Origin of the sequence: Pseudomonas sp. P129 (assembly GCF_020312195.1) — a bacterium.
Classification (GTDB): domain Bacteria; phylum Pseudomonadota; class Gammaproteobacteria; order Pseudomonadales; family Pseudomonadaceae; genus Aquipseudomonas; species Aquipseudomonas fragariae.
The window spans coordinates 403,700-460,899 of record NZ_JAGPYS010000002.1 but is presented as its reverse complement, the minus strand read 5'-3'; the positions used below and the strand labels follow the sequence as shown (position 1 = coordinate 460,899).

General features: G+C 60.6%; 52 protein-coding genes and 1 pseudogene (2 of these 53 running past the window's edge). 35 read left to right on the top strand and 18 right to left on the bottom strand.

What is annotated here, in order from left to right:
* Positions 1–1,246, bottom strand: the 5' portion of a protein-coding gene (locus tag KBY02_RS07240) for a RimK family protein (RefSeq protein ID WP_058398606.1). 341 nt of this gene lie to the left of the window's left edge; only the first 1,246 of its 1,587 coding nucleotides appear in the window; the start codon lies at positions 1,244–1,246; its stop codon lies beyond the left edge, outside the window.
* A gap of 93 nt (positions 1,247–1,339) precedes the next feature.
* Between KBY02_RS07240 and KBY02_RS07235 the strand changes: the two genes are divergently transcribed.
* Together KBY02_RS07235 and KBY02_RS07230 are read left to right on the top strand one after the other, a co-directional pair.
* Positions 1,340–2,488, top strand: coding sequence for a GNAT family N-acetyltransferase/peptidase C39 family protein (locus KBY02_RS07235; RefSeq protein WP_058398607.1), 1,149 nt, complete (start codon positions 1,340–1,342; stop codon positions 2,486–2,488).
* Positions 2,485–3,387: a polysaccharide deacetylase family protein gene (locus KBY02_RS07230; RefSeq protein ID WP_058398608.1), complete on the top strand. Its 903-nt coding sequence runs from the start codon at positions 2,485–2,487 to the stop codon at positions 3,385–3,387. Before KBY02_RS07235 ends, KBY02_RS07230 begins: the two co-directional genes overlap by 4 nt.
* A gap of 20 nt (positions 3,388–3,407) precedes the next feature.
* Here KBY02_RS07230 and KBY02_RS07225 read toward each other — a convergent pair whose 3' ends face one another.
* The 4 genes from KBY02_RS07225 to KBY02_RS07210 form a co-directional block, all read right to left on the bottom strand.
* Positions 3,408–4,667 carry a metal-dependent hydrolase family protein gene (locus KBY02_RS07225; RefSeq protein WP_053275807.1) on the bottom strand — a complete coding sequence of 420 codons (1,260 nt, stop codon included), beginning with the start codon at positions 4,665–4,667 and terminating at the stop codon, positions 3,408–3,410.
* Entirely contained in the window at positions 4,664–5,974 is a 1,311-nt protein-coding gene (locus tag KBY02_RS07220; protein WP_058398609.1) for an MFS transporter, read from the bottom strand. Before KBY02_RS07220 ends, KBY02_RS07225 begins: the two co-directional genes overlap by 4 nt.
* Positions 5,975–6,162: 188 nt before the next feature.
* Entirely contained in the window at positions 6,163–7,074 is a 912-nt protein-coding gene (locus tag KBY02_RS07215; RefSeq protein WP_024641126.1) for a LysR substrate-binding domain-containing protein, read from the bottom strand.
* Between the two features lie 24 nt (positions 7,075–7,098).
* Positions 7,099–8,004: a LysR substrate-binding domain-containing protein gene (locus KBY02_RS07210; protein WP_011267752.1), complete on the bottom strand. Its 906-nt coding sequence runs from the start codon at positions 8,002–8,004 to the stop codon at positions 7,099–7,101.
* A 150-nt stretch (positions 8,005–8,154) separates the two neighbouring features.
* Here KBY02_RS07210 and KBY02_RS07205 point away from each other — a divergent pair, with 150 nt between their 5' ends.
* On the top strand, positions 8,155–11,202 hold the full coding sequence (locus tag KBY02_RS07205) for an FAD-binding and (Fe-S)-binding domain-containing protein (RefSeq protein ID WP_024641124.1): 3,048 nt from the start codon (positions 8,155–8,157) through the stop codon (positions 11,200–11,202).
* Between the two features lie 129 nt (positions 11,203–11,331).
* Here KBY02_RS07205 and yghX read toward each other — a convergent pair whose 3' ends face one another.
* Positions 11,332–12,219 (bottom strand): YghX family hydrolase, encoded by an 888-nt coding sequence (gene yghX / locus KBY02_RS07200; protein WP_003402674.1) that lies wholly within the window; start codon positions 12,217–12,219, stop codon positions 11,332–11,334.
* 406 nt (positions 12,220–12,625) lie between these two features.
* Between yghX and KBY02_RS07195 the strand changes: the two genes are divergently transcribed.
* The 11 genes from KBY02_RS07195 to KBY02_RS07145 all read left to right on the top strand — a co-directional run bounded on the left by KBY02_RS07195 (position 12,626) and on the right by KBY02_RS07145 (position 24,118).
* On the top strand, positions 12,626–13,681 hold the full coding sequence (locus KBY02_RS07195; RefSeq protein WP_024638749.1) for a GGDEF domain-containing protein: 1,056 nt from the start codon (positions 12,626–12,628) through the stop codon (positions 13,679–13,681).
* 107 nt (positions 13,682–13,788) lie between these two features.
* On the top strand, positions 13,789–14,739 hold the full coding sequence (locus tag KBY02_RS07190; RefSeq protein ID WP_111522183.1) for a LysR family transcriptional regulator: 951 nt from the start codon (positions 13,789–13,791) through the stop codon (positions 14,737–14,739).
* A gap of 315 nt (positions 14,740–15,054) precedes the next feature.
* Positions 15,055–16,515 (top strand): NAD(P)-binding domain-containing protein, encoded by a 1,461-nt coding sequence (locus tag KBY02_RS07185; protein ID WP_111522198.1) that lies wholly within the window; start codon positions 15,055–15,057, stop codon positions 16,513–16,515.
* A complete protein-coding gene (locus tag KBY02_RS07180) occupies positions 16,512–17,486 on the top strand; it encodes an ABC transporter permease (RefSeq protein WP_111522182.1) in 975 nt (324 codons plus the stop codon). Before KBY02_RS07185 ends, KBY02_RS07180 begins: the two co-directional genes overlap by 4 nt.
* Entirely contained in the window at positions 17,483–18,403 is a 921-nt protein-coding gene (locus KBY02_RS07175; protein WP_003410393.1) for an ABC transporter permease, read from the top strand. Before KBY02_RS07180 ends, KBY02_RS07175 begins: the two co-directional genes overlap by 4 nt.
* Positions 18,400–19,413: an ABC transporter ATP-binding protein gene (locus KBY02_RS07170; RefSeq protein ID WP_011267759.1), complete on the top strand. Its 1,014-nt coding sequence runs from the start codon at positions 18,400–18,402 to the stop codon at positions 19,411–19,413. The genes KBY02_RS07175 and KBY02_RS07170 overlap by 4 nt, the downstream gene beginning before the upstream one ends.
* Positions 19,403–20,416, top strand: coding sequence for an ABC transporter ATP-binding protein (locus KBY02_RS07165; RefSeq protein WP_116830566.1), 1,014 nt, complete (start codon positions 19,403–19,405; stop codon positions 20,414–20,416). Before KBY02_RS07170 ends, KBY02_RS07165 begins: the two co-directional genes overlap by 11 nt.
* A 51-nt stretch (positions 20,417–20,467) precedes the next feature.
* The gene (locus tag KBY02_RS07160) at positions 20,468–22,033 is read left to right on the top strand and encodes an ABC transporter substrate-binding protein (protein WP_103713316.1); all 1,566 of its coding nucleotides are present in this window, start codon (positions 20,468–20,470) and stop codon (positions 22,031–22,033) included.
* A 69-nt stretch (positions 22,034–22,102) separates the two neighbouring features.
* The gene (locus KBY02_RS07155; protein ID WP_011267762.1) at positions 22,103–22,630 is read left to right on the top strand and encodes a CMD domain-containing protein; all 528 of its coding nucleotides are present in this window, start codon (positions 22,103–22,105) and stop codon (positions 22,628–22,630) included.
* The gene (locus tag KBY02_RS07150) at positions 22,630–23,217 is read left to right on the top strand and encodes a peroxidase-related enzyme (RefSeq protein WP_024660698.1); all 588 of its coding nucleotides are present in this window, start codon (positions 22,630–22,632) and stop codon (positions 23,215–23,217) included. Before KBY02_RS07155 ends, KBY02_RS07150 begins: the two co-directional genes overlap by 1 nt.
* A 103-nt stretch (positions 23,218–23,320) precedes the next feature.
* Positions 23,321–24,118 carry a phosphodiesterase gene (locus tag KBY02_RS07145; RefSeq protein WP_024641596.1) on the top strand — a complete coding sequence of 266 codons (798 nt, stop codon included), beginning with the start codon at positions 23,321–23,323 and terminating at the stop codon, positions 24,116–24,118.
* A gap of 28 nt (positions 24,119–24,146) precedes the next feature.
* Here KBY02_RS07145 and KBY02_RS07140 read toward each other — a convergent pair whose 3' ends face one another.
* A complete protein-coding gene (locus KBY02_RS07140; protein ID WP_024641595.1) occupies positions 24,147–24,482 on the bottom strand; it encodes a DMT family transporter in 336 nt (111 codons plus the stop codon).
* Between the two features lie 24 nt (positions 24,483–24,506).
* Positions 24,507–25,622 (bottom strand): type III PLP-dependent enzyme, encoded by a 1,116-nt coding sequence (locus tag KBY02_RS07135; RefSeq protein ID WP_162885186.1) that lies wholly within the window; start codon positions 25,620–25,622, stop codon positions 24,507–24,509.
* A gap of 552 nt (positions 25,623–26,174) precedes the next feature.
* Between KBY02_RS07135 and KBY02_RS07130 the strand changes: the two genes are divergently transcribed.
* The 16 genes from KBY02_RS07130 to KBY02_RS07055 are packed head-to-tail and all read left to right on the top strand — an operon-like array spanning position 26,175 to position 41,934.
* Positions 26,175–27,245 carry a DUF6001 family protein gene (locus KBY02_RS07130; protein WP_024641593.1) on the top strand — a complete coding sequence of 357 codons (1,071 nt, stop codon included), beginning with the start codon at positions 26,175–26,177 and terminating at the stop codon, positions 27,243–27,245.
* On the top strand, positions 27,242–27,796 hold the full coding sequence (locus KBY02_RS07125; RefSeq protein WP_011267769.1) for a DUF6031 family protein: 555 nt from the start codon (positions 27,242–27,244) through the stop codon (positions 27,794–27,796). Before KBY02_RS07130 ends, KBY02_RS07125 begins: the two co-directional genes overlap by 4 nt.
* The gene (locus KBY02_RS07120; protein ID WP_225650086.1) at positions 27,793–29,049 is read left to right on the top strand and encodes an aspartate aminotransferase family protein; all 1,257 of its coding nucleotides are present in this window, start codon (positions 27,793–27,795) and stop codon (positions 29,047–29,049) included. The genes KBY02_RS07125 and KBY02_RS07120 overlap by 4 nt, the downstream gene beginning before the upstream one ends.
* Positions 29,050–29,061: 12 nt before the next feature.
* On the top strand, positions 29,062–29,529 hold the full coding sequence (locus tag KBY02_RS07115) for a type II toxin-antitoxin system RatA family toxin (protein WP_058398614.1): 468 nt from the start codon (positions 29,062–29,064) through the stop codon (positions 29,527–29,529).
* A 1-nt stretch (position 29,530) separates the two neighbouring features.
* Positions 29,531–30,640: an SDR family oxidoreductase gene (locus KBY02_RS07110; RefSeq protein WP_058398615.1), complete on the top strand. Its 1,110-nt coding sequence runs from the start codon at positions 29,531–29,533 to the stop codon at positions 30,638–30,640.
* 34 nt (positions 30,641–30,674) lie between these two features.
* A complete protein-coding gene (locus KBY02_RS07105; RefSeq protein WP_225650085.1) occupies positions 30,675–31,691 on the top strand; it encodes a fatty acid desaturase family protein in 1,017 nt (338 codons plus the stop codon).
* Positions 31,692–31,695: 4 nt separating this feature from the next.
* Complete coding sequence (locus KBY02_RS07100) at positions 31,696–32,208, top strand: dCTP deaminase domain-containing protein (protein WP_003410416.1); 513 nt, start codon at positions 31,696–31,698, stop codon at positions 32,206–32,208.
* Positions 32,209–32,210: 2 nt separating this feature from the next.
* Positions 32,211–32,885, top strand: a complete 675-nt coding sequence (gene dcd / locus KBY02_RS07095; RefSeq protein ID WP_225650083.1) for a dCTP deaminase — start codon at positions 32,211–32,213, stop codon at positions 32,883–32,885.
* Entirely contained in the window at positions 32,875–34,770 is a 1,896-nt protein-coding gene (locus tag KBY02_RS07090; protein WP_225650081.1) for a PEP/pyruvate-binding domain-containing protein, read from the top strand. Before dcd ends, KBY02_RS07090 begins: the two co-directional genes overlap by 11 nt.
* The gene (locus tag KBY02_RS07085) at positions 34,767–35,945 is read left to right on the top strand and encodes a hypothetical protein (RefSeq protein WP_003402639.1); all 1,179 of its coding nucleotides are present in this window, start codon (positions 34,767–34,769) and stop codon (positions 35,943–35,945) included. Before KBY02_RS07090 ends, KBY02_RS07085 begins: the two co-directional genes overlap by 4 nt.
* 24 nt (positions 35,946–35,969) lie before the next feature.
* Positions 35,970–37,106, top strand: a complete 1,137-nt coding sequence (locus tag KBY02_RS07080; protein ID WP_225650079.1) for a hypothetical protein — start codon at positions 35,970–35,972, stop codon at positions 37,104–37,106.
* Positions 37,103–38,149 (top strand): hypothetical protein, encoded by a 1,047-nt coding sequence (locus KBY02_RS07075; protein ID WP_011267776.1) that lies wholly within the window; start codon positions 37,103–37,105, stop codon positions 38,147–38,149. Before KBY02_RS07080 ends, KBY02_RS07075 begins: the two co-directional genes overlap by 4 nt.
* A gap of 12 nt (positions 38,150–38,161) precedes the next feature.
* Positions 38,162–38,749 (top strand): hypothetical protein, encoded by a 588-nt coding sequence (locus tag KBY02_RS07070; protein ID WP_003402633.1) that lies wholly within the window; start codon positions 38,162–38,164, stop codon positions 38,747–38,749.
* Positions 38,746–40,329, top strand: a complete 1,584-nt coding sequence (locus KBY02_RS07065) for a hypothetical protein (RefSeq protein WP_225650077.1) — start codon at positions 38,746–38,748, stop codon at positions 40,327–40,329. Before KBY02_RS07070 ends, KBY02_RS07065 begins: the two co-directional genes overlap by 4 nt.
* A gap of 38 nt (positions 40,330–40,367) precedes the next feature.
* Complete coding sequence (locus tag KBY02_RS07060; RefSeq protein WP_058398620.1) at positions 40,368–41,165, top strand: TIGR01458 family HAD-type hydrolase; 798 nt, start codon at positions 40,368–40,370, stop codon at positions 41,163–41,165.
* A 28-nt stretch (positions 41,166–41,193) separates the two neighbouring features.
* Complete coding sequence (locus tag KBY02_RS07055) at positions 41,194–41,934, top strand: GntR family transcriptional regulator (RefSeq protein WP_011267779.1); 741 nt, start codon at positions 41,194–41,196, stop codon at positions 41,932–41,934.
* Positions 41,935–41,974: 40 nt separating this feature from the next.
* On the opposite strand, the gene KBY02_RS07050 is transcribed toward KBY02_RS07055, so the two are convergent.
* Entirely contained in the window at positions 41,975–42,865 is an 891-nt protein-coding gene (locus KBY02_RS07050; protein ID WP_024641581.1) for a LysR family transcriptional regulator, read from the bottom strand.
* A 101-nt stretch (positions 42,866–42,966) separates the two neighbouring features.
* Between KBY02_RS07050 and KBY02_RS07045 the strand changes: the two genes are divergently transcribed.
* Positions 42,967–43,380 carry a cupin domain-containing protein gene (locus tag KBY02_RS07045; protein ID WP_003402624.1) on the top strand — a complete coding sequence of 138 codons (414 nt, stop codon included), beginning with the start codon at positions 42,967–42,969 and terminating at the stop codon, positions 43,378–43,380.
* Here KBY02_RS07045 and KBY02_RS07040 read toward each other — a convergent pair.
* The 8 genes and pseudogenes from KBY02_RS07040 to KBY02_RS07005 form a co-directional block, all read right to left on the bottom strand.
* Positions 43,357–43,659 (bottom strand): annotated as a pseudogene (locus KBY02_RS07040) (3-hydroxyacyl-CoA dehydrogenase NAD-binding domain-containing protein); the annotation flags it as partial. The gene KBY02_RS07045 and the pseudogene KBY02_RS07040 sit on opposite strands and share 24 nt — an antisense overlap.
* A 148-nt stretch (positions 43,660–43,807) precedes the next feature.
* The gene (gene dhaL, locus KBY02_RS07035; RefSeq protein ID WP_024641580.1) at positions 43,808–44,464 is read right to left on the bottom strand and encodes a dihydroxyacetone kinase subunit DhaL; all 657 of its coding nucleotides are present in this window, start codon (positions 44,462–44,464) and stop codon (positions 43,808–43,810) included.
* Positions 44,465–44,467: 3 nt separating this feature from the next.
* Positions 44,468–45,469 (bottom strand): dihydroxyacetone kinase subunit DhaK, encoded by a 1,002-nt coding sequence (locus KBY02_RS07030; RefSeq protein ID WP_011267781.1) that lies wholly within the window; start codon positions 45,467–45,469, stop codon positions 44,468–44,470.
* A 40-nt stretch (positions 45,470–45,509) separates the two neighbouring features.
* Entirely contained in the window at positions 45,510–46,625 is a 1,116-nt protein-coding gene (locus KBY02_RS07025) for an erythritol/L-threitol dehydrogenase (RefSeq protein ID WP_003402615.1), read from the bottom strand.
* Positions 46,626–46,653: 28 nt separating this feature from the next.
* Positions 46,654–47,409 carry an SDR family oxidoreductase gene (locus KBY02_RS07020; protein WP_003402614.1) on the bottom strand — a complete coding sequence of 252 codons (756 nt, stop codon included), beginning with the start codon at positions 47,407–47,409 and terminating at the stop codon, positions 46,654–46,656.
* Between the two features lie 208 nt (positions 47,410–47,617).
* Complete coding sequence (locus KBY02_RS07015) at positions 47,618–48,628, bottom strand: substrate-binding domain-containing protein (protein ID WP_003402611.1); 1,011 nt, start codon at positions 48,626–48,628, stop codon at positions 47,618–47,620.
* 43 nt (positions 48,629–48,671) lie between these two features.
* Positions 48,672–49,649 (bottom strand): ABC transporter permease, encoded by a 978-nt coding sequence (locus KBY02_RS07010; RefSeq protein ID WP_003317694.1) that lies wholly within the window; start codon positions 49,647–49,649, stop codon positions 48,672–48,674.
* On the bottom strand, positions 49,646–51,133 hold the full coding sequence (locus tag KBY02_RS07005; protein WP_011267784.1) for a sugar ABC transporter ATP-binding protein: 1,488 nt from the start codon (positions 51,131–51,133) through the stop codon (positions 49,646–49,648). The genes KBY02_RS07010 and KBY02_RS07005 overlap by 4 nt, the downstream gene beginning before the upstream one ends.
* A 279-nt stretch (positions 51,134–51,412) precedes the next feature.
* Here KBY02_RS07005 and rpiB point away from each other — a divergent pair, with 279 nt between their 5' ends.
* The 3 genes from rpiB (at position 51,413) to KBY02_RS06990 (ending at position 55,367) form a co-directional block, all read left to right on the top strand.
* Positions 51,413–51,874: a ribose 5-phosphate isomerase B gene (gene rpiB, locus KBY02_RS07000; RefSeq protein ID WP_003402606.1), complete on the top strand. Its 462-nt coding sequence runs from the start codon at positions 51,413–51,415 to the stop codon at positions 51,872–51,874.
* A 67-nt stretch (positions 51,875–51,941) separates the two neighbouring features.
* A complete protein-coding gene (locus KBY02_RS06995; RefSeq protein ID WP_003369595.1) occupies positions 51,942–52,922 on the top strand; it encodes a sugar-binding transcriptional regulator in 981 nt (326 codons plus the stop codon).
* Between the two features lie 69 nt (positions 52,923–52,991).
* A complete protein-coding gene (locus tag KBY02_RS06990) occupies positions 52,992–55,367 on the top strand; it encodes a glucose/quinate/shikimate family membrane-bound PQQ-dependent dehydrogenase (RefSeq protein ID WP_024641577.1) in 2,376 nt (791 codons plus the stop codon).
* An 87-nt stretch (positions 55,368–55,454) separates the two neighbouring features.
* Here the strand turns inward: KBY02_RS06990 and KBY02_RS06985 are convergent, their stop codons facing one another.
* Positions 55,455–56,228, bottom strand: coding sequence for a helix-turn-helix transcriptional regulator (locus KBY02_RS06985; protein ID WP_225650075.1), 774 nt, complete (start codon positions 56,226–56,228; stop codon positions 55,455–55,457).
* Positions 56,229–56,516: 288 nt separating this feature from the next.
* On the opposite strand from KBY02_RS06985, the gene KBY02_RS06980 reads away from it, so the two are divergent.
* Positions 56,517–57,200: the 5' portion of a non-ribosomal peptide synthetase gene (locus KBY02_RS06980; RefSeq protein WP_225650073.1), read on the top strand. 8,814 nt of this gene lie beyond the right edge of the window; 684 of the gene's 9,498 nt are visible here — the first part of the coding sequence; its start codon is at positions 56,517–56,519; the stop codon falls past the right edge of the window.

The window sequence follows — 57,200 nt, the reverse complement described above, 5'->3', positions numbered from 1 at the left end:
TCGGTTTGCGATTGAGAATGCCGATCCGCCAGTCGTACTCGGTGTAGAAAAACTCCTGAGCCAGCAGCAATACCGAGTGCTCGAACAACTGCGTCGTCGCCGTGTGCATTTCCTCGGGTGTACTGACCTTGATCACACCTCTGGAAAAGCAGCCGTCAGGGATCTTCAATACCAGCGGGAAGCCCAGACGCGTGGCCACGTGCTGCAGTTCTTCCGGGCGGTCCTTGTAGAGAATTTCCGTTCGCGGCATGCCCAGATCGTGGCTTTTGAGCAGGTCGGTCAAATACACCTTGTTGGTGCAGCGCAGGATCGAGGTGGAGTCATCCATGACCACCAGCCCCTCGCTTTCGGCTTTCTTGGCAAAGCGATAGGTGTGGTTGTCGACGCTGGTGGTTTCGCGAATCAGCAGCGCGTCGTACTCGGCCAGCCGGGCGTAGTCTTTCTTTTCGATCAGTTCGACATCGATGCCCAGGCGCTGACCGACGCGGATGAAATTGGCCAGCGCCTCAGGGTTGGAAGGCGGCAGTTGTTCCTGCGGGTCATGCAGAATCGCCAGGTCGTAGCGGGCCATGCGCCGCGAACTGGGCTGGCGCCAGACGTTGCGGCTGAAGCCTTCCAGCGCCGTGGCGAACTCATCCTGCTGATCCTCGCGCAGACGCGGCAGAGCACCGGCCTTGATACCGGCAATATGCCAATTGTCGCGCTTGCGAAACTCCACCATCAGGATCGGGCAGGGGAAGACTTCAAACAACTGACGGGCAAGATCCTTCAACGGATCAAGTGTCGTCTGGCCGAAGTACAGTGTCAGGGTAAAGCCTTCGGTGTCGTCATAGGGATGATCCTCAAGTGCGGTTTCCAGCAACTTGTCCAGGTCATCGAGGGCCAGGCCGTAGAGTGACTTGCGGGTCAACTCGCTGATGGTCTTTACCGAGGGAATGACATTGTGCTGACGCGCTTCGGCGAGCAGGGAACAGTAATAACCGTGGCCCAGGTATTTGTAGCTGCGGCACAGGTTGATGACTTGCACACGCCTGCCTGCCGTGGCTTTCAGCGGTTTTTCCAGGTAGTCCTGGGCGCTGATCAAGTCTTCGCTGGGGAAGTACGATGCCCAGTCTTCGAGCCGTTCGACAATAATCACCAGTTGCCTCTGCGCTGCAAAGAGTGTTGCGGGGTCTGCACGTCGGGCTGTTGCTGAAAGCGCAAGTTGCGCAGATACTTCGTTCATCTTCACCTGTGCCGCTGACATGTGTAATCGATCCGATGGGAAACAAGTCCTTTCTATTAAGCATGTGCTTTTTGAAATGTCCCGTTTCGTTACACAACTTTTACGGCGGTGCAGATGGACTTTATATTTCGAGATGCAGTTGAAACCGATGTCGATGACTTGCTGCTTCTGGAGAACCAGTGTTTTGACGGCGACCGTCTGACCGCGCGCAGCTTTCACTGGATGATCCGCCGCGCCAATGCCAGCCTGATCGTCGCCGAGCAGGCCGGACAGCTCACCGGCTATGCGCTGGTGCTGTTTCATCGGGGCACCTCGCTGGGGCGCTTGTATTCGCTGGCGATTGCCGATGCAGCGCGGGGCAAGGGCCTGGGCAGGCAGTTGTTGCAACGTGCCGAGCAACAGGCCGTGGGCCGCGACTGCGCTTACCTGCGCCTTGAGGTGCGCCCCGATAACGGCGCTGCCATCGGGCTTTACGAGCGCAGCGGTTATCGGCGTTTCGCTCAGGTCGATGACTATTACCAGGACCATGCCCCGGCCTTGCGCTACGAGAAGCGCATCGTTGAACACGCCCGGCTGGACAGTCGCTCAGTGCCTTACTACCAGCAGACCCTGGAGTTCACCTGTGGCCCGGCCTGTCTGCTGATGGCCATGAAAGCCCTGCAACCTGCGCGCTCGATGGGCCGTGGCGAAGAATTGCAGATCTGGCGCGAGGCGACCACCGTGTTCATGACCTCCGGCCATGGCGGTTGCAGCCCTCAGGGGCTTGCGCTGGCGGCTCTGCAACGGGGCTTTGCGGTGAAGCTGCTGGTGTCGGTCTCGGGCCCGTTGTTTCTGGGCGGCGTGCGCAGTGACAACAAGAAACAGGTGATTCGCCTGGTTCACGAGCAGTTCTGTGAGGCGCTGCAAACCGCCGGGGTGCACACACTGCCCAATCGCTCGCTGAACCTGCCAGGCCTGCTGGCCGATGGCGGCAAGCCGCTGGTGCTGATCAGCAGTTACCGCCTGACCCGTTCCAAGGCACCGCACTGGGTGATGGTCACCGATTGCGACAGCGATTTCGTCTACCTGCACGATCCCGATATCGATCACAGCCTGCATCGGCAGGCCATCGACTGCCAGCATATGCCGGTAAGCCATGCCGACTTCAACCGCATGAGTTGTTTCGGTGCCGATAAACTTCGGGCCGCAGTGATTGTGTTTGCCGCGCCTGTGGATGATCATGCGTGCGCTTCAGCAGACCGGCCACAGGACTCTCTACCGTGATTAAGTTCGTGCTCAAGGCTTTTTGCGTACTGGCCATCGCTGCGAGCCTGTCGGCCTGCATCAGCGCGCCGATCCCGCTGACCGCGAAAACCGCCGCGCAGCTGCAGCAACAGCCTCCGGTGCGCTTTCTGCTGACCTTCGACGATGGCCCGAGCGCCTCGACGTTCTACAACCCCAGCATCACCGTGCTCGACAGCCTGGCGGACAATCCGCTGCAGCCGGGCATCAAGGCGGTGTTCTTCGTGCAGACCGGCGCAACCGGTGCGGGTAACAGTGATCAGGGTTGGGCGATCATGCGCCGTCAGCATGATGAAGGGCACCTGCTGGGCTTTCACACCGCCACGCCGCACCACACCAACCACCGTTCGCTGAGCGATGAGGAACTGGAGCAATCCCTGACCCAGGGCTGCGCGATCATTGCGTCGATCACGGGCGTGCCGACTACCTTGCTGCGTCCGCCGTTCTGGAACTACGACAAACGCACCTTCAGCGCCTATCAGCGCCACCATCTGCAGGTGCTGCTCACTGACCTGAGTGCCAATGACGGCAAGATCTGGGGCTATAACTTCAGCCTGCGCCGCCGTTCCAATATGGTCAGCCAGCTCTCGCGGGTGCGCGAGCGCATTGCCGCCGGCGAGCTGCCTGCGGTGGATGGCGTGATTCCGGTGGTGGTGACCTTCCATGACCTGAACCGCTACACCGCGCGGCATGCGCGGGAGTACTTGCAGATACTGGTCGACAGTGCCGGGCAGACCGGCGTGCGGCTCGCCGACAAACCGTTCTATGACGACAGCGGGCAGTTGCAGCGCGCGGCACTGGCCCGGACGGTCAAGGAGGCGGGCGAGCCTGTCAGCTTGCCCGGCGTCTGGAACTGGATCTGGGACCACAACGCCCACTGACGACACGCACTGACCAGGCGTCAGACCAGGGTGTTCTTGCGCACATGACCGCCCTGAACAATCATCGCCAGGTGTTCGCCCTGACCGACCAGGCAACTGATATCGCTCAGCGGGTCGCCATCCACCACCAGCAGATCAGCGATCGCACCGGCGGCGATGCAGCCCAGTTCGCCTTCGCGCTGAAGGATCTGCGCCGCGACACTTGTGGCACTGCGCAGCGCTGCCAGATTACCCAGCAGTTCTGCGCGAATCTTCAATTCATGAGTCTGGTACTCGTGCATTTCGCCCAGCAAATCCGAGCCATAGCCCATCGGTACGCCCGCTTCGGCGAACAGCAGCAGGGCATTGCGCCCGGCCTGGCGCACATCCTCGATCTTGGCGACCGAGTCAGCCGGCAGCCCAAAGCGTTCGCCATATTCGGCGAGCATTTCGTAAGTGACTTGAGTCGGCACCGCAAATGCGCCTTTTTCAGCCATGAGCCGCGCGGTGTCGGCATCGACCAGATTGCCATGTTCGATGGTTCTGACGCCGCATTCGATGGCGCGGCGAATCGCCCGAGCGGTGTAGGCATGCGCCATGACGTAGGTGTTCGCGGCGGCGGCCTCGTCGACGATGGCGCGGATTTCAGCTTCGCTGTATTGGGTGTTGGCAATCGGGTCGGTCGGCGAAGAAACACCGCCCGAGGCCATGATCTTGATCTGGTTGGCGCCTTGCTGCAGCTCTTCGCGCACCGCCAGGCGCACGTTGTCGACACCATCCACCACGCGGGCGATGGCCCCGGCGCGGAAGCAGCAGGAGCAGGGCTCGTTGAGCAGCAGTTCGCCGCGTGCGCGCATGTCGCCATGCCCGCCGGTCTGTGACAGTGCCTTGCCCGATGCGAAGATGCGCGGGCCGGAAATCAGCCCCATTTGAATCGAACGGGCCAGTGCCCAGTCAGCGCCCCCGGCATCGCGCACGGTGGTAAAACCACGGTCGAGCATCGCCGCCAGAATCGGCAAGGCGCGGTACATGATGATTGCGTTGGGTTGCAGGGCGTTCATGCCCAGGTTGGCGTTGGAAGCCAGCACATGCACATGGCAGTCGATCAGGCCGGGCATCAGTGTTCTGCCACCCAGATCGATGACCTGAGCGCCTGCCGGGGCCGGCTGACCCTCGGCACGCACCGCGACAATGCGCTCACCCTCGATCACGACCTCCTGGCCCGAAATCAGTTGTCCTTGTTGCACGTCCAGCAGGCGGCCGTTGCGCAGGATCAGGCGTGTGGGTTCAGTGTTACTCATGGGTAAGCTCCAGACAGGGGTTGATGGGCCGCAGGCGCACGGTCGCGATAAAGCAGTGCGCCAATACCGCTGACGAGGGCGGCGAACATGATGTAAAAGGCTGGCGCCAGGTTGCTGCCGGTCGAGGCAATCAGCCAGGTGATGGTGAAGGTGGCAAAGCCGCCGAAGAGGGTGACGGCGAAGTTGTAGGCCACCGAAAGCCCGGTGGACAGCACGTGGGTGGGCAGCAATTCACCGAAGGCTGCGAGGATCGAGCCGATGTAAGCGGAAATCAGCAGGCCGAGCACCAGCTCGAAGATCAACAGTGAAAACAGCCCTGGCATCTGGTTGATGAACAGAAACATCGGGTAGGCGCTGAGGAAGATGGCAATGGCCGAGCCCAGCAGCCAGGGGCGATGCCCGCTGCGGTCGGCCAGGGCGCCGACAATCGGCGTGGCGACGATCAGTACCGCGCCGCCCATCATGCCCGCGCTGAAGCCCATCCATGACGGCAGACCAAGCACGCGCTGGGCGTAGGACGGGATGTAAAACAGGATCGCATAGGTACAGACGGTCCACAGCACGACCAGCGAAAAGCTGATCAGGGTCTGTCGCGGGTAAGTCTTGATTACTTCGCGCAGCGGCGATTCGACCGGTTTGGCAGCCTTGTAGGCAGGTGTCTCGTCAACCCGGCTGCGAATATAGAAGCCGACCGGCCCGATCAGCGTGCCAATCAGAAACGGCACCCTCCAGCCCCAGCTTTCGAGCTGTGCCTGGGTCAGGTAACTGGACAGCACCGCGCCCAGCGCGGAACCCAGCAGCACCGCGACGCCGATGCTGGCCTGAATCCAGCTGGAGTAGAAGGCTTTCCTGCCCTCAGGCGCATGCTCGGTCAGAAACGCCGTGGCGCTGCCCATCTCGCCACCGGCAGAGAAGCCTTGCAGCAGGCGCGCCAGGACAATCAGCAGCGGCGCCAGATAGCCGATCTGCGCGAAGCCGGGTGTCAGCCCGATGATCAGCGTACCCAGCGCCATCAGCAGGATGGTCAGCGACAATGCCGCCTTGCGTCCGCGCTTGTCGCTATAGATGCCCAGCACAATGCCGCCCACCGGACGCATGAAAAAGCCGACCCCGAAGGTCGCCAGCGCCAGCAGGTAAGACGTCAGTTCGCTGCCGGTGGGGAAGAACACCTTGGCGATGATCACCGAGAAGAAGCTGTAGACCGTGAAGTCAAACCATTCAAGGCCATTGCCGATCACCGTGGCGACTACCGCGCGGCGTGCCTTTTGTTCATGGGGGCGTGAAGCAGAGGATTGTAATGTGCTCACCGGATAAGCTCCTGCATGCGATACACGCAGGGAAGCCCCCTGCATCGGCTGCATTGATTGAGGGGCAGGGTGGTTGTGAGTGCGGCTGAGTCAGGTCTTTTTGCCCGTTTCAGTCGAGAGTAGGCGCTGGGCGGATTTTAAGAAAACGCTTATTACGCAGATTTGCATGCGCCAGACGCATGCAGGTTTCAGGGCGCTGAAGCCAGTGTGGCGATTTCGCCCGCCAGCCATTTCTCGAAGGCGCGTGCGGCACGCCGAGGCGTCTTGCCGCTGGGTGTCAGCAGGTAGTAGCCACCTACCGCGCCGACGCTCTTGCGGCAGGCGGGCACCAGCGCGCCGGACTGTACGTGGCGGTCGATCATTGGCTGCCAGCCGAGCACGATGCCGTGCCCGGCGACCGCCAGATCGACCAGCACCGGATACAGATTGACGGTCATGCGCTTACGGATCAGCGAGGCATCGACACCCTGGCGGCCGAACCAGTCACCCCATGACAACCATTGACGCTGGCCGTCTTCGAGCATCAGCAGGCAATGATCCAGCAACTGCACGGGCTCCAGCAGACGTCCGTCCAGATAGTCGGGCGAGCAGTAGGCATTGACCGATTCGGCGAACAGCAAACGGCTGTCGAGACCCGCCGGTGAGACTTCGCGGAGAAAATACAGCGCCAGATCGAATTCGGCGCGAATCAGCGAATCCAGCCCGTCGACCACGCGCAGGCGGATATCCACGGCCGGGAAGGCATCGCGATAACGTCCCAGCAAAGGCCCCAGCCACAAGGCCGCCACGCCACTGGAGCAGGCCAGGGTCAGCTGCTGATCGCCGCTGTGAGTGATCACCTGAGCGGTGGCCTCGGCGCACAACGTCAATACGCGCTGGATCTGCTCGGCGTAAATCTGCCCGGCGACCGTCAGATGAATGCGCTTGTGCTCGCGACGAAACAGCGCGCGGCCGAGAAATTCCTCCAGTTGCGCGACCTGACGGCTGATCGCGCTCTGGGTCAGGTTCAGTTCGCTGGCGGCACGCGTGAAGCTGCCATGCCGGACGGCAGCTTCGAAAGCGATCAGGTTCTGCAGCGGCGGAAGAGGCTCGATACGCACAGTGGCTCCTGTTGCGGGCAGGTTTTACAAAGTGTCGGGAAACGGCGTCGACAGCAGCCAGTCCCTGAACACGCACAGCGATGGCAGGTTCTGAAAACGCGTGGCGTAGGCCAGGTAATAATTGCGTCCGCTGTCCAGGGGCTCGAACAGGGTGACCAGTTCGCCACTGTGGATTTCGTCCTGCACCAGAATGCGCGGGACCAGCGCGACACCAATGCCGGCCGCGACGGCCTGGATCAGGTGCGAGGTCAGTTCGAAGCTCGGACCGGGGCGCATGATGTGATGGTCCAGCCGATTACTGTCGAACCAGTCCGACCAGGCATTGGGCCGCGACACCACGCTTAGCAACGCATGCTGGGCAACCTGCGCCGGGGTCATCGTCTTGTAGCCGGCAAGGGCAGCCGGGCTGGCAATCACCACCAGTTTTTCACTGACCAGCGGATGCGCGATGTAACCGGGCCAGTTGCCGTTGCCGGCACAGATGATCGCGTTCATTTCGCTGGCGGCGGGCGTCAGGTCGGCATGCACGATGCGTGAGTGGATATGCACCACATAGCCCGGATGCCGGGTGTAAAAGTCATTCATGCGTGGCAGCAGCCACTTCGAGCCGAAGGTCGGCAGCACGGCCAGATGCAGCGTGCCGCCTTCGGCCTTGTGCGCGATGGTTTGCAGGGTCGCACTGCGGATGCGGCCCAGCGCGGCAGCCAGCTCATGCTGATACAGCGCGCCTGCGGTAGTCAGCTCGATGCGTCTGCCGTCGCGCTTGAACAGCTCGACTTCCAGTTGTGCCTCCAGCGCCTGCACCTGCCGGCTGACGGCGCTCTGGGTCAGGGCCAGTTCGTCTGCGGCCTTGGTGAAGCTGCCATGCCGGGCGGCCGCCTCGAAGGCGAGCAGCAGCGACATGGAGGGCGTCAGTCTTCGGGTGTTCATTCATAAAACTCATGGAAAAACGGCAGGTTTTACGTTTGCACTGAAGCATGACAGGCAGGAGAATCACGCTAACCGTTGATAACGCCATGCATTCGAGCGTTTCGAAGCATACGTGCTTTGCATATAAAACGCCTAGCGAGGAAGACCACCATGATTGCGCTGCTGAAACCGACCTCTGAGCAGATCGGTCACTATGACCGTTTCCTCAATGCCCTGGCGGAGGCCGGCTTTCGTGGCGAAATAGCCCGTGACCACGGTTCGCGCACCGTACTGGCCACTGACAACTCCATCTACCAGCGCCTGCCACAGGCTGCCGTGTTCCCGATGGACAGCCATGACGTCGCAATCGTCGCCCGGCTGGCGGCGCGGCCCGAGCACCAACAGGTGGTGTTGACCCCGCGTGGTGGCGGCACCGGGACCAACGGGCAATCACTGACCGACGGGGTGGTGGTCGACCTGTCGCGACACATGAACGCTATTCTCGAGATCAACGTCGAGGAACGTTGGGTGCGCGTGCAGACCGGTGTGGTCAAGGACCAGCTCAATGCCGCGCTCAAGCCGCACGGGCTGTTTTTCGCGCCGGAACTGTCGACTTCCAACCGTGCCACGATTGGCGGCATGATCAACACCGATGCCAGCGGGCAGGGCAGTTGCACCTACGGCAAGACCCGTGATCACGTCCTTGAGCTATCGACCGTGTTGCTGGGCGGTTCGTACGTCAACAGCCATGCACTGAATGTCGAACAACTGGCCAGCGAGCAGGCACGCGTCGACCGCGCCGGCGACGTTTATCGTTGCGCGCAGCAGATTGCCGATACGCAGGCACAATTGATCAAGGATGTTTTCCCACCGCTTAACCGCTGTCTGACCGGTTACGACCTGGCGCACCTGCGCGAGGAAGACGGGCGTTTCAACCTCAACAGCGTGCTCTGCGGCTCTGAAGGCTCGCTGGGTTTTATCGTCGAGGCCCGACTCAACGTCCTGCCGATCCCCAAACATTCGATTCTGGTCAACGTTCGCTATGCCGGTTTCATGGACGCCCTGCGGGACGCCAAGGCCTTGATGGCGCACAAGCCGCTGTCCATCGAGACCGTGGACTCCAAGGTGCTGATGCTGGCCATGCAGGATATCGTCTGGCATGGCGTGGCCGAGTATTTCCCCCAGGACCCTGCAACGCCGACGCTGGGCATCAACCTGATCGAATTCAGCGGCGATGAGTTGAGTGAAGTGGAGCAGCGCGTTCATGCGTTCGTTGCGCACTTGCAGACTGACACGTCGGTGCTGCGTCTCGGCCACACGCTGGCGGCTGGCAGTGCGGCAGTGAATCGCGTCTACACCATGCGCAAGCGCTCGGTGGGGCTGCTCGGCAACGTCAAGGGTGAAGCCAGGCCGCAGCCGTTTGTCGAAGACACTGCCGTGCCGCCGGAAAATCTTGCCGATTACATTCAGGAGTTCCGTGCGCTGCTGGACAGCCACGGCCTGCAATACGGCATGTTCGGCCATGTGGATGCCGGCGTGCTGCACGTGCGGCCGATTCTGGACATGAAGGACCCCGCGCAGGCTGCGCTGATTCGGCCGATTTCCGACGCAGTCGCGGCGCTGACCAAGCGTTATGGCGGGCTGCTGTGGGGTGAGCATGGCAAGGGTCTGCGTTCGCAATACGTGCCTGAATATTTCGGCGAGTTGTATCCCGCGTTGCAGGCCCTCAAGGCCGCCTGCGACCCGTTCAACCAGCTTAACCCCGGCAAGATCGCCACGCCTGCCACAGTGCCCGACGCGCGCCTGACGCTGGTGGATGAAGTGACGTTGCGTGGCGATCTGGATCGTACGATCGATGAACGGGTCTGGCAAAGCTACGACAGCGCGTTGCACTGCAATGGCAATGGCGCCTGTTACAACTATGACACCGACGACGCCATGTGCCCGTCATGGAAAGCCACCCGTGACCGCATTCACTCACCCAAGGGCCGCGCTTCGCTGGTCAGGGAATGGCTGCGTCTGCAAGGCGAGCAGGACGTCAATGTCCTCACCGCCAGCGCCAGGGCGCGCAGTGCCAATGTGCTGAAAAGCCTTGCCGAGCGAACCGTCAACAGTGTCGCCAGGGTGGCGGGGCAGAAGGATTTCTCCCACGAAGTCTACGACGCCATGGCCGGTTGCCTGGCCTGCAAGTCCTGTGCGGGACAGTGCCCGGTGAAAGTCAATGTGCCCGAGTTCCGTTCGCGCTTTCTCGAGCTGTACCACAGCCGCTACCTGCGCCCGATCAAGGATTATCTGATTGGCTCGCTGGAGTTCAGCATTCCGCACCTGGCGCGCTTTCCGAAGCTGTACAACGCGATCATGGGCGCAAGGCCGGTGCGTTACCTGCTCGAACATGTGGCCGGCATGGTCGACAGCCCGTTATTGAGCCTGACCGACTTCCGTGCGGCTTGTGCTCGCTGGAATGTGGGCATCGCCACGCCGCAGCGTCTGGCCGCATCGAGCGAGGAGGAGCGCAAGCGCACGGTGGTGCTGGTTCAGGATGCATTCACCCGATACTTCGAAACCCCGCTGGCGGCAGACTGGCTGGAGCTGATTTCACGTCTCGGTTATCAGGTCTACCTCGCACCGTTTGCGCCCAATGGCAAGCCGCTGCAGGTGCAGGGTTTTCTGCAGGCGTTCGAGAAAGCTGCCGGTTTCAACAGTCAGTCGCTGGGCAAGCTGGCCGGGTACGGCATCCCGCTGATCGGTCTGGACCCGGCCATGACCCTGGTTTACCGCCAGGAGTACAGCAAGACGCTGGGCAGCGAGAATGTGCCCGAGGTCATGCTGCCGCAGGAATGGCTGGCGTCCACAGTCGAGGAAGGTGGTGATGGCGCGTCGGCAGAAACGTACTACTTCCTGCCGCATTGCACTGAAAAGACCAACGAGCCCGCCAGCGTCGGCCTCTGGCAGAAAGCCTTTGCCCGCGCCGGGCTCAAGCTGGAGGTGCTGGCCAGTGGTTGCTGCGGCATGTCCGGCACCTATGGGCATGAAACCCGAAACGCGAAAACCAGCGATACCATCTACCGTCAGTCCTGGCAGCCACTGGTGGCGCGGCACGGCGGTGAAGGTCGACTGGTCGCCGATGGCTACTCATGCCGCAGCCAGGTCAAGCGCCAGGATGGCAAGGTGGTGCAGCATCCATTACAGGTACTGCTGGAACGGGTGAGGGCGCTATAAGAGAGGACGCAGAGCGTCCAGAACGGCATGCCCACGCGGAGCGTCGCACGATAGTGGCATTTTCCAGCGTGGGAATGCCTTGCGTGACGCTCAGCGTCACCGATCTGCGTCGCGCCGTTCGGTCAGAACTTAAACCAGGTACTTGTTGAACCACCCCAATGTACGATCCCAGGCCAGTTTGGCCGCTGCTTCGTCGTAGCGTGGGGTGGAATCGTTGTGGAAACCATGATTGGCGCCCGGATAAATGTACGTTTCGTACGTCTTGCCCGCCGCTTTCAAGGCTTTTTCATAGGCTGGCCAGCCTTCGTTGATGCGGGTATCCAGTTCGCCGTAGTGAATCATCACCGGCGCCTTGATCTTCACCACGTCTTCGGCGTTGGGCTGACGCCCATAGAACGACACCGCAGCACCCAGTTCCGGATACGCGACCGCAGCAGCATTGGCCACACCGCCGCCGTAGCAGAAACCGGTGATGCCGACCTTGCCGGTGCTGGCGTCATGCTTCATCAGCCACTCGATGGCGGCAAAGAAGTCGTTCATGAGCTTTTCCGGGTTGACTGTCTGCTGCAGCTCACGGCCCTTGTCATCGTTGCCTGGATAGCCGCCGACCGATGACAGCCCGTCAGGTGCCAGCGCAATGAAACCGGCTTTGGCAACGCGGCGCGCCACGTCTTCGATGTACGGGTTCAAGCCGCGATTCTCATGTGCGACAACCACTGCCGGTACTTTCCCGGTAGCTTTGGCCGGGCGTACCAGATAGCCGCGAACCTGACCGTGCCCGTTGGGCGAAGGGTAGGAAACATACTCGGCAATAATGTCCGGGTCGGTGAATTCCACCTGTTCGGCCAGCGCGTAGTTGGGGCTCAGCGAGGCAAGCAGCGCGCTGGCGGTCATGCCGCCAAAAGTGAACAGCGCTGCTCGGTCGAGAAACTCGCGCCGATTGATCCTGCCGTGCGCGTAGTAGTCATAGAGCTCAAGCAGTTCAGGAGCAAAGTCTTTTGCAGTGAGACGTTCCATCGGTACGCTTCCTTCCGAATCATTCAGGGCTGCCTGCGTCTGGGCGGGCTGACGAGCAATACGTGATCGACACAAGGTCCGCTCCCGATAGTATTTGCGGAGCATCAGGATCGCTACTGTAAAACGACGAAAAACCGCCATCCGCTGCCCGTGGGTGCAAACTCACTGCGTAATGCCAGATGCTGCCGACACGGCCGGCGGAATATGAAAAAGTCAGCCACGGGATTGCACTACCCGGGCTCAATGATGTCCATTTGAATCCTTCCGGCATTCACTGGGTTCGGGCGCTGCAGACAAACATATTATCCAGTCGCTGTATAAAGCGGCGTCGGTTCAGGCCGACAATACGTCATGATCTCAACCCTACGCCGAGGGTCATATTCCACCTGCATTTCGAGATAACGTGATGATGAGCCTTCCGACGGAAGACCGCACCCAGCTGTTCAAGGACACGGCTATCCAGTTCTGGAAACACATCACCCCGATCGTTTATGTCGCTCTGGGCATTCACTGTGTGTTGCTGACAGTGTTTCTGGGGCTGGGCATGAAGATCATGTGGATGGCGAACATCGTCAGCACGCTGATTTACGTCAACTGCATCTACCTGATCCGCAGGGGGCGGCATCGACAAGCCGGACAACTGATGTGCCTGGAGATCATCGGCCATGCCGTGCTCGCGACATGGCAACTGGGCTGGGAAAGCAACTTCAGTTTTTACATATTTTGCGTGATTCCGGTCATTGCCTTCACGTTTCAACTCAACGTCATCAGACGCATTGCCTACAGCGTGGCGATTCTGCTGTCGCTGGTGGGCTGCTTCGTTTTTCGCCGATACACGGGGCAGGGAACCGGTCTGAGCCAGAACGTGCTGGATGCGTTCGGTATCGTCAACGTACTCACAGCCACCACTCTGTCGATTTACGCCACTGCACTGTCGGTACGTTTCACCTCGTCGATGCAACTGAGCCTGTTTCATATCGCCAACCGCGACAGCCTGACCAATCTCTACACGCGCAGACGAGTGCTGCATCGCATACGCGAACTGGAAGCCAGGCGGCAGGGGCTGTCGGCTTCGTTGATCCTGCTCGACATCGATCATTTCAAACAGATCAATGATATCCATGGGCATGAAACCGGCGATGTGGTTCTGCAACGGGTGGCCGAGATCATCGGTTCAAGCGTACGCAGCAGCGATATGGCGGCACGCTGGGGCGGCGAGGAATTTCTGGTGCTCATGCCGGACACTACGCCCGAAGATGCGCTGCGCGCGGCCGAACGTATCTGGCGGCGTATCGCCGAAGAGGCCGGGCGGATCAATGAGCGCATCATCGCCGTCAGCGCTACAGTCGCGGTGGCGACCATCGCCACGGGCGAGGCGTTCCAGCTGGCCCTCAATCGTGCCGACACGTCGCTGTACATGGGCAAACAGCAGGGCCGAAACCGGGTAATGATCGCCGGATGAGGTGCTTGCTCACGCCAGGCGCTACCAGCGTGTAGACTTTCGCGCTTTGAACCGGGGAGCACTGTGTCGTGCTTCCTCATCGGCGATGTATCGATCAAGGCATGCTTATGGATTTGCGTCAGCTCGAAGCCTTCGCGGCGGTCATGTCGGCAGGCAGTGTCACGGCGGCAGGGAAAATGCTCGGCCGGTCTCAACCCTCGGTCACCCGGGCCATTCAGGAACTTGAGCAGGAGCTGGGCTTTGCGTTGTTCGAACGCAGCGGGCCTAAGGTCACGCCTACCCACAAGGCGTTCATGATGTATGGCGAGGTGGAGAGTGCGCTGCTGGGTGTGCGCAACATCCGCCAGCGTGCGCAGCACATTGCCCAGGAGGAGAACCACCAGATCAAGCTGGTGGCGATCTCGGCCCTGGCGGCCGGCCTGCTGCCCACAGCCTTGTCGCGGCTGCCCGAGCACCTGCGCCCGCAACAGATTCAGTTGCAGAGCATGTCTCCGGAGAACGTGGTTCAGGCCGTCCTGTCGAAAACCATGGACCTGGGAGCGGTCAGCCTGCCGCTGGAGCATCGTGGTCTGCAAATCCACTGGATCGGCGAGGCGCCTTGTGTGGCGGTATTGCCCGCCGATTCGGCGCTGGCCGCTCATGGGGTGCTGTCGATGGAGCTGCTGCGTCAGCAGACGCTGATCACCATGGCCAACCCTTATCGCTTTCGTCGACGCATCGACAAGGCGTTTCAGGAGGCGGGTGGTCAGCCGCCGCGCATGCTGGACACCAATACGTCGCTGATTGCCATGCAGATGGCCAGGGTCGGGCTGGGCATTGCGCTGGTCGATCCGTTCACGGCCATGGGCGTGCCGGTGCAAGGCGTGGTCGTCAGACCGATCGCCTGCAACATTCCGTTTTTCTTCGGGCTGATTTCAGCCTTCGCCAGCCCGTTGTCGGATGTGGCGCGCGCGCTGATCGATGAGATTGCCGACAGCGCAAAAATTCTCTTGCCGGAAATGATCATGCACGAAGCCAGCGCGCACGATGCCCTGTTACAGAGCATTTATGCCGAGTGAGTGGGCCATCCAGACAGCATTCAGGCCCGGGTGCTGGTAACGCTTGTCGTAGCGCAAGACTGAAAATCGACGCAGCGCGTCCGTGAATATCCTTCGTAACCCTTCGTTACACAACACGCAAAACTCCCTTAAATTCTATTTTGGAATATAAATATGCTTTTTTGCGCGTTGCTAGAATAAAAAACGGCTTTTACTATTCGAATTAAGCATTCAATGGCTTTAAGAATTCATTTATCACACTATTGGAATGATTCTTGAAGTGCTTTGAATCAAGGCTCGGGCTTGTGGCCCGATCATTTTTTCGAGTACCGATCAATGTCCGATGTGAATGCACCCGCTGGCCTGGCTGCTCTGGAAGCTCGTTTGCAGCAGGATCTGGCCTGGCTGGATCTGCCCGCCAAACCCTGGGTCAAGCCAAGGATCAGCGCAGGGCAGGCCGTGCTCGACGTGGCGATCATCGGCGGAGGCATGGCCGGTCTTGCCCTGTCCGCAGAGCTGCGCAATCTAGGTGTAGCGGCGGTCATTTTCGATCAGTCACCAGCGGGTTTCGAAGGCCCCTGGGCCACCACGGCGAGGATGGAGACCCTGCGTTCGCCAAAGCAGTTGACCGGACCGGCGCTGGGCTTGCCAGCGCTGACGTTTCGCGCCTGGTACGAAGCGCAATTCGGCGTCGACGGCTGGCCGTTGCTGGACAAGATTCCACGTTTGCAATGGGCCGAGTATCTGCGCTGGTATCGCAAGGTGCTGGCACTGGACGTACGCAATGAGCACCGCATTAGCCGGGTAGCGCCCAGAGCGGACGGTCTGATTGAACTGGACGTCGTCACGCCGGTACAGACGCGATTTCTGCTGGCCCGCCATGTGGTGCTCGCCACGGGGCGTGACGGTCTTGGCGGCCCTTGGGTGCCGGACTTTGCCCGGCAGTTGCCGGAGCATTTGTGGACGCATTCGGCGGCGGGTTTGCAGGACAGCTGGTTCGCCGGCAAACGCGTTGCGGTCATCGGCGGTGGCGCCTCGGCGATGGATAGCGCCGCCACGGCGCTGGAGGCTGGTGCGACGCGGGTCGATCTGCTGATCCGGCGCGCCGAGCTGCCGCGCATCAACAAAGGCAAAGGCGTCGGTAATCCCGGCATGGTGCATGGCTACTGGCGCCTGCCGGACATCTGGAAATGGCGCATTCGCCATTACCTCAATACCCAGCAAGTGCCACCACCGCGCGGCAGTACGCTCAGAGTGTCCGCTTCCGGCAAGGCGCGGTTCATGCTCGACAGCCCGGTGCTTTCCGTCGAACAGAGCGCTGCCGGGGGCGTCTGGCTGAATACGCCGAAGGCGCGTATCGAGGCGGATTTCGTGGTATTTGCCACCGGGTTTCGCACCGACTTCCGGCAGCGTCCGGAGTTTGCGCCATTCTCTGCGCAGATCCGTGTCTGGCAGGATCGCTTCGACGCACCGAGTGGCGAAACCGATGCGGAACTGGCTGTGCTGCCGGATCTAGGCAACTGCTTTGAATTTCAGGAAAAGACCGCAGGCGCCTGCCCGGGGCTGAACCACATTCACTGCTTCAGTTATCCGGCCGCGTTGAGCTATGGCGCGGTGTCCGGGGACATTCCTGCCATCAGCGAGGGTTCCAAACGTCTGGCGCATGCCCTGGTCGGGCAGTTGTTCAACGAGGACATCGACCTGCATTTCGACACCATGCTCGATTACGCCGAGCCAGAGCTGCTGGGCGATGAGTGGGTGGTCAGCCAGCCAGACGCCGCAGAGCTGCGCCAATGATCGGCTGGGCGCTGCGTCGGTTGATTCAATCGTTGCTGGTCATCCTGTTGATGACGCTGGTGGTGTTCGTCGGCCTCAATGCCATCGGCAACCCGATGGACATTCTGGTCGGTGAAGACCTCAATCAGGCCGAGCGTCTGCAGGCCATCGCGCATTTGGGCCTGGACCAGCCGCTGTGGCAGCAGTACCTGATTTTTCTCAAGGGCGCGATTCACGGCAATCTGGGGCAAAGCTTCGTGTATCACGAGGATGCCATGCGCCTGATTCTGCAGCGCTTGCCCGCAACCTTCGAACTGGCGTTCAGTGCCCTGTTTCTGGCGGTGGTCATCGGTGTGCCGCTGGGCATGTTTGCCGGCATGTACCCCGAGCATCCGCTGTCCCGGCTGATGATGGCCGCCAGCATTGTCGGCTTTTCGCTGCCAGCCTTCTGGGTGGCATTGATGATGATCATGCTGTTCTCCATCACCCTGGGCTGGCTGCCGGCCAGCGGCCGCGGCGAAACCCGTGAGTGGCTGGGTGTGCAATGGTCATGGCTGACGCTGGACGGTTTGCAGCACCTGTTATTACCAGCGCTGAACCTGGCGTTGTTCAAGATTTCCCTGGTGCTGCGCCTGACCCGTGCGGGCGTGCGCGAAGTGCTGCCCCAAGAATTCGTCAAATTCGCCCGGGCCAAGGGCCTGTCACCGATGCGCGTGATGTGCATGCACGTCATGCGCAACACCATGATTCCGGTGGTGACGGTGCTGGCCATGGAACTGGGCTCGACCATCGCCTATGCCGTGGTGACTGAAAGCATTTTCGCTTGGCCGGGTGCTGGCAAGCTGATTCTCGACAGCATCAACATGCTTGATCGCCCTGTGGTGGTCGCTTACCTGATGGTGGTCGTGGTGATTTTCGTGGTGCTCAACCTGATCGTCGACGGCTTGTATTACCTGCTGGACCCACGCGTACGCATCGAGGCATCGCGATGAATGTCATTGAAAAAGCCCCGATCGGCAGCACGCTGCTGCAGGCCCAATCGCCCTGGCGACGAGTGCTGACCGAGTTCTTCAGCTCGCCCACGGCGGTGACGGGCCTGGTAGTCCTGCTGATCATTGTGCTGGTTGCAGCCCTGGCGCCGTGGATTGTGGTGCAGAACCCCTACGACCTGATGCAGCTCAACGTCATGGATGCGCGCATGCCGCCTGGCAGCCTCAATGGGGACAGCGGTTACACCTATTGGCTGGGCACTGACGGGCAGGGCCGCGATCTGGTCTCGGCGATTATCTATGGCCTGCGCATCAGCCTGTGGGTCGGCATTGGCTCGGCGTTGATTGCGGCAGTGCTCGGTACGCTGCTCGGGCTGGTGTCTGCGTATGTAGGCGGCTGGCTCGATGCTTTGCTGATGCGTCTGGTCGACCTGCTGCTGTCGTTTCCGGTGATTCTCATGGCGCTGATGATTCTTGCCTGGCTGGGCAAGGGTGTCGGCAACGTGATGCTGACCCTGATCTTGCTCGAATGGGCTTATTACGCCCGCACAGCGCGCGGTCAGGCGCTTACCGAAAGCCGCCGTGAATACGTTGATGCAGCGCGCGGGCAGGGCGTTGGTCCGCTGCGCATTGTGATCGGCCACATTCTGCCCAACTGCCTGCCGCCGCTGATCGTGATCGGCGCCTTGCAGATTGCCCGCGCCATCACACTGGAAGCGACCCTGTCGTTTCTTGGCCTGGGCGTGCCGGTCACCGAGCCGTCGCTGGGGCTGCTGATTGCCAACGGCTTTCAATACATGCTCAGCAATGAATACTGGATCAGTCTGTTTCCGGGCCTGGCGCTGTTGATCACGATCGTTGCAATCAATCTGGTCGGTGACCGTTTGCGCGATGTCCTGAACCCGAGGTTACAGCGATGAGCGTGCCTGAAATGTCGTCTGTGCCTGACGCAGTCCAACAGCCGACCCTGGAGGTGCGCAACCTGTGCACTTCGTTTCATACCCGCGCCGGGGTGTTGCCAGCGGTGCGCGATGTGTCACTGCGCGTAGAGCCGGGACGCATTCTCGGCCTGGTGGGTGAGTCCGGTTCGGGCAAGTCGGTCACCGGCTTTTCGATCCTCGGCCTGGTCGATGAACCCGGACGCATCAGCGGCGGCCAGGTGCTGTTCAAGGGGCGCGATCTGACCAGGCTGTCTGCCTCACAACTGCGTGGCATTCAGGGCAACCGGGTAGCGATGATCTTTCAGGACCCGATGATGACCCTCAATCCGGTGCTGCGGGTCGACACGCAAATGATCGAAGCCGTACGTGCCCACAGCCCGCTGAGCAGGCGCGAGGCCCGCGAACACGCCAGCCGCACGCTGGCGCTGATGGGCATCGCCAGCCCGGAAGAACGTCTGCGCGCCTATCCGCATCAGTTGTCCGGCGGCATGCGCCAGCGGGTGGCGATCGCCATCGCGCTGCTGCATGCACCGGACCTGATCATCGCCGATGAGCCGACCACGGCGCTGGACGTGACCATTCAGGCGCAGATTCTCAGTGAAGTGCAGAAGCTGGTGCGCGAGCAGGGCACTTCGCTGATCTGGATCACCCATGATCTTTCCGTGATCGCCGGGCTGGCTGACGATGTGGCGGTGATGTACGCCGGGCGCATCGTCGAGCAGGGTCCGGTCGCCGATGTACTGGATCGTCCGCAGCACCCCTACACACAAGGGCTGATCGACAGCCTGCCAAGTCGCAACCAGCGCGGCCAGCGCCTGCGGCAGATCCCGGGCATGGCGCCCGACCTGCTGTCGATGCCGGTCGGTTGTGCTTTCGCAGCGCGCTGCCCCAGAGCCTCGCAGGTCTGTGCGCAGGAGCCGCAACCCCACCAGGCGCGACCGGGCCAGACGGTTCGCTGTTTTCACCCAGGAGCGGCCGATGCCCAGTGATCAGATTCCCCTCATCGAGCTGCATCAGGTCAGCAAGACCTTCGGCAAACCCGTGGATGAGCGCTCCCTGCAGGGGCTCCTGCAACGGCTGCACCTTACGCGCCCGAAACCGCTGACCCACGCCGTGGATCGTGTCGATCTGCGCATTGCGCGCGGTGAAGTGGTCGGGCTGGTGGGCGAGTCGGGTTGTGGCAAATCGACCCTGGGGCGCATGGTTGCCGGGCTGCTGCCGGTATCCTCGGGCACCACATCGGTAGACGGCAAACCGCTCGAGAGCCTGACCACGCAGGAGCGCAAGGCGCTGCGCCTGAAAGTGCAGATGATTTTTCAGGACCCTTCGTCAAGCCTCAACCCGCGTCTGCGGGTCGACCGGATCGTCGGCGAAGGTGCGCTGTTGCACGGCCTGACCGATCGCAAGGGCGCAGATGATTACGTCAGTGCGCAGTTACAGCGTGCCGGGCTCAGCCCGCAATTGCGCCAGCGCTATCCGCATCAGTTCAGCGGTGGCCAGCGCCAGCGCATCGGGATTGCCCGGGCGCTGGCGGTGCAGCCGGAACTGCTGGTGTGCGACGAGTCGGTGGCGGCGCTGGACGTGTCGATTCAGGCGCAGATCCTCAATCTGTTCATGGACCTGCGCGACGAGCTGGGCCTGACCTATCTGTTTATCAGCCATGACCTGGGCGTCGTCGAGCACCTCTGCGACCGGGTCATCGTGATGTACCTGGGTCGTGTGGTCGAGACGGCATCGGTCGATGACTTGTTCGCGCGGGCCAATCACCCGTACACCCAGGCTTTGCTGGCGCAGATCCCGCGCTTCGATATTCGCAGTACCCGTTATGACGCGATCCAAGGGGAAATCCCCAGCCCGCTTGACCCGCCTGCCGGGTGTCATTTCCACCCTCGCTGCCCGCACGCCATGGCGCGCTGTCGCGAGGAAGTTCCAGCGCTGCGGGAGGTTTCGCCGAATCACCAGAGCGCCTGTCACCTGAATGACCAACGCTGAACGGGCACCTGAAGCCCGTTACCCTCTGCCATTGCGTACAAGGAACCACCCATGAAACCACTCGTTCGTTCATTGCTGGCGTCGGCCCTCTTGCTGGCCGCCGGCGGTGTCACGGCACAGGACTTGCGCATCGGTTACGCCGACCCGGTCTCGTCCCTCGACCCACAGCTGAACAATTATGCAGGCGACCGCTCGGTAGCGCTGCATGCCTTCGAATCGCTGGTCAGCCGCCGTGACGACAAGACCCTGCCAGGTCTGGCCAAGAGCTGGAAGGTGGTGGATGACACCACCTGGGAGTTCGCCCTGCGTGATGACGTCAAATGGCAGGATGGCACGCTGCTGACCGCTGATGACCTGGTCTTCTCCTTCGAGCGCGCGCGAAACGTGCCCGGCAGCGTGGCCTCGTATGCAGGTGCCATGCGTACCGTTGAATCGATCAAGGCCAGGGACGATCACACGCTGATCATCAAGACCCGTTCGCCCAATGCCAATCTGCTGCCGGACATCGATTCGATCTATATCGTCAGTCGCCATGCCGGTGCGGCAGCCAGCAGCGCCGATTACAACTCGGGCAAGGCGATGATCGGCACAGGGCCTTACCGGTTTGTCTCGTTCGTGCCGGGCGATCGCACGATATTCGCTCGCAACGACAATTACTGGGGTGGCAAACCGACCTGGGACAAGGTTGATTTCCGTTTCATCGCCAACGCCGCCAACCGTACCGCGGCCTTGCTGGCAGGCGATGTCGACGTGATCGACAAGGTATCGCCTACCGATGTGGCGCGCCTGCGCAAAACGCCGAACGTCAATGTCTTCGCCTATCAGGGGCTGCGTGCGCTGATCATTCAGCCGAGTTTCCGTGCCGGTCCGAACGAATTCATTCGCGACAACGCGGGCAAGCCGTTGGCCGAAAACCCGCTGCTGGATGTACGCGTGCGCAAGGCGCTGTCCCTGGCGATCAATCGTCCGGCCATCAACGAGCGCATCATGCAAGGCACCGTCACCGAAGCCAATCAATGGATGCCGGCCAACACGTTCGGTTACAACCCGCAGATCAAGAACATCCCTTATGACCTCAAGCAGGCCAAGGACCTGCTGGCGCAGGCAGGTTTCCCCGAAGGCTTCCAACTGACTGTGCATGTGCCGGGCGACCGTTATCCGCAGGCACCGGAGGTCATGCAGGCGGTGGCGCAGTTCTGGACGCGGATTGGCGTCAAGGTTCAGCTGGAGGTATTGCCGTGGGCGGTGTACGCGGGCAAGGCGAACAAGAATGAACTGGCGATCAGCGTGATTGCCTGGGGCAATGGCACCGGCGAAGCGGCCTATGCCCTGACCAATATTCTGACCACGGTCGACAGCAGCAAAGGGCAGGGCGCTTCGAACTGGGGCCATTACAGCAATCCGCTGGTGGACAAGGCCCTGGCTGATTCGACCGCTGAATTCGACGAGGCCAGGCGGCGCAAGATTCTCCAGGACTCGGTGCAGATTGTCAGCGATGACGTCGGCATCATCCCGCTGTTCCATTACCAGAACATCTGGGCAGCGCGCAAAGGCCTCAAGGTCGAGCCACTGGTCAGCGACCGCACTGCAGCGACCATGGTCACCGAGCAGCCTTGATTTTCTTCCATGACCGCGCCGCTTTTGCCAGCGCTGCGCGAATGCAACTACAGCCTCGCAGGACCTTTCATGACATCGACCACTGAACATTCAACGACACCGGACGTGCTCGACAGCCTGCTGGGCATCGCGCCGGGCAGCCCGCTGCACGCGGTTCGGCATGCGCGGGACAAGGTGGCCCTGGCAACCCAGGGCAGCCAGGACTTGTTTTTCGACCCGGCACTGGCGCACAACCTGTCACTGAGCGAACGCCTCTGGGTGGCCTACTACGCAACGCTGCTGAGCGCGCAGCCGACCCTGAGCGGGTATTACCTGTCGCAGTTGCAGACGGCCGGCGCCGAGGCAAACGTGCTGGCCGATGTGGACGCCAGCCGAATCGATCTGCTGGAGGATCAGCGTCTGGCGGCGATCCTGCGCTTTACGCGAACCTTGATCGAGTCTCCGGTACACGGCGATCAAAGCGCATTGCAGGCGCTGCAACAGCAGGGCCTGAGCACCGCTGAAATCGTGGTACTGGCGCAACTGATCGCTTTTCTGTCCTACCAGGTGCGTCTGGCCGCAGGGCTGGGTGCTTTAAAGTCTGCCGGAGCAGCCTGATGAGCGAACTCATAGAAATTGAAGGTTTCACCAATCAGGTGCTGGGCTGGAAAGCCTGGTTGCCCACCGTTGACCTCGACAGCGCGAGCGCCGAGCAGGTCGCTGTGCTTGAAGAAAGCCATCCGCAGGCCAAGACCTCGGATTACTACCTGACGCTGGCCCATCATCCGGACATTCTTCGCCAGCGCTCTCAGGCGTTTAACGCGATCATGTACGCCCCCGGCGGCCTGTCGCGCGCCGAACGAGAGCTGGCAAGTACCGTGGTGTCGCGTATCAACCGCTGCGTGTATTGCGCGTCGGTGCATGCGCAACGCTTCGAACAACTGGCCAAGCGCAATGACGTCATCGCCCAGGTGTTTGCCGACCCCGCGACTGCAGGCACCACGGCGCATGAAAAAGCGATTGTGCAGTTCGCCATCGACCTGACGCTTGAACCGGCTTCGCTCAACGCCGGGCATATCCAGACGCTGTACGAACAGGGGCTGGACGAGACACAGGTACTGGACCTGATTCACGCCATCTCGATATTCGCCTGGGCCAACCGGCTCATGCTCAACCTGGGGGAGCCGGTGTTTCCCGAGGTGTGAGGGTGGCAGTGGCCAGGCCGGTGATTGAGGTGCAGTCTGGCCCGGTCGTTGCAGGTTCACTGCATGAGTGAGCACGCGACCCGGACACGATTGAGGTAATGGAATGCTGATAGCACACATTTCGGACACACATGTACGGCCCAGAGGGCAACTCTATCAAGGCGTGGTGGACTCCAATGCCATGCTGGCCGCCGCCGTCGACACGATAAACGCCCTCGACCCAGCACCCGATCTGATTTTGTTCAGCGGTGATCTGGTGGACGAGGGGCGGCCCGAAGAGTACGCGATGGCTCGGGAGTTGCTGCAACCGCTACGGCAAAAACTGCTGATGATACCGGGCAACCATGATCATCGGCAGAACCTGCGCGACGCCTTTGCCGAGCACGATTACTTCATCAATGATCAGGATTGCAGCTTCGTCTACTCGGGTTCTGCGCCGGTGCGCATTATCGGTCTGGATATCAGCGTCCCCGAGCAGCATCACGGCGATATGACCGACACGGCGATACGGTGGCTGGACAGCACACTGGCGCTGGAGCCGGACAAGCCGACGCTGATCATGATGCACCAGCCGCCGTTTTCAAGCGGCATTCCCTACATCGATGCGTATCGCTGTGAAAGGGGCGAGCGGCTGGCGGAGGTCGTCAGCAGATACCCGGCCATCGAGCGCATCGTCTGCGGGCATATTCATCGCTTCATGCAGCTGCGCTTCGGCGGCACGCTGATGTGTACGGCACCGAGCACGACGACGGCCATCGCCTTGCGACTGCACCCCGAGGCTGCCGACGCCTCCTATGTCGAACCGCCTGCATTGCTGCTGCACCACTGGAAAGCCGACACGGGCCTGATCACCCATTGGGTGCCGATAGGCCGCTTCGAAGGACCTTTTGACTTCGCCTGAACGGGGATGACCCTGACAGCGCAGGCTGTCAGGTCGCCTGCTCCTTGGCCAGATTGACCAGGATGATGCCCGCGATGATCAGGCTGATACCGCCAATGGCCATCAAAGTGGGCACCTGCTGATAACGAAACGCTGCAATGACGGTGATCAGGGTAATGCCCAGGCCTGACCACATGGACGTGATCAGTGACATGGGCAAGTCCCGTTGTGCATACCCCAGACACACAATCCCAAGGCCATAGCCTGCTATCGAGGCAATGACCGGAACCCAGCGGGTGAAGCCATTGCTTTCTTTGAGCGCAATGGTCGCTACTGTTTCAGCGACGATACCTGCAAGCAGGAACAAATAAGCTTTTATGACCATGGTGGCAGATCGCTTTTCAGGCATTCAGGAAGGGAGAGAGATGATGCGGTCGGCGTAAAACCCGTTGAACGGGGTGCGCAAGGACACCGAGTAAGCGCCGGTCGATTGAAACTCCAGCCAGTCGCCTTCCCTGATATCGCTGGCGAGCGTGTAGGGGAAGGCCAGGCGATCCATGCTGTCGCAGGTGGGGCCAAAGATATTGAAGGTGGCTTCCGCCGAGCCGGCGTAAGGCGCAGCGTCTCGCCACACACGTGCGGGAAATTGCAGCCATTGCTGGGCGGAGAGCAGACCGCCAAAAATACCGGCGCCGCAGAAAACACTGTGTTCGCGTCTCGACAGCACCCGTGCAAACAGCGACATGCCGCCGTAGACCAGGCCACGACCCGCTTCGCAGATCAGGTTCAGATCCTTCAATGTCGGGCTGGTCTGAATGTGCTCGCAGACCCTGCCAACCAGGTCCGGCGTATTACCCATGGAGTTCAGGTAATTGCCCGGAAACCCGCCACCGATATCCAGGTGCCTGACATGCTGGGCGGTGTCGCGCACGATGGCGTCGGCGTCATCGAGAGCTGCCAGCCACGGGCCGTCTTCAATGGCTTGTGAACCGACATGGAAGGACAGCCCGAGTGACCAGTCAGTGCTGGCCGCCACTTGATGCACCAGTTGCGTCGCCAACGCCGGATTCGCCCCGAATTTGCCTCTGAGATCGTAAACCGCCGTCGACTCGGAGGGCGCGTAGCGCACGAACATGCTGATCGTGCTGTCGCGCTCGGGCAGTACGTCCCGCAACTTCGAGAGTTCCTCCTCACTGTCGAGGACAAATGAACGTACGCCATGTCGATAGTAGGCCTCGTGCAGGCAGTGGCGGGATTTCACTGGATTCATCAGGTATTGAACTGCGTTGGGCAGCGTGTTGTGCACCGTCTGCACCTCGGCAAGCGACGCCACGTCAAAATGATTGATACCGCCCTGGCTCAAGGCTTCAAGCACGTGCACGAGTGGATTGGCCTTCATTGCATACAGCACGGTACCTGGAAAACCGCCGCTGAATTGCTGCGCATTCTGGGTGATCCAGCGCGGGTCAACGGTATAGAAGGTGTCGTTGGTGTCATCGGCTAATTGTGCAAAAAGTGTGTCCACGTTGAACGCCTCTGGTTTCGAAGTGCGGGCAAGTTTCGAGCAAGCTTCGTGCCACGGCTTTGTCGAGTGGCTGAACAACTTAACGAGAACACTTTAATAAACATGTATACAAGACGGCCCACCAAAACAGGGCGATTTTAAAGTGTTCGAATCGGCGTGGTGCAGTTAAGTGCAGGCGCTGAAATAATAAACACAGGTAGCACTTTGCTATTTCCAAAATTGGCTTATAAATAATTTTATACATATATTAAAGTGGTCATATTCAATGCCTGATCGTAAAAAATTCAATGAAATTAAAGGCTTGGCTTTCGACAGGTAACACTCCGGATCCGCGTTGGCGGTTATCTGACGCCTTGCCAGTAGACGATGATCAATAACGGTGGCACGCCACTTGCTGTGTACTCCATCGTGAAGTAATGGTGCTTGTTCCATTGCGTCAGCGCTCGCGTTAACGACGACAACGTAATTCATGGTCATGGATCAGGCAGGGGGCTGCTCGGCACGCCGAATAGCAGCCCCAATGAAGTCACCGTTATCGAGTGGAAGGTATACATGGACTTTCGTGCTTTTTATTCAGGCAACGCCCGGCAGTTTCTGGCCACGCGCCAACTCGCTTTTGCCGAACTTGAAGAGGTTGTAAAACGCCAGTATGGCGATGCACAACTGGCCTTGATCAGTAGTTCTCCAGTACATGGCATCGCTAACGCGGCCAGTGATATAGATCTGATATGCGTAACCGATGGTCGGCAGTCCGATCAGTCGATGGCCTCGCAGATCTACCACAATGAACACCATATGGAAGTGGTGGCATTTGCCCGCGAAGAAGTTGACAACGCGTTCTCCCGACTGGCAACGGACGCACACCAAACCACCGCCCAGAAACTCGTTGCGTTCAAACAGTGGGACAAGCAGCAGGCGGTATCGCGAAAGTACCTGGAGCGTCTGGTCTGCGCGGTGTCGACCGATCAGTCGCTGCCTTATCTGGACAGTCAGAAGGACCTGAGCTCGATCTGGTCCGCAGCAGCGTTCGATGACTTTCGCCAAAGTGCCTGCTTCTCGGTGCTGGCTTGGCGCAGTGGCGAATACCGCGCGGCCGCCGCCTATGCCTGCAACGCCGCACTGTTTCTGATGAACGCGACGCTGGCCAGCCACGGTTGGGTCAACTCCAATCGCAAGTGGACGCTGTTGCGCTGGGACCGCGCGCTCAACAGGTACGGCATGCTGGCGGACGACGGCCTTGCCCGCGCCATCGGGCAGCTGTGGCAGCGCGCCTATCCGGCCTGCGGCAATGGGTTGCAGGGCGCAGACCTCATGCACTTGTGTGAATTGACTCAACTCGCCGAGCAGACGTTCGCCTGCGAGGCCGCCTACGCCGAGCTGCTGCCGGGTATCGAGCGCTCCGCCGCCAGCAGGTTTCTGCCGGGGGTCGACTTCGTGCTCACCGACAACCAGCAGGCGACCCTGTTGACGCATCTGGATGTGCCGGAATTGCGCAGCACCCGCCCGATCGACCTGGCCGAGCAATCCCGGGAAGAGGCTGCGTATTTCCTGCGCGCCGCACGGGCCGGGCTGGTCAGTTTCTCACTCAAGGATCAACACCCTATGCAGGGAGCACACGCATGATTGCCAGCACACAAGCAGCCGTTCGCCAGTGGTTTCCCCGGCTCGCTGGCGGCTATGTATACCCGGCGGGCCTCTACACGAAAAAGCTGATATCAGTGGCCTGGTTGCTCATGACCGAGCTTGAGGCGTATCTGGAAGACCTCGAAGGCGCCGCGGACGAGCCGCTGGTGGTGGATGCATTGAGAATCAAGCTGGCTGAACTGATGGTCGACATCGACTGCCGTCTTGCAGGGGCCGACACCCCGAACGAGCTGCACCAGTTCGCGTTGTTCAGCGAGTACGGCCTGACCGACGTGATTGCCCACACAGGCCCGGTCGCCGTCGAATGGCTCGGCGTTGCCGCTGACAGCGCTGCAGGTCACGACCATGAAGCAGAGCGGCTGATCGAACTGTTCAAGGAACTGCTGGAAGCCTTTCCCGGAAAATTGTTCAACCCCTTGCTGCCGGGCACTCAGGGTCAGGTGTTGCGAACCCTGCGCGACTGGGACCGCTCCTGCCGCCTGGCAGGTGGTGATGCTGCCTTTCTGGCACCTTTGATGAGGTCTCTATGAACAGTCATGTCATGAGTGCGCCGGCGAGCGTGCCTGCGCGCAAATCCTCATTCGTCGAACGCTACGGTGCGGTGTTTGGCCGTGAGCAAGGCCTTATGTTGCGCATGGCCGGGCTGACCGCAGCCGAACACTCGGCCGAGGGGTCGTGGATAACCGATGACACCGGCCGCCGCTGGCTGGACTTCGGTTCCTTCGGGCTGCACCTGCTGGGCCACCGGCACCCTCAGGTCGTGGCTGCGCTGACGCGACAAGTGACATCACTGGGCCTTTCCAGCCGGATCCTGGCCAACGAATCCAGCCTGAGCGCCGCCGAGCGGCTTGTGACGTGTGTCGGCCGTCCGGGCAACGGCGTGCTTTACGGCAACAGCGGTTCGGAGGTCATCGAAGCAGCCCTCAAGCTGGTGCGCATGCAGACCGGCCGGCGGCGAGTCATCGCCTTGACCCACGCCTACCATGGCCGGACCAGTGGTGCGCTTGCGGTCAGTTATGGCTATCGCGGGCACGCCGCGCTGATGCACGCCGAAGATGTCGTGTTCATTGCTGCCGGTGATCTCGCCGCTGCACGCCAGGCACTGGCAGAGGGCGATATTGCCGCAGTGATCGCCGAGCCGGTTCAGGGCGAGGGCGGAATCAGGCCGGTCGACCTGGATTTTCTGGGCGAACTTGCAGGTCTGTGTCGCGAACATGGCGCGTTCATGATTCATGACGAGATTCAATCCGGCCTGGGGCGCAGCGGATCGTTGATCTGCGGCGCGCCCGCCGACATCGTCGTGTTCGGCAAAACCCTGGGCGGTGGTGTGTTTCCGGTGGCCGCCGCCATTTACGACAGCAGCCGCTTCGGTGCACCGGCGCGTGATCCGGTCGTGCATGCCTCGTCCTACGCTGGCAGCGCGCTGGCGGGAGCCGTGGTCAACGCTGTGCTCGACGTGGTCAGCGATCCCGCATTCTGTCAGCGCGTCAACCAGCTGGGGCAGGTGGCCATGAGCATCCTGCGTGAGCGTTTACAGGACTGTCCTGCCGTGGCTGAAGTGCGTGGCAGCGGCCTGATGATCGGGGTGGAATTCACCTCCAGCAACTATGTGGCGCAGACCCTGATCGAAGCCGCGCAGCGCAATGTGCTGCTGGCGTTCTGCCTGAGCGCAACCTCCGTGCTGCGGGTGTATCCCGACGCGACCATCTCCCGAGACCACCTCGAACAAGGCATCAACAGTTTCTGTGATGCCGTCGATGCGGCTTATCGCTCCATTCAATGACGGAGAATTCCTATGCCTGATGTATCAACCAGTGTTCTTCTCGGTGACTTCGAGCCTGGCGAGGTCTGGCCGATTCTCTCGGACTTCGCTCGCTATCCCGACTTCATGAGTGATGTGCTGGAGGTGATCGTTCACCCCCGGCAGAGTGAATACGTTTCCAGTACGTGGCGCGTATTGATCAATGGCAGCGAGCTGACCTGGACCGAGCAGGACTGGCTGGTGACGGAAGAGCGCATCGAGTTCAAGCAGACCGATGGCGACCTTGAAGTCTGGTACGGCGAGTGGCTGCTGATCCAGCGCGAAGACGGCTTGCACGTGGACCTGAACGTCACCTTCGACCTGGGCATCCCGTCACTGGCCGAAGTACTGCACCCGATCGGTGAACGGGCGATTCGCGCCAACAACATCCAGATGCTGGACGGGATACGCAATCAACTGCTCGCTCGCCGTCATCAGCGGGTTGCGGCAGGGGGCTGCTGATATGCGCTCGACACTGATCATCACCGGGGCCAGTGGTGCGCTGGGCTCCTGGTTCGTGCGCGACTGGCTCAGTCAGCATCCGGCCTCGCATGTGATTGCCTTGTGCCGTTCCGCGCAGGCGGCCAGTCGCTGTCTGCAGGATTTGCCTGCGCACAGCCGCTCGCGGCTCGAATGCCGGATCGCCGATCTGACAGACGCCGACTCCCTGAATGCGCTGGCCGCCACGCTGCCCACCATCGAGTGCGCCACGGCAGTCCATCTGGCTGCCGATGTGGCCTGGGACAAGAGCTTCGAAGAGATGCACGAGTTGAATGTCGAAGGTGCGCAACTGTTCTGCGGCTTTGTCCAGAAGCTGGTGCGCAAGCCGCATTTCATTTACGTGTCCACAGCGTTCACCCGTTGTGAAGGCTGGACCTATCGCAATGGCTATGAGGAAAGCAAGGCAGCGGCAGAGCGTGGTTTGCGTGAGACTTTCGGCACGCAGATGCCGATTTCCGTGTTCAGTTGCAGCCTGGTCATCGGCGCGACCAGCGATGGTGCAATCAGTCGTTTTCACGGCCTGTACCCGCTGATTCGCTTCATCAATGCCTTTGCGCCGCCTTTTCTGGTCGGCAATCGCCAGGGGTTGTTCGATCTGGTGCCTATCGATTGGGTGGTGGACGAATTGATCCATCTGGTCAGTCATTGCGTGGCCGGTGGCGAAGCACGTGAGGTCGTCGCCTCGGCGGGGGATGCACGCCTGCCTTATGAGCAGGTGATCCGCATCATCGAGTCGCGCGTCGATCATGCGCGGCAGCAAGCGGGTATTGCGCCCTTGACCCCGGCACCGATCCTGCGCAGCCGGCAATGGGCATTCCTCAAGCGCTCGCTGGTCGCATGGCGGCCCGAAGGTATTTCGACCCGGGATTTCCGCTATTTCGAGCGCCTGTTGCAAATCTATGGCGTGTACGCCGAAAGCGATCTGGTCAGGCCACCGTTGAACGTCCGGAACCCGGCACCCGGCGCGGAAGTGTTTTTACCCAAAGCGGTGGATTACTGGCTGGCTCATGCGCCCGAGGCACGGATCAGCCTGGACAAGCTTGTCGCGAAATCGGCGGCAATGCACGGCTAGCAGGCCCTTTCAACGATTGAACGGGAGATGGAACATGGCAGACACAATCGAACTCGACACCATGGACAGTGGCGCTTACGACCGACGCTCCGAGCGTGCCACGTTGGCACGCGACAACCTGTCACTGACCTCGGATCTCAAGCAACTCAGCCACTGGCGGCAGGCATTGCAGATAGGCGTGCAGTGGGCAGTGATCGTCGCTGCAGTCACGCTGGCTGAAGTCAGCGACTCGACGCTGGTGTGTCTGATCGCGGTAGTTGTCATTGCGACGCGACAGCACGCGTTGCTGGTACTCATGCACGATGCGGCGCATTTGCTGATCAGCCGTGACAAGCGGCGCAACGATCTGATCTCCAACGTATTCCTGACGTTTCCCCTGACGTTGAGCACGTCACGCTACCGGGCTCACCACATTGCCCACCACAAGCACCTCAACACGCCCGACGATCCGGACTACGCCGATGCCTTCGCACCCGCCAGTTCCGGACTGTTCTGGCAGGCTCTGCTGCGCGACATCAGTGGGCTGTCGACCCTGCAATCGCTACGCACGATGGACAGCTTCAGCGTGATCGGACTGTTCACTCACCGCGTGCCGTCGACCCGCATCGAGCGCTATCAGGCAATGGCCTTTTATGCCTGTGCCGCGCTGCTCATCACGGCTTTGCAGGCCTGGCCGGCCGTGCTGCTGTACTGGCTGGCGCCACTGGTGTTCTTTCTGCCGCCGATTCTGCGCATTCGCAGCCTGTCGGAGCACGCAGGGCTTTCGACCCAGAGTGTGAAGCGCGACGCACGCAGTGTCAGTCCAGGCTGGCTGGAACGAGGGCTGTTTGCGCCGTGCAATATCAATCGGCACTGGGAGCATCACCTTTTTCAACAGATACCCAGCTATCACCTGGGCACCTTGTCCCGGCGTCTTGCCCGGAGCCTGCCTGGTTCAGCTGCGGCCTGCAGCACCCAGGGCTACCTCTTGGGGGAACGCAGCATGCGCGCCGAATTGTATGGTGCCAACGGCCGAGCGCGTGCCGTGGCCTCTCTGGATCAGGAGGCTTGAACCCATGATGCTCACAGGTTCTGAAATAGTGAAGATGCGCGAGGTCGGCAGTGTCGTCATCGAGCCCTTCGACCCTGCACATGTCGAGGTCAACTCATACGGCTGTCACCTGGCGGATCTGCTTCTGGAGTACCGCAGCGACCGCATCGATCCTCACGGTGAACTGGAGGTGGTCGAGCACCATATTCCGCCCGAAGGCTTCGTGTTGTACCCCAACCGTTTTTACCTGGGGGCGACTGCCGAGCAGATCGGCGGTATCGATTTCGCCAGCGAGCTTTACGCCAATGTGTCCACGGCGTCCTGTGGCGTTTTCATCCAGACCAGTGCGCCGCTCGGTCATACCGGTGCGGCCATCAGCTGGACGCTGGAAATCGTTGTGACTCAACCGGTGCGGGTCTATGCCGGCACCAAAGTGGCCAAGGTCTGCTTCTGGGCGAACTTCGGCATGACCACCTGCTACGCGGGACGCTACTTGGGCTCCAAGAGCACCGTGCCCTCGAAAATCATTCTGGATTGACCATGATATTGACCGGTAGTGAAATCGAAAATCGCGTGCGTTCGGGTGAAATCGTCATCAGTCCGTTTTCCCATGAGAACGTCAACCCCAACAGCTACAACTTCCGCTTGCATGACCAGATGAAGGTCTACGAAGACGATGTGATCGATGTGCGCGCCGAGGCGTCGACGCGAACCATCGAGATTGGTCCGGAAGGCTATGAGCTGCAGCCCATGAAGCTGTATCTGGCCTCGACCATCGAAACCATGGGCAGCACCCATTTCGTACCTACCTATGCGGCTCGGTCCTCGATCGCCAGGCTGGGCATGTTCATCAACCTCTCGGCGCCATTGGGCGACATCGGTTTCGTCGGGCGCTGGACCTTGCAGCTGTATGCGCTCAACCGCATACGGGTTTACCCCGGCATGAACATCGGTCAAATGATGTTCTGGAACGTCAAGGGCGATATCGAGCTGTATTCCGGAAAGTACCAGGGCGCGACCGAGGCTTTCGCGTCCCGCATCTTCATGGATTTCGAAAAGACGCCGCGTCCACAGCCGCTGGTGCCCAACCTTGCGCCATTTCCCGTTGTAGCAGCCCAGGAAGAGGTCGATGCCTCGCCCGATGCGCTGGCCGGCAGGCACGGGCGAATGGCCACCGAGATTCCACTGATAGCAGGAGGCCGTCGTGTCCAGTAAATACTTGACCTTGAAACATCTGGCCGGTGATCTGCCGGTGCCCGCGCTGAGCGCTCTGCATGATGCCGATTACCGCGTGTTATGGCAGGACTTTGCAAACCGCAAACAGGCCATTGAGGACACGCTGAAAACCGTGCGCATCACCGCCGGTGCCTTTCTTGACGAGCACATGGACAGAATCGCCCGGTTCGCCGAGTTCGAGTGGAGTGACGCTGCCGACGGCCATCTTCAGGCATTGCTCGGGCAGGCAGGCTTTGACGCCGACAGCGAACTTGCCGTGCGTTCTTCGGCGAATATCGAGGATGGCAATCAGCACAGTTTTGCCGGAATCTTCAGCACGCATCTGTCGGTCAAGGGATTGCCGGCGCTCAAGGCTACGATTCTGGATGTCTGGCGCTCCGGGGTTTCCCGTCAGGCCATTCTGGAACGCCTGCGGGCGTCGATGCTGGAAACACCGGTGGAGATGACGGTGATCATGCAGCGCATGGTCAAGGCTCGCTTCGCCGGCGTCGCGTTCAGCCACGATCCGCTGACCGGTGAGGCCGTGACGCTGATCGAAACGGTTGCCTCGCTGGGTGAAGCGATGGTGTCCGGTGTAGAGAGGGGCATGTCGGCGCGGATCGGTGACCAGCAATTGCTGGACTGTGACCCAGCGCTGGAACCGCACACCGCATTGCTGCTGGAGGTGGCCGCCCTGGCCTCCAGGGCTTCTGCGGCGCTGGGCATGCCTGCCGACATCGAATGGGCGGTGGATGAGGAGCAAGTCTGGCTGCTTCAGGCAAGACCCGTCACCAGTCTGCGCGAGGCGCGCAGCCTGGAGCCGGTGCTGGAGTGGGCTGAGCTCTACCTTGCCAGTGACGAAGCTCTGACGGAATTCCGTCCATTGCCTGCCTTTGCGCAGTATTTTCGAAGCAAGCGCCGCCCGCTGGCCTTGTTCGCGCAAACCCACGACGTCTCGGCTGGCCAGGCATTGCTGATTAAGGCCAATCGCCAGGGGCTGCTCGAACCGACAATGAGCCAGGCACTGCTGGACAGGCTCAAGACCGATCAAGTGGTACTGGATTTCTCCGATCAGGTGCGCCAGCAGATTCTCGAGCGTGGCGCACTGCGTGAGCGGCTGCTTGAACTCAGCGATGAGCGGGTGGTGTGTTTCGTGCTGCGCGAGTTTCTGCAGGGTGAAACCGGGCTTATCACCCAGGCGTGTGATGACGGCTCGACGACCTGTGAGTGGTCATCGGAAGGTTTGCTGGCGATCAATCGCGGCATTGCCGGCACTCAACGCGCGCGCCTGGCGACGAACGACCCGAGTGGGCCCTCCGATGCGCAGCAGCTGCACAGCATCACCCATGCGGCGGGCGCACTGCTGGGCTCGGTGCAACTGGAATGGGTAAGGGCAGGGCAACAGTTGCACCTGATTGATTTTTCGCCGTTGTCGACGTTCGTGCAGGTGCAGGACGCAACGGAAATCCGCCTGATTTCGCCAGGTTATGCCGACGGGCCGGTGGTGCTGGTCACGGCGGGTCGACAGCTGGAAGAACTGAGTATCTCGGCCACCGTTTCAATCAATTCGATCCCTTCGTCCAGCTCGCTGGGTGCCGAACTGGAAGAGCTTGAGCGGCAACTGCGTGTTCACGACGGGCAGGCGATTGTGGTCTCGCCGCGCCCTTATGCGGCCCTGGCGGCATTGCTGCCTTTCGCGCGCGGTTTTGTCTTCGAACAGGCGTCCATGCTTTGCCATCTTTCGATTCTGTTGCGTGAACACGGCATTCCCGCCGTGGAGTCCGAGGCGCTGTATCAGCAGGGGCTTGCCGGGCAACGGATCACTTTCAGCCACAGCCCGAAGGCGCTGCCTCACGCGGTCAACGAAGTACGGGAGCTACAATGACTACGGATATTTCACTGCTGTTTTTCGATCCGCACACCCTCAACGGCAGCCTCGATTCTGCGCTGGTTGCCATTGTCGACACAGAGGCTGCGCGAGCCCGTCACTCGGACAACGGTCTGTTCATCCCCAGCGGTACGTTGCATGCGCAGTGGCTTTCCAATGCCCATCACACCCATGTGCCGATGCCCATGAAGGACTTCGATTTTCAGGTCTTCAATGCCGGGCAACGCAAGCGCACCCAGGACAGTCGTTCGCGCATGCATATGCTGGATCCGACGCTCAATCGTCGACCCTCCGATCAGGCCTTGATGGCCACCCTGGCGGTGATGCATCACCCCGATAAATGCAGCGTTTATCACTATGTCCATGAGGGCGAAGCCGGGGCCTTGTTCCTGCACTTGATGGATGTCGAACCGGTCGAACGTGCTTCCTGGAGGGCCTGGCAGCGTTTGGCCAGATCCGCTGCTGCGCGTGTGGCCGTTTCGCAACCGATGCTTAGCGATGACTGCTGGTACGTGCGCTGGCGTCCGGAAATGGAGCTGGAGCGCAAATTCACCTCGTTTCAGATACCTGACATGTGGCAATTGTCCACCGCGATGCACAAGGCGTTCGGAGAAGGCGCTTTCAAGGACCTGGTGCTGGAAATCGACCGTGACTTTCAAACCTACGACTATGAATCGCATATCTTCGAAGTGACTGGCGACCCTCTGGAAACCGGTTATATCTCGTTCATTCCCCAGGCCGACGGGCTGATGGCGGTCAAGCGCAAATGGTTTCTCGAGAACGCGGAATTGCGCCGCGAGGACTTCAACACCGATCAGCCGGTGGCGTTTGCCGACATCGAAACTCACGCCCGCTCGATGACCTCGGCCAACCTGCGTCGGCTCAAGCCGTTCAGGCGCACCCGGATCGACATCAATTTCGAATCGCTGAGGACCGGTAATGGTTTCGGGGCGTACTTCGATGTCTGTCGCATGGTCGACGGGAGTGCGGAGTTCGCCCAGGTCGAAGTCGAATATTGCCGTAGCAGGACCCTGCACACGCTGCGCGAGGTGGAGGAAGACTTTGAAACCGTCTCCCACGTGATGCGCGACTTTCTGGCGGAGCGGCACCCGCCGTTTCAGCAGGATCTCTATTCGAAACTCGACTTTGCCCGTGAGGCGAGTCGGCTCTGAATTCACTTTGCCGGGGAGATGACCATGTCGCAATCCACGACCACGCAGACGGCTATTGTGTTTGGTAGCTGGAAAATCCGTCATCAGGAGCCGTTCGGCAGCGATGACCACAGGTTGTATGCCATTGCTGCGGACACGGCGTTGCTGGGTGAACTGACCGCCGTCGCTGACCTGCGAGGCCGCCACCGGGTACTGGCACGCTGGGATGCCGACGGGGCGATGCTCCTTGAGGATTCGCACGGCGCGCTGGGCGACGAAAGCTGCCACAACCTGTCCGGTACCGCCATCCCGCTGGCGATCATCCGCTTGCAGGCGGACCGGGTGCATATCAGCCATTTGCTCAATCGCATTGATGTGCATCGTTCGCTGTTCGTACAGCCGCCCCTCGAAATCGAGCAGCCTGCCGTCCCGCAAAACCTGTTGATCGCGCTGCGCAATGCGTTCGAGCGCAACCATCTGGCGATCAACAATTGGGAATGTCGCTACGCCACCAGCGAACAGACCTACGTCGAGTCCTTCGAGCTGGCACCTGATTGCCATGCGCGAATGCTCGGCGAGGCCTGGTTCGACGCCAGTTTCAGCCCGGTAATGGCGCCGTTCACCAGTCAGTGCGGTGACGAATTTCAGGTCTGGGACCACCAGGTCACCGCCGCCAGGGCGGAAGACGGTGGTTATGTATGGGTCGAGCACTGCAGCCGCAAACGCAAGCTGGCGGTCAATGAACCCATCGTGCAGCTGTTTCGCAGTGCGCCGGGCAGCCTGTCCGGCACCGTAAGGCACCTGTCGCTGGGCTCCCCGACGCTGGAGGCCATGGCCATGAACATTGACAGCACGTTGCAGGCGCTTGGCGAGTACCGACGTTACGCGTTCAGTGCCCCGTGCGAATCCGTGGACAGCGGCAACCTCTTCGCGATCACCTTCGAGACCTGCATGCCGCTCGATTCGCAGGCGGGGAGTACGACGCGTGGTGAGGTGCGTTTTCTCAAGTGCCGGGACGCGATAGACCCTCAGTCGATCAATGCCGATCTGCGCAGGCTGATGGAGCATCTGCAGGCATTTCTGAGCGAACGTCGCCAGGAGTGCTGGCCCCTGACTGACCGTTTTGCCTTCCTGCATTCGCCATCACCCTTCATCACCCGCCCGGAGAGCCTGCACTCATGAGCCGTTATCTTTGCAATGGACGCTATCGATTTGAACTGGACGATCAGACCTCGGGCTCGGCACTGGCCCAGCGGCTGCGGGTGTTCCTTGCGCCTTACTTTGCCGAAGTGGACGACGACGGCCAGACAGCCGTCGACCTGAGGCTGCGGCTGCACGACAGCGCGGCATTCAACCCGGAGTGGATGGGCCTCTGCGTGACGCCCGACATCATCCGCGAAACCTACGCTCCCGGCTTTACCCTGCGCGTGTTGCGTGGCCATGACCCGGAGACAGGGATGGACTACGCCTGGGATGCCGATACGCGGGTCGGTTACCGGATTGACCGGGCGCGTCACGCGGTTGATTTTCATGGCGACGAAAATGCATTCATCCACCTGATCGAGCTGGTGCGTTATTACGGGCTGCTGGTCGAACAGGCCAAAGGCAGTGTGATCATGCATGCCTCGGCGGTGGTCGGGCCGGACGGCGGGATTGTTGCCATCGGCGGTGCAAAGGGGGCAGGCAAGACCACCACCATGCTCGACCTGGTGCTGTCCGATGAGTACCTGTACTTTTCCGGGGACAAGCTGCTGCTGGACAGCGTCGACGGTCGGATTCGCGCCCGCGGCTGGCCGGATTATCCGCATGTCGGTGTCGGCACATTACGTACACATCCAGAACTGGCAAAGCGACTCGATCTGGCAGCGGTGGCCGATGATCTGTCGATCGCGCATACCGAAAAACGCCTGTGCAAGCCCGAAGCCATGCGCGCCGCACTCAAGGCCAGCCCGGAGGGCTGTGGATGGCTGGAGACCGTCATCCTGCCCAACGTGTCGGCGCGGGGCAAATTGCGGGTCGATGCAATGGGCCGCGATGCGATTCTGGACCAGATCCACTCACCCACACTGTTCGAGTGGCCGCATCGTTTCGTTACCTCGACCTGGCACGGCTTGCTGGATGCCGGTTCGCTGACCGACAGCGTGCCGCCGCAAATTGTCCGTGGGCTGCTCGGTGCGCAGTGGCAAAGCCGCGTGGGCGTGGCGCGCGAGCTGATCAGCGCCTGATAAGGAGATCCTATGAACCACGCTAACCAATTGCGTCTGGCGCTGGTGGCCCCCAGCGGTTCCGGGAAGAGTACAACCGCCGGGTTGCTGCGTGAGTATTTTGAAACAGCCGGGCTGTCGGTCGAGGTCATCAAGCTCGCTCAGCCCCTGTATGAGTTGCAAGGCATGTTTTATGAGCAGGCCGGGGTGCAAGTGGCGAGCGGCAGCCAGAATCAGCGTTTGCTGGAGTGCATCGCACGCGAGCTGAGGGATCTGGACAGCCAGTCGCTGGTCACCAACTTCGCCCGACGATTGGCCCGATCCTGCGCGCAAGTGGTCATCAATGATGACCTGCGCGACGACACCGTTGACTGGCCGTACCTTCAGGCGCAAGGCTTTCAGGTGATCAAGGTGCTTGCCGATTCATCCGTGAGACAAACGCGTCTTGGACAACGAGGCGACATCAGCGTGGTGGAAAACAGCGCACTGGATCTGCAGATGCGCCGGATCGAAGCGGATTATGTACTGCCCAACAGTGGTTCTCTCGAGCAGTTGAAGCAGCGTGTTGCTGTGGTGGCCCGCTGGGCGTTGGACGACTCTCAACGCCGGATCGCTTCATGAAGGGCGCTGATCCGCTGGTCTGGCTGTTGATCGACGGGTTGTCGTGGGAGCTGGTCAAGCGTTACCGGGCAGGACAGCCTGGACGGCCCTCGGCGCAGTGGCCGTGTTACCCCTTGCTGCCACTTTCACCCAATTGCCAGACGCCGCCATCACTGTTATCGATCTTCAGCGGCGCACCGGTCAGCGAGCACGGCTTGACGGGCTATCTCGTCCCTGCGCCAACGCCGCAGGACTGCCTGGCGGTGGCGGATGCCTTTGAGGTCTGGCCGCGCCACATCGATATGGTCTGGGATGAATGGGCGCGCCAGGGCATCACTTTTCGCCTGTGTGCCGTGCCCTTTGTCCAGCCCGACAGGCTGGGTGACGCATTGCTTGGGCAAAGCTGTGTCTATCAGGGTTTTTCGCTGCGCCCTGAGGTCATTGAAAACGGTGGCTGGCTGCGTATCGAGGCCCTGAATGTGCTTGCCAGGGTCAGTCTGCAACAGGACGGCGCTGTGCTCGACTGGCCAGAAGACCATGGCCGTGCTGCGTGCCGGTTGCCGCTGGGCAGCACGGTGCACGTGCCGTTGTCGGGGCAGGCCCCGGGCAATGTGTGCAAGGCGATTGCACTGCGTGCGGTGCACATCGAAAACCGTGTTTGTGTGATCAGCTTCGGTTACCGTGAGGTCCAGGCGCTTGATCTGCAGGGCGACGCCGGCAAGGCTTACGTGGCCAATGACCTGACGGTGCTGTATCGCACCGGACAGTTGGGCAAGCGGCTGGATGAGGGCGGGCAGGGCGCTGCGGAATGGCTGCTGCTGGAACTGATGCGCGAGATGCATGAAAGCTTTTGCGACGACATTGTCGGCGCAGTCAGGGCCGGTGATGCACAGCGTGTCATCGGTTATTACCCGGTGGTGGATCTGCTGTCACATCATTTGCTCAAGTACCTCGCGCCAGACTGGGCCAGCGAATTGATGCAGGCGGTCGGACAACGCCTGTTCGACGAGATAGCGGGGTGGGTCGATGAGCTGATCCTGCGCTGCGTCGATGCCGCCGGTGGCGAGGTACGCTGCGTCGCTCACTCGGATCACGGCATGGCACCTGTCCATCACGATCTTTACCCCAACAGTTTTTTCGAGCAGCAGGGCTGGCTGGTCTATGACGCATCAGGCGTGCCGGATATGCACAAAAGCGCGGCGCTCTTTCATCCGGCCGACAACGGTCTGGTGCTGTTCAACACGGCGCGACTGGCGCTGTCCGGACACGACCCTGGCTCAGTGACCGAGGCCTGGCGCAAAAGCCTCGCACAGCCGTTTCGAGATGAGTGGACGATGTTCGAGTGCGCCGGCGGGCAGGTCTTTGCCGAAGGCTGGACGGGCGGCTGCTACTGGCAGGCTCCGCGAGGCACGCGACTGCTGGCCGCCCGTTCAGAACACGCCGTTCGCGTCAGCCGAAAAGGTGGCGACCACACGGTATGTGCCACTGACCCGTGGTTGCGTGGCGTATTGCTGGACGCCAGCAGCACGCCCTTGCCACGTCCTGCCGACGCTGAAGTGACATTGCCCGCGATTCGCCATTGGCTGACAGCCACATTCTGACACCTGACTCGATAATTTCAGTCACAGGGAGCTTATCCATGCGTTTCGACAGCCTGCTTTTCGATATTGACGGCACACTCCTGCTCAAGGGGCAGCCTCTGCCGGGCGCAGCCGATGCATTGAGCTTCGCGCGTTCCCAGGGTTTGAGGCTGCAATTGCTGACCAACACCACGGCGAAGATGCCCGAGGAGCTGGCAGAGGAGCTTTGTCGCGCCGGAATCGAGGTCGTCCCCGACGAAATCCAGACCGCCACCACGGCCTGTCTGGGCTATTTGCAGCAACATCCGCACCTCAAGTGCCATCTGCTGGTACCCGATTCGATACGGCCGGCGTTCAGTGGCATCGCTACAGACGATACGACCCCGGACGTAGTGGTCATCAGCGATATCGGCGAAGCCTTTGACTACGCCACGCTGAATCGCTGTTTCCGTATGTTGCGAGGCGGTGCTCGCCTCATTGCGCTGCAAAAAAACCTGTTCTGGTTCGATCGTGACGGGGAGCGTCTCGATTGCGGCGCCTTCATCGTCGGGCTCGAGGCCGCAGCACAGGTACAGGCCCTGGTCATGGGCAAGCCGTCGCCGACGTTTTTCGAGGCTGCCTTGCGCAAACTCGACACTAGCGCCAGCCGCACTCTGGTAGTGGGCGACGACGTTCTGACTGACTGCGCAGGGGCGAAAGCGGTCGGTGCCAGCAGCCTGCTGGTGCGTACCGGAAAATATGACCCGAGGCTGTTCGAGGCCCATCGGCAAAACGTGGATGCGGTGATTGAAGGGATTGCAGATTTTCCACGCTGGTGGATGTCCGGCAGTGCCGCAGGTCATCTGCGCCAAGGTTAAGTAACTGGATTACAAGGACGAATCATCAATGCAGACAGCATGCGCCAAAAAGTTGAAAGAACGCCCGGAAACGCTATCCGAGCGGATTTACGCCCGGATCAAAGAAGACATTTCCGAGTTTCGTTTATTACCCGGCGAACGATTTACTGAAGGTGAAATAGCCGAGCGTGTTCAGGCCAGTCGTACACCGGTCAGGCAGGCATTGTTCCGGCTGGAGCAGGAAGGGTACGTGGAGGTTTATTACCGAAGCGGCTGGCAGGTGCGGCCCTTCGACCCTCATCACTTCGAGGAGCTGTATGACGTTCGGGTGGTGCTCGAGCTGGCGGCGCTCGCCAGGCTGGGTTTGATGGACCTGAGCGTCGAGCCGCTGATCGACGAACTCATACGCACCTGGCTGGTGCCGAAAAACGAGCGATTGAGAGACACCGATATCCTCGCCGGGCTGGGCGAACGCTTCCATTGCGCGTTGGTCGAGGCGGTGGGCAACCGGGAAATGGCCAGGCTGCATTACGAAGTCACCGAAAAGACCCGGACCATCCGGCGTCTCGAATTCAGCGCCTCCAGAATCGATGCAACGTACGAAGAGCATGGCAGTATTTTAAAGGCCCTCCTGCAACGTCGGCCGCGACAGGCTCAGCAATTGCTGGAAGCGCATGTAGAGCTCAATAAGGAGGAAGCGCGCAGAGCCACCCAGCATGTCTTGCGCCGCGCGCGTCATTACGCCGAGAAGAACGGCGAGCCCGCCAGATTGCGTGCGCAAGTGCAGTGAGCGGTTGCTACGGAGCTGCGCGTTTTGGTCGTTTGATCCATCACCGGTAAAGCAATGCTTCCAGTAACAGAGCAAACGCGGGCGATGCCTGGCGTCTGCTCGGGTAGTAGAGGTGGAAGCCGGCAAAGGTCGGTGACCAGTCTTCCAGCACCTGAATCAGACGTCCGGCTTCGATATGTTCGGCAACCAGATCGTGCGGAATGTAACTCAGCCCGAAGCCGTCGAGCGCCGCGTCCAGAAGCGGATAGACACCATTGAACGTGACTTGGCCTGTGACGCGGACGTTCAGGGTTTCGCTGTCTTTGGCGAACTCCCAGGCATACAGGCCGCCATTGGTAGGCAGGCGCAGATTGTTGCAGCGGTGCGCGGTCAGGTCTCTGGGCGTCTCGGGTTTCGTGCGGCCTTCGAAGTAGGCTGGAGAACCGACCACCGACAGACGCATGTCCGGGCCTATGCGGGTGGCGATCATTCCGTCCGCCACGGCTTCACCCAGACGCACGCCCGCATCGAACCCTTCGGCGGCGATGTCGACAAAGCTGTAGTCGCAACATACCTCGACACTGATGTCCGGGTATTTGTGCAAGAAGGTCTTGAGTACTGGCCGGATGATGAGGTCAAGCGAGTGATCCATCGCATTGATGCGGATCTTGCCGGCAGGGGTGTCGCGCAGGTCGCTCAGTCCTGCCAGCTCGATTTCGATTTCATCGAAATGCGGGCCGACTTTCTGGATCAGGCGTTCGCCAGCCTCTGTGGGCGATACGCTGCGCGTGGTGCGTGTCAGCAGGCGCAGGCCAAGGCGCGCTTCCAGGCTGCGAACGGTGTGACTCAGTGCTGATTGTGAAACACCCAGTCTGGCAGCTGCCTTGGTAAAGCTTCGCTCTTTGGCGACTGCGAGGAAGGCAAGCAGATCAGCGGCGTTTTCCCGAAGCATTGATGAGCCCTGTCGATAAGTATTTTCGAATTGTAGCCGATAGTCGCAATAGTTCTCGGCGGGTAGATTGGAGTGACTTCCAATAACGCTCAAGGATTCCCATGATTGTCATCAATTCCAGCGGCTCACAGCCTTCCGCCAGCGGCCCGACCGATTATTTCACCGGTACCGTGCGCATCGACGCGCCATTCAAGGGCTCGGAAGACGCGAGAATAAGCGGAGCCACGGTGACGTTCGAACCGGGCGCACGCACTGCCTGGCATACCCATCCCCTGGGCCAGACGCTGATTGTCACGTCAGGCGCCGGCCTGGTGCAGGAAAAAGGCCAGCCGGTTCGCACCATCAAGCCCGGCGATACCGTGTGGATTGCGCCCAACGTCAAGCATTGGCATGGCGCAACCGCAACGACGGCCATGACCCACATCGCTATTGCCGAGGTGCTGGACGGCGAGGTGGTTGACTGGATGGAACCGGTCTCGGATGGCGACTACCACGCGGCTAATAACAGCGAGTAACTTGCCCCAGCGCACTGCCTCGGCCATGACGCGTAACGCGTTGCCGCGCTTGGACAACTGATAAGCGTGCAGGGGATCGGTGATATGCGTTTCGTGCAGCATGGGCAGCGCAAGTAGTGCATCCACCGATGTGGTGGCCAGCGCCTTGGCCGCCGCATCGGCGTTGTCCTGACGCAGGTCGGCGAGCAATACGTGCCTGCCCGCGCTGACACGGCGGGCGATGGCTTGCCCTATGGAGCCTGCACCGATGACTACGATGTTTTTTTTCGGGTTTTGCATGACCAGTTCCTCGGTGAAACTCGAGCGAATCCGCATCTGCAGATCAGCTTCGTGATGTCCGGATCACCTTATAGGCCTGTCATTTTTTCAACAATGGAGCATTATCGGGATAGACTCATGAATCATATTCATGAACTTCGGCTTTTGCTCATCTCAGCCTCGGCTGCACCGAATCCGCCAGTTGCGTCAGTATCAGGCAGCACGACACCGCGCCTGCATCCAGTACGCCGAGCGACCGTTCGCCGAGGCGACTCGCCCGGCCTATCTTCGCCACCAGATCACGGGTGGAGTCGCGCCCTTGTGATGCGGCGCTTTTCATCGCATCGAGCGCTGCGCTGAACGATTCACCCCGGGCGTGGGCCTGCTCGAAGGCTTCGACGGCCGGAATCAAGGTATCCATCAAGCATTTGTCGCCGACCCCGGCTTCGGTGATGTCCTGCAGTGAGGTGAGGCCGCCGCGCAGCAGGCTGGCGAAGGCCGCGGCGTCGATCTGTTCGCAGCCGCGCACCTGATCGGCCATGCCGATGAACAGACTGCCGTACAGCGGGCCCATGGAGCCGCCGATGCCTTCCATCAGGCTCAGGGTCAGTTCGTCCAGCGCTTCGGCGAGGCTCAGTTGGCGGCCTTCGATGGTACGACCGCAGTGGGCGAAGCCCTTGGCCATGTTGATGCCATGGTCGCCGTCACCGATCGCGCCATCCACTTCGCTGAGGTATTCGCGGTTGGCGACGATCACGCTCACCAGGTCGGCAACGATAGGAGTGCCCTGTTGTGCAGGGAGATGCGTAGAGAATTGCTCGCTCATGGTTTACTCCGCCTGGGTCATGCCGATGGACCGGCAAGGGTGGTCGATCAGGGTTTTCAGTTCGGCGTCCAGGCCCAGCAGCGTCAGGGTTACCCCCATCATCTCCAGCGACGTGAAGTAATTGCCCACGTAGCAACGATGGATTTTCAGGCCCCTGGCCTTGAGCAGGCGCTCCACTTCGGCGTAGAACACGTAGAGTTCCATCACCGGCGTGGCACCGAGGCCTGAAACCAGCACGACTACGCTGTCGTCCACGCTGAAATCCCGGTCGGCCAGGATCGGCTCCAGCATGCGCTCGGCCATGGCCGCTGCAGGCTCGATGTCGATGACTTCGATACCCGGTTCGCCATGGTGGCCGATGCCCAGCTCCATTTTGCCGTCGGGGATCTGAAAGTTGGGCTTGCCGACCGCCGCGATGGTGCAGGGCGTCAGGCCGATACCGATGGATCGGCATTGATCCACGGCCTTCTGCGCGACGCGGATCACGCCGTCCAGATCGTAACCGTTTGCGGCCGCAGCGCCGCCGATCTTCCACATGAAAATTTCCCCGGCCACTCCGCGTCGCTTGGCGATATCGGATTTCGGTGCCGAGGCCACATCGTCGTTGGCCACCACGGTACGCACTTGCAGGTCTTTGCTGGCGGCCATTTTCATCGCCAGCTTCACGTTCATGTTGTCGCCCGCGTAGTTGCCGTACAGGCAGGCGATGCCCGCACCGTGATCGGCCGCGCGGAAGGCGTCGAAAAAGCTCTTGGCCGTAGGCGAGGAAAAAATCTCGCCGACCGCTACCGCATCCACCAGCCCAGGGCCGACATAGCCAAGAAAGGCCGGTTCATGACCCGAGCCGCCGCCGGTAACGATACCGACGCGTCCTTGATCAGAGGGACGGGTTTTGCTGATGACCCGCGGGTTACCTTCACTTTGCGACAGCTCGGGGTGCGCTACCAGAATGCCGCGCAGCATGTCCTCGACCACCTGGTCCGGATCGTTTATCACTCGGTTCATAACGCGATTTCCTGTGTTCTTTTTATAAGGATCGGGCGGATCAGGGTTCCAGAACCACCTTCAATGATTTATCACCGCGTTCCATGACGGCAAACGCCTCCTTGAACTGCGCCAGGGGAAATTTGTGCGTGACGACGTCGCGCATGTCGATCTTGCGGTTGCCGATAAAGTCGATGGCGCGCGGGTACATGTAAGGGCCGAGGTGAGAACCGAGCACGTCCAGCTCCTTGCGGTCACCGATGATCGACCAGTCCACCGTGGCCTCATCGTTGAATACGCTGAACTCCACAAAGCGTCCGAGTTTGCGCAGCATCGCCAGGCCTTGGTTGACCGCCTTGTGGTGTCCGGTGGCTTCTATATAGATGTCGCAACCGTAGCCGTCGGTTATCTCGCGGATCTTTGCCAGCACGTCGACCTCGGCCGGGTTCCACACCTCATCGGCGCCCATGCGCAGGGCGAGGGCGGCGCGCTCGGGCTTCATGTCGAGAACGATGAGTTTTTTCGGGTTACGCATGCGCACCGCGCCAATGATCCCAAGGCCCAGTGTGCCGGCACCGGCGACGACCACAATGTCGTCAAAATCGACATCGGCCCGTTCGGCTGCGTGCAACGAGCAGGCCAGCGGTTCGATGAGGATGGCTTCGTCCGGGGCAATCGAGTCGGGCACCTTGTGAATGATGCCTTCCCTGGTAAAAATCATGTACTGGGCCATGGCGCCCTGCACGTTGTTCTGAAAGCCGTAAAGGTCGTGCTTCTGGCACATCCAGTACTGTCCGTGGTTGCAGAAGCGGCAGCCCCAGCACGGCACGATCTGCTCGGAGATCACCCGGTCGCCGATCTGCACGCCACGCTTTTCGGCGCCAGGGCCGAGCGCCACCACGCGACAGACGAATTCATGGCCGGGAATCATCGGTGGTTTGACGTAGCGAGGCTGCTCGGCATCGCCCCAGAACGAGGGGGCGCCGCGATAGGTCTTGATGTCGCCCATGCAGATGCCACACAGCTCGACCTTGGTGAGGATTTCATCGGGACCGGGGGTCGGCACATCCACGGTTTCCAGCCGGTAGTCTTCCGGACCGTGGCAGACTACGGCCTGCATGGTTTTCGGGATGACCGGTGAAAGTTGTTCGGCAGTGCGTTCGGTGACGGTGGACATGACGATGATCCTCACGACAGAAAATGAATTACTGGATGCTGTAGCCGCCGTCGATCACTACGTTTTCGCCGGTGATCATGCTGGCGGCGTCGCTGAGCAGGTACAGGGCCAGCCCGGCTATTTCCTCCGGCTGGGCGAAGCGGCCTGCCGGGATCTGCGTTTTGGCCCGTTCTCCGACTTCGCCCGCCCAGGCCTTTTTGCCCAGCGCGGTCTCGACGATGGTGGGCGAGATGGCGTTGACGTTGATGTGTGGTGCCCACTCCATGGCCAGCACTTTGGTCATGCCGACCACTGCGGCCTTGCTCGCGCAGTAGGCGACGTGCCTGTCCAGGCCAATGACCGCCGCCTGAGAGGCAAGATTGACGATGCGTCCGCTGCCTTGACCGAGCATGTGTCGCGCGCAGGCCTGGGCGACGAAGAAACTGGCCTTGAGGTTGATCTCCAGCGTTGTGTCCCAGGCCTCTTCGCTGACGTCGACGGCCTTGTCCAGCACGGCAACGCCAGCACTGTTGACCAGATAGTCGATGCGTTTGAAATGCTCGAAGACGCTGTCGATGGTGCTGTTGACCTGGTCGACCCGGCGCAGGTCGACCGCAATACCGATGTGCTCGCTGCCCAGGCCGGCGGCAACCTCGGCCACTGCCGGGTCACGGTCCAGCAGTGCGACCCGCGCGCCGCGCGCGACCAGCAGGCTGGCACAGGCAAGGCCAATCCCGGCTGCTCCGCCGGTGATGACCGCACAACGGCCATTGAGATCGAACGCCTTGTTCCAGAATTCAGACATGAAGATGACTCCTGTAGCGCTGTTTTTTTGAAGATTCAAACACGTTAGCTTTTGATTCTGGCCGAAGGCCGTGGGAGCGAACTTGTTCGCGAAGAGGCCGGTATGACCGCCGAAAATGCGTCGTTTGAAATACTGTCTTCGCGAACAAGCGAAGCGTCGCCCGGTTCGCTCCCACGCCCTTCGGGCAGAAGCGGGAATCTCAGACCGGTTACTTGCCGCCGCTGACCTGCTTGTACAGCGCATCGGCGTTGGCATCGGTGACCGGCACCCAGGGCAGGATGTAGTTCTTGTCGGTGCCGTCGCCCCACTTGACGTCCTTGGCGTAGCGCTCCCAGATCACCGACTGCGGCTTGTAATCCTTGCCGGCCAGGGTGCGAAGGGCGACATCAAGGGCACCCTGGGACTGGGCCTGGGCGTCCTGCAGAAAGGTCGTGATTTCGTTTTTCTTCGCCGCCTGAATGGCGTCAGGCATGCCATCGATGGAGGTGATCGGCAAATCGGCAGGCTTCAGGTTGCGCGATTTCACCGCTTGCAGGGCACCGAGAGCCATATCGTCGTTCTGCGAAATGATCCCGGAGATGCCGCCGTTCTGATGCGCATTGAGCCAGTCTTCAGTCAGCGTCTGGGCTTCGGCGCGGGACCAGTTGGCGGTCTTCTTCTCAATGATCTTGATGTCCGGGTGTTTGCTCAGGACTTCCAGTTCGCCTTTTTCCCGATCAATTTGCGCCGACTGGCCAATCGGTCCCTGGATGATCACCACATTGCCTTTGCCCTTGAGCTTGTCGACCATTGCCTGCGCCTGCAGCCGTCCGCCCTCGACATCATCGTTGCCGACGTAAGGCACCTTGTTGCCGGCAACCCGGGTGTTCGATGCGATCACCGGAATGTCGTTTTCCATCGCCCTGGCCACCGTGCCGACACCGGCCTTGGTGTCGATGGGCACGAAAATGATCGCGTCGTAATGCTGGGTGATCATGGTCTCTATCTGATTGTTCTGGGTCAGCGCATCGTAGTTACCGTCGAACACGGTGATTTTCACGGTGCCGTCCTTGACCGCCGGATGCTCCTTGAGCTCACGCACCCAGTTCTGCATGAACTGCCCCTTGAGGCCATACACCGCCGCGCCGATCTTGTAGGTCTTGCCATCGGCGGCCATGGAGATACTGCTGGCGAGCAGGGAGAACGCCGCGACAGCGGCCAGGGATGTACCGAATTTCATGATGAGAACCTCGTTATTGTTGTAGTCAGTCGTTCATGCCGGTCTAGCGTTTTTTCTTGCGCCACACATCAATCAACACTGCGAACACGATGATCAGGCCCTTGGCGACCTGCTGGTAATAGGAGGACACGCCGAGCAGGTTCAGGCCGTTGTTGATCACGCCGATCAGCAGTGCGCCAAACAGTGTGCCAACGATGCTGCCAGTACCGCCCGACAGGCTGGTGCCGCCGATGACCACTGCTGCGATGGCGTCCAGTTCGTAGGACATGCCGGCCTGGGGCAGGGCGGAGGTGGTTCTGGCGGACAGCACTACGCCTGCCAGTCCGGCGAGCAGCCCGGAAACCACGTACACCGAAAACATCACCTTGCGCACACCGATACCGGAGGTGCGTGCGCTCTTTTCGTTGCCGCCGACGGCGTACACGTAACGGCCGTAGGTGGTGTAGCGCAGTACCATCCAGAAAATCAGCGCGACCACCGCGAAGATAATGATCGGCACACCAATCGGGCCGATCCGGCCGATGCCCAGCGCCAGGTATTCTTCGGGCAGGTCGGTCACCGGGCTGCCGTCGTTGAGGATGAAGGTCATGCCGCGGGCGATACTGAGCATGCCCAGGGTGGCCACAAACGGTGGAATCGAAAGATTGGCGACCATGAAGCCATTGACTACGCCGAGCATGGCGCCGGCAAACATGCCTGCGCTGACCGCCGCCAGCAGGCCATAGCCCTGGGTCGCGACCAGTGCGCTGCACAATCCGGCGAACGCCAGAATCGAGCCGACGGAAAGGTCGATGCCCTTGGTCAGGATCACGTAGGTCATGCCGACCGCGAGAATGCCGTTGATCGAGGTCTGGCGCAGGATGTCCATCCAGTTGCGCCAGGTCATGAAATATTCGCTGGCAAAAGCCAGTACCAGGCACAACAGAATAAACACCAACGGCAGACCGAAACGGTCGAGAGACAGGCGCAGGCGGCTGCGTGGAGACGTGGAAGCTGGGGCGATAATGGTTTTTGCATTCATGAGGCAAGACTCAACAGGACTTCCTGGGAAAGATCGGCATCGCTGCTGATGGTCACCAGCCTGCCACCCTTGAACACGGCGATTCGGTCACTCAGGCGCAACAGTTCCGGCGCTTCCGAAGAGACCACGATGGCGGCTCCGCCAGCGCGTACGAACTGATCCAGCAGGTGATAGATTTCCTGCTTGGCGCCTTCGTCGATGCCCCGGGTCGGTTCGTCGCAGAGCAGGCACACCGGCTCGGTCGACAGGCATTTGGCGAGGACGACCTTCTGTTGGTTGCCACCGCTCATCGACGCGACGGGCAGATCCAGAGAAGTCGTCTTGATCTGCAGGCGCTTGACCATGTCTTCGGCCAGTTTGTGCTCCTTGCGGGCATCGATCAGCGACCAGTTCGACAACTGCCGGTAGGCCGACAGTGCGATGTTGGACAGGATGCTGCCATTAAGTACCAGGCCGCTGTCCTTGCGGTCTTCGGTGACCAGTGAGACGCCCGCGCGAATAGTCGCTTTGGGCAGGCCGACCGGCAGCAGCTTGCCTTGCAGGGTGACGCTGCCTGAATCCGGTATGGTCAAGCCATACAGGCAGTTGAGAAACTCGCTGCGACCCGAGCCCATCAGTCCATAGATGCCGAGAATTTCACCGTGACGCACGTGCAGGCTGATGTCTTCGAATTCGCCGGTGCGACTCAGGCCTTCGACATTAAGGCAGCATTCGGCGGCGCATTCGCGACCTACCTTATGATCGATACGCTGTAACTCCTGGCCGACGATGCCGCGTACCAGGTGTGCCCGGTCGATATCGGCCATACGTCCGCTTTCGACAAAGGCGCCATCGCGGAAGATGCTGTAATCGTCGGCAATCTGCGCCAGCTCGCTGAGGCGGTGGGAGACGTAGATGATGCCCGCACCCCGGGCAGCAAGCCGGCGGATGGCTTTGAACAGGGTTTGTGCCTCACGCTCGCCGATGGCCGAAGTGGGCTCGTCCATGATCATTACCGAACAGTCATGGCTAAAGGCCTTGGCGATTTCCACCAGTTGTATCTGCGCCACGCTCAGCAAATGCATGGGGCTGGTGGCGTCGACATCGAATTCCAGCTCGTCCAGCAGTGCCCGGGTGCGTCGGTTCAGTTCCTTGCTGTCGACAATGCACCCGGCCCGACGTGGCTCGCGGCCCAGCCAGATGTTCTCGGCGACGGTCATGAAGGGGATGGGTTCCAGCTCTTGGGTGATCATCGCAATGCCGGCTGCCAGGGCATCGCCGGGACGACTGAACTGCACCGGCTCGCCGTTGAGCAGGATGGTCCCCGCATCGCGCTGGGTGATGCCCATCAGAATGCTCAGGAAAGTGGACTTGCCCGCGCCATTGCCGCCGCACAGAGCGTGCACGCTCCCGGCTCGTAACGAGAGACGCCCGTCACGCAGGGCGGGGATGCCAGCGTAAGCCTTGGTGACGTGTTCAGCCTGGAGCAGTAATGGCTTGGCCATTGGCGTGTCCTCGTGCTGTGAATTCTTATTAGGTGCTGATGCGTTGCTCAGTGAGCATATGTGTATCAAATGAAATTCTGATCAGTCAATCTGTTTCCTATAAAAGTTTTGGAGTGTCGCGCTGGAGCCTGCCCTGCGGTCGTTCTGAGCTTTGGTTCAGTATTCACTGGAAAACTTGCTTGACAGAACCCGGCTAATGTTTCAGAAATGGCTGATCGGAATTTCACCGATTGAACATTTGGTCAAATAATAAGACCCCCGGCAGTGGAGCCTGATGCCATGAACACACCTTTCCCGGTGGCTATCGGATGTGATGAAGCGGGTTATGAACTCAAGGAATTATTGAAGCGCCATATCGAGTCGCTGGGTTATCCGGTGACCGATTTCGGTACTCATTCCGCGGCACCGGTGCTTTACCCGGACATCGCCCTGGCCGTGGCCACAGCGATCAACGCCGGACAGCAGCGGCTTGGCGTGCTGGTCTGCGGGACCGGAATAGGCATGGCCATCTCCGCCAACAAGGTCTTCGGCATTCGTGCGGCCCAGGCCCACGATACCTATTCGGCCGAGCGGGCACGCAAGAGCAACGATGCGCAAATTCTTTCCATCGGTGCACGGGTGATCGGCACGGAACTGGCGAAAAGCATCGTCAAATCGTTCCTGGAGTCGGAGTTCGAAGCCGCGCGCTCCGGCGCCAAGGTCGAGCGCATCAACGCGATAGAGCGTGACGGGCATCAATAGTCAGTGGACGGGACAGGGCGGGAGTAGGGAGAATGTGCCTTTGACGCCGAAACGGAAGCCCGTCCACATGAGTGACAGTACCCAGCGCATGGCCAGCGACATCGATCTGATGACTGAAGTCGCGATGCTCTATTACCTTGAGAACGTCACTCAGGAAGCCATCGCCAAACGCTTCGACCTGTCGCGCGCAAAAGTCAGCCGACTGCTCAAACGCGCACGCGATGAAGGGATTGTCGAAGTACGGGTGCTGCAGCACCCGGCGATGAACAACGAGCTGGAACTGGCGCTCGTCGAGCGCTTTCAGCTGGACAGGGCGTTGATTGCAGTCGACCACAGCGACCCGGATACCCAGCGCTCGGCGGTCGCCAGCCTGGTTGCCAATTACCTGAACAAGACCCTGGGCGACGGCATGATCGTCGCCGTGGGCATGGGCCGCAATGTGGGTGCGGTTGCGGACAATGTGTTCCTGCCGGTGACGCGCAACTGCACATTTGTCTGCGCAATCGGCGGTTCGCTGAAGGCGGGCGAGTACATGAACCCCGACCACATCTGCCGCCGTCTGGCGCTGCGTTTTGGTGGTGAAAGCGAAAGCCTGTACGCCCCGGCGCTGGTCGCCAACCCTGAACTGCGCAGTATTCTGATCAGCAACGACACCGTGCGCTCGACGCTTGACCGCGCGCGGCGTGCCGACATGGCGCTGATCGGCATCGGTGACATGAGCGAGAACAGCAACATGGTGCGCATGGGCTGGTTCTCCCCGCAGGAAATCGCCCAGGCCAGGCTGTCCGGCACGGTGGGTGACATGATGGGCTATGACTTCATCGACATTCATGGCCAGCCTGCGGTCAATGCCATACAGGGCAGGGTGATCGGTCTTACCGTGCAGGAATTGTTTCGTATCCCGGATGTAGTGGCCATCGCCAGTGAAAACACCAAGGCGGCCGCCACGCTGGGTGCCTTGCGCTCAGGCGTGATCAACACCCTGGCAACCACCGTCACCAACGCCCACACCATCCTTGCCCTGGATGACGCGACACGCAAAAACTGACACTACGGGCTAAATCCGTGGTCGAAGGCGTCGCGGCGCAAGACTGGATAACAATAAAGGGCAAGGAAGATGATTCTCAAAGTGACCGGTATCGTCATCGCTATACTCAGCCTCATTCTGCTGTTCATGGGTGCGCAACTGGTGGCTGCCGGCGGTTCACCGGCCTACTCGATGATCGCCCTGGGTTTGCTGGCCACAGCAACCCTGGTATTCCTGAAAAGAAAGTCGGCACTTACCCTGTATGCGGTGATGATGTGGGGGATTCTGCTCTGGATCATCTATGAAGCCGGCCTGGATAAATGGCAGTGGATTCCTCGTGGCGATCTGTTTGCACTGATCGGCCTGTGGCTGGCCATGCCCTGGGTCGTGCGGCCGCTTTATCAAGCGCGATCGAGCACCGATAAGCGTCGTTTTCATCCGTTGCTGGGCGGTACGCTTGGCGTAATGCTGCTGATCGTGATTGCGCTGATGTTTCACGATCCGTACCCGCAGCAAGGGCGGATCGACAGCGTGGCGACCGCCCGCAGCGCCGAGTCGGCAGGCAGTGACTGGGCTGCATATGGCGGTAGCAACGCGGGCCAGCGCTTTTCCAGCCTCGATCAGATCACCCCGGACAACGTCGGCAAACTGTCGGTGGCCTGGGAATACCACACCGGCGACCTGCGTGATGAGGACAAGGACGCTGGCGAGTACACCTTTGAAGCGACGCCCCTCAAGATCAACGACCGGGTGTACGTGTGCACGCCTCATAACGAAGTGCATGCACTGAACCCGCAGACCGGGCAACTGGCGTGGAAATACACCCCCGAGAAAAAACGCTCGTATTTGCAGCAGCACCAGACCTGCCGTGGCGTCAGCTATTATTCAGCGGCCTCCAGCTCTGCGGGTCAGCCACAACAGCCGGCTCAATGTGCCAAACGCATCATCACCGCGACTGCAGATGCCAGGCTGGTAGCGCTTGATGCTGACACCGGCAACCTGTGCAGCGACTTCGGCAGCGGCGGGGTGATCGACTTGAGCGTCAACATGGGCACGATCCGCCCGCACGCGCTGATGCAGACCTCCGCGCCACTGATTGCCGGCGAACTGATCGTGATCGGCAGCTCGATCATGGATAACGGTTATAACGACGGCAACCCGTCCGGGGTGATTCGCGCCTACGACGTCATCACCGGCCGGCTGGTATGGAACTTCGATCCGCAAAACCCGGACAACACCCAGCCGATAGCGGCTGACCAGAACTATCCGCAAGATACGCCGGTCGCTTGGGCGACCCTGAGCTCCGATGTCAAAAACGGTCTGGTGTACGTCCCGTTTGGCAACGCTTCGCCCGACGAAACCGGCACCCGGCGTAACCCCGACAGCAACACCGAGAAGTTTCGCGATGCACTGGTGGCTCTCGACCTGAAGAGCGGCGCGCTGCGCTGGAAATTCCAGACCTCGAACAATGACCTTTGGGATCGCGACAACCCATCGCAGCCCTCACTGCTGGATCTGGGAAAAGACGGTAGCCGCCAGCCTGCCCTGGTGTTGCCGACCAAAGTAGGCAACATCTTTGTGCTTGACCGACTGACGGGCGAGCCGATCGTGCCTGTCGATCAGGTCAGTGTGCGCACCGCGGGCGGTGTTGAAGGCGAGCGCTTTGCACCCACCCAGCCGGTCTCGCGACTTAACTTCATCCCGCCGGTGTTGACCGAGAAGTCCATGTGGGGCGTTACGCCTTTTGACCAGATGGCTTGCCGGATCGCGTACAACACCCTTCGTTATGACGGTAACCCTTGGACACCGGCCACCGAGTCGGGATCGCTGATCTATCCCGGCAACATAGGCGTGTTCAACTGGGGTTCGGTGGCCGTGGACCCTGACCGCCAGTTGCTGATCGCCGCACCGGTGCGCCTGGCGTATGTCTACAACCTGATCAAGCGCCCCGCGCAGGCCCGGGAAAAACGCCTGTTCACTCAGGAGGGCAAGCCCTACTGGAACGAGAACTTCGACGGTGACTATGCCATCCGTATTTCCAGATTCGCCTCGAGCCTTGGCATTCCGTGCACAGCGCCACCGTGGGGGACCATGGCCGGGGTCGATCTGACAACTGGCAAGACCCAATGGATGCGCCGGGTCGGCACCACCAAAAACCTCAAGACCAGCTTCATGCAGGAACGTTTTCCGGTCGGTTTTCCCATGGGCATGGTCGCCCATGGCGGTCCGATGGTGACGGCAGGCGGATTGGCCTTTCACGGCGCGACGGCGGATAACTTTTTCCGTGCCTATGACGTCAATAACGGCGAAATGCTCTGGGAATATGAGTTGCCCGCGGGTGGTCAATCCATTCCTTCGACGTATACCGGCAACGACGGCAAGCAGTACGTGGTCATTGCTGCCGGCGGTCACGGATCGCTTGGTACGACATTGGGCGACAGCGTGATTGCCTTCCGGGTTGATTGAACGCAGAAGCGTCTGTGCGAGAGGGCCTTTAGTGGCCCTTTTTCTTGGCGCGTATCGCTGCAGTTCATTCACCAGGGCACAGGCGCTTCAATCACCTGCCATCCAGCGCGCCAGGCCATGTCGTCCGCTGACGCCCAGCTTGGCGGTGGCGCGTTTGAGGTAGGTTTCCACCGAACTGTTCTTGACCTTGAGGCGCTGCGCCATTTCAGCCACGGTGCCGCCGGTCAGCAGGCCCAGGCAGACTTCCTGTTCGCGTGCTGACAGTGTCACCGAGCCCTGTGCGAGCCTGCCACTGAAGGCCTGATCCAGCGAGCCCGGCTCCGGCTCGAGGCGCGTGGCATTGTGGCTGGACTGAGCAAGGCTCTGCGCGTGGTGCTCGACCAGCGGCAACAGCGTGTCGGAGAGGCTCTTGAGCAAGGACAACTCTGTCAGGGAAAACGCCCGCAACGCGGTCAGTCGATAAAAACAGATGATCAGCCGACGTTCACCGTGGCTGGACACCAGATTGCACTGCTGGGTGTTGTGCTGAGGGTGTTGCGCGCTCAGCGGAGTCTTGAGCTGAATCAACAACGGGTCCTGCATGTGCAGAATGCTGGATAGCAGAGGATGGTCGATGGCCTCGCTGCCGGGAGGGTCATGCTTCAGGCCCGCGCTGCCCAGCGGATTGATACGACTGATGCTGCTCTCGCGCAGGTCCAGCGTCCATTCACTGAGGCCAAGCCCGTGAATGGGCACCAGCGAATCCACCAATTGCAGCATGTGCCCGGCAAAGGTCTCGTCGCCCGTACTGGACACTAGTTTGGCCAGTTGCAGATAGAAGCGTGGGTCGTCGTGGTACTCGAAATGTTGCGCCGTGTTCATCTTGAGCTTTCCTGATTCCGACCGCGCAAAACGGACCATGTCGACTGCTGCGCGGCAACTACTGATTGCACTTACTGATAAGCCTGATGATGGCACTTGGTCTCCGGGTATTCAGCCTAACCTTTCATCCTGCGTCTGTAACAAAAAACAGGGACAGGATTGCAATCCGCTGAAAGTGTATCTGCGGTGGCATTTGGCCGTACGGCACTGTCCGGGTTAAAGGGGCCATACATAGGTGGGACGGCAGTGCTTAATCCGCTGCCTACTCGCCAAGAAGGACCTTGAGCCATGCTCGCCACCAGCGCCGCAACATTCCCATTGACCGCTGCTCAGCGCGACGTCTGGCTTGATCAGATCAGTCGCGGTGACTCCCCGCTTTATAACATCGGCGGCTACCTGCAACTGTCTGGAGCGGTCGACCCGGTGACGCTGCACAAGGCGCTGGAGCAACTGGTTTGCGCACATGAAGTGCTGCGCACGGTCCTGATGCCCGGTGCCGGAGCGGATGGCATGCCGCTTCAGTCGTACGCGGCTTGCTTGCCGGTGTCCTTGCCGTTGCACGACGTCAGCGGTTATCCCGAGCCGGAACAGGCAGCGCGAGCACTGATCAATGACAACATGCGCCGCCCGTACGTGCTCGATGGCAGCCCGTTGCTCGACTTCTGCCTGATCCGTCTGGCTGATGACCGCCACTGGCTGGCAGGCCAGGCCCACCATCTGATTCTCGATGGCTGGGGTTTTGGGCAATTGTTCAAGTCTCTTGGCGAGCTTTACAGCGCATTGATGGCAGGCAAAGACCTTGAGCTGGTTGCACCGGGGTACAGCGCATTCATTGCCGACGACGCACGGTATCAGGCGTCGCAACGCTATTCGCTGGACAGGGCCTATTGGCTGGAAAAATACCGCGATCTGCCTGAGCCGTTGCTGGTGTCGCGCTATCACAACCGCCGGGCGACGGACCCGGCGCCATCC

Excerpts from the sequence above, each read along its gene's own strand:
- yghX (WP_003402674.1), bottom strand. The coding sequence starts at position 12,219 with ATGGAACGTCTCACTGCAAAAGACTTTGCTCCTGAACTGCTTGAGCTC.
- KBY02_RS07015 (WP_003402611.1), bottom strand. The coding sequence starts at position 48,628 with ATGAAATTCGGTACATCCCTGGCCGCTGTCGCGGCGTTCTCCCTGCTC.
- dcd (WP_225650083.1), top strand. The coding sequence starts at position 32,211 with ATGATATTGACCGGTAGTGAAATCGAAAATCGCGTGCGTTCGGGTGAA.
- rpiB (WP_003402606.1), top strand. The coding sequence starts at position 51,413 with ATGAACACACCTTTCCCGGTGGCTATCGGATGTGATGAAGCGGGTTAT.
- KBY02_RS07140 (WP_024641595.1), bottom strand. The coding sequence starts at position 24,482 with ATGGTCATAAAAGCTTATTTGTTCCTGCTTGCAGGTATCGTCGCTGAA.
- dhaL (WP_024641580.1), bottom strand. The coding sequence starts at position 44,464 with ATGAGCGAGCAATTCTCTACGCATCTCCCTGCACAACAGGGCACTCCT.
- KBY02_RS07105 (WP_225650085.1), top strand. The coding sequence starts at position 30,675 with ATGGCAGACACAATCGAACTCGACACCATGGACAGTGGCGCTTACGAC.
- KBY02_RS07085 (WP_003402639.1), top strand. The coding sequence starts at position 34,767 with ATGACTACGGATATTTCACTGCTGTTTTTCGATCCGCACACCCTCAAC.
- KBY02_RS06990 (WP_024641577.1), top strand. The coding sequence starts at position 52,992 with ATGATTCTCAAAGTGACCGGTATCGTCATCGCTATACTCAGCCTCATT.
- KBY02_RS07055 (WP_011267779.1), top strand. The coding sequence starts at position 41,194 with ATGCAGACAGCATGCGCCAAAAAGTTGAAAGAACGCCCGGAAACGCTA.
- KBY02_RS06985 (WP_225650075.1), bottom strand. The coding sequence starts at position 56,228 with ATGAACACGGCGCAACATTTCGAGTACCACGACGACCCACGCTTCTAT.
- KBY02_RS07225 (WP_053275807.1), bottom strand. The coding sequence starts at position 4,667 with ATGAGTAACACTGAACCCACACGCCTGATCCTGCGCAACGGCCGCCTG.
- KBY02_RS07195 (WP_024638749.1), top strand. The coding sequence starts at position 12,626 with ATGATGAGCCTTCCGACGGAAGACCGCACCCAGCTGTTCAAGGACACG.
- KBY02_RS07025 (WP_003402615.1), bottom strand. The coding sequence starts at position 46,625 with ATGTCCACCGTCACCGAACGCACTGCCGAACAACTTTCACCGGTCATC.
- KBY02_RS07075 (WP_011267776.1), top strand. The coding sequence starts at position 37,103 with ATGAGCCGTTATCTTTGCAATGGACGCTATCGATTTGAACTGGACGAT.
- KBY02_RS07235 (WP_058398607.1), top strand. The coding sequence starts at position 1,340 with ATGGACTTTATATTTCGAGATGCAGTTGAAACCGATGTCGATGACTTG.
- KBY02_RS07110 (WP_058398615.1), top strand. The coding sequence starts at position 29,531 with ATGCGCTCGACACTGATCATCACCGGGGCCAGTGGTGCGCTGGGCTCC.
- KBY02_RS07010 (WP_003317694.1), bottom strand. The coding sequence starts at position 49,649 with ATGAATGCAAAAACCATTATCGCCCCAGCTTCCACGTCTCCACGCAGC.
- KBY02_RS07190 (WP_111522183.1), top strand. The coding sequence starts at position 13,789 with ATGGATTTGCGTCAGCTCGAAGCCTTCGCGGCGGTCATGTCGGCAGGC.
- KBY02_RS07050 (WP_024641581.1), bottom strand. The coding sequence starts at position 42,865 with ATGCTTCGGGAAAACGCCGCTGATCTGCTTGCCTTCCTCGCAGTCGCC.
- KBY02_RS07130 (WP_024641593.1), top strand. The coding sequence starts at position 26,175 with ATGGACTTTCGTGCTTTTTATTCAGGCAACGCCCGGCAGTTTCTGGCC.
- KBY02_RS07115 (WP_058398614.1), top strand. The coding sequence starts at position 29,062 with ATGCCTGATGTATCAACCAGTGTTCTTCTCGGTGACTTCGAGCCTGGC.
- KBY02_RS07030 (WP_011267781.1), bottom strand. The coding sequence starts at position 45,469 with ATGAACCGAGTGATAAACGATCCGGACCAGGTGGTCGAGGACATGCTG.
- KBY02_RS07020 (WP_003402614.1), bottom strand. The coding sequence starts at position 47,409 with ATGTCTGAATTCTGGAACAAGGCGTTCGATCTCAATGGCCGTTGTGCG.
- KBY02_RS07175 (WP_003410393.1), top strand. The coding sequence starts at position 17,483 with ATGAATGTCATTGAAAAAGCCCCGATCGGCAGCACGCTGCTGCAGGCC.
- KBY02_RS07185 (WP_111522198.1), top strand. The coding sequence starts at position 15,055 with ATGTCCGATGTGAATGCACCCGCTGGCCTGGCTGCTCTGGAAGCTCGT.
- KBY02_RS07080 (WP_225650079.1), top strand. The coding sequence starts at position 35,970 with ATGTCGCAATCCACGACCACGCAGACGGCTATTGTGTTTGGTAGCTGG.
- KBY02_RS07170 (WP_011267759.1), top strand. The coding sequence starts at position 18,400 with ATGAGCGTGCCTGAAATGTCGTCTGTGCCTGACGCAGTCCAACAGCCG.
- KBY02_RS07150 (WP_024660698.1), top strand. The coding sequence starts at position 22,630 with ATGAGCGAACTCATAGAAATTGAAGGTTTCACCAATCAGGTGCTGGGC.
- KBY02_RS07120 (WP_225650086.1), top strand. The coding sequence starts at position 27,793 with ATGAACAGTCATGTCATGAGTGCGCCGGCGAGCGTGCCTGCGCGCAAA.
- KBY02_RS07070 (WP_003402633.1), top strand. The coding sequence starts at position 38,162 with ATGAACCACGCTAACCAATTGCGTCTGGCGCTGGTGGCCCCCAGCGGT.
- KBY02_RS07145 (WP_024641596.1), top strand. The coding sequence starts at position 23,321 with ATGCTGATAGCACACATTTCGGACACACATGTACGGCCCAGAGGGCAA.
- KBY02_RS07160 (WP_103713316.1), top strand. The coding sequence starts at position 20,468 with ATGAAACCACTCGTTCGTTCATTGCTGGCGTCGGCCCTCTTGCTGGCC.
- KBY02_RS07060 (WP_058398620.1), top strand. The coding sequence starts at position 40,368 with ATGCGTTTCGACAGCCTGCTTTTCGATATTGACGGCACACTCCTGCTC.
- KBY02_RS06995 (WP_003369595.1), top strand. The coding sequence starts at position 51,942 with ATGAGTGACAGTACCCAGCGCATGGCCAGCGACATCGATCTGATGACT.
- KBY02_RS07210 (WP_011267752.1), bottom strand. The coding sequence starts at position 8,004 with ATGAACACCCGAAGACTGACGCCCTCCATGTCGCTGCTGCTCGCCTTC.
- KBY02_RS07005 (WP_011267784.1), bottom strand. The coding sequence starts at position 51,133 with ATGGCCAAGCCATTACTGCTCCAGGCTGAACACGTCACCAAGGCTTAC.
- KBY02_RS07155 (WP_011267762.1), top strand. The coding sequence starts at position 22,103 with ATGACATCGACCACTGAACATTCAACGACACCGGACGTGCTCGACAGC.
- KBY02_RS07125 (WP_011267769.1), top strand. The coding sequence starts at position 27,242 with ATGATTGCCAGCACACAAGCAGCCGTTCGCCAGTGGTTTCCCCGGCTC.
- KBY02_RS07100 (WP_003410416.1), top strand. The coding sequence starts at position 31,696 with ATGATGCTCACAGGTTCTGAAATAGTGAAGATGCGCGAGGTCGGCAGT.
- KBY02_RS07065 (WP_225650077.1), top strand. The coding sequence starts at position 38,746 with ATGAAGGGCGCTGATCCGCTGGTCTGGCTGTTGATCGACGGGTTGTCG.
- KBY02_RS07045 (WP_003402624.1), top strand. The coding sequence starts at position 42,967 with ATGATTGTCATCAATTCCAGCGGCTCACAGCCTTCCGCCAGCGGCCCG.
- KBY02_RS07205 (WP_024641124.1), top strand. The coding sequence starts at position 8,155 with ATGATTGCGCTGCTGAAACCGACCTCTGAGCAGATCGGTCACTATGAC.
- KBY02_RS07165 (WP_116830566.1), top strand. The coding sequence starts at position 19,403 with ATGCCCAGTGATCAGATTCCCCTCATCGAGCTGCATCAGGTCAGCAAG.
- KBY02_RS07180 (WP_111522182.1), top strand. The coding sequence starts at position 16,512 with ATGATCGGCTGGGCGCTGCGTCGGTTGATTCAATCGTTGCTGGTCATC.